Raw genomic sequence first — 57,671 nt, forward strand, 5'->3', positions numbered from 1 at the left:
ACACGATAATTTCGCCGATGTCTTCCTCACTCTCGGTGCCATCGCTGAATTGGGCCATTATCTTATGAATCGTGATAGGAGCCAATGCCTCTCTAGACTCGATCAGGCTTTCTTCGTAATGACCTCTCAACAAGTAAAGGGTTTGATGCCGCATTTCCTGATGAGTTTGAATCAGAAAAAATCGGAGCGCCGGCAGTTCGTCCACTCGTGCGCTTACGAGCTTCCGCTTGTCGTTTTTATTAGCAATGTACAATAGATCGAAAGCTACGCTAGGGATGTAGCTGGTTTCAATGTTGTGTCGCAGGAAGCCCGCCTCCGGCAACTGGGAAGCTCTGTGATACGCATAATTCCCCGCCCAACTAACCAATACGAGCGCGAACACGACCAAATAGACGACTTTCGCTTTCATCTTCCATCTCCTTCTCAGCAAAGCCAATCGTGTCGTTCCTTCTTAAGCATATAGGATTAAACGCTTCTTGAGGGCACTTAGTTCCTAAGAAAAGGAAAAAAACAGGATGGTGGGGGTTAGGGAGAGAGCCGCTTGCGGTGGGGGTAGTTTTTTAGCCTTGATGGGAGTTAGGGGAGAGAGCTTCGTGGGGTGAAGGCAGTTTATTAGCCTTGGTGAATGTGTTGGATGAGGCGCGGGGTCAACGAAAGCACTTTTTGTGCCGTGACGAGTGTGTTGGGTGAGGCGCGGGGTCAGCGAAGGCACTTTTTGTGCCTTGGTGAGTGTGTTGGATGAGGCGCGGTCAGCAAAGGCCTCCCGCTCCCTCCCTACTCCCCATACTGCAGCCGGAACTGAACCGGCGTCATGCCCGCCAGCTTGCGGAACGTATGCACGAAGTGACTATCGTCCTGGAAGCCCACCGCCGTCGCGATTTCCTTGACCGTTCGGCCGCGGTTCGCCAACAATAACTCCTTCGACTTCTGAATCCGAAATTGCACCAAATATTGATAGGGGCTGATGCCCCAGCTTTTGCGAAAGAGCGTGTTGAGGTACTGGGAGCTGACTTGAAGCCTGTCCGCCAATTGGCCGAGTCCCAGATTCGGGTCGCCGAATTCCTCCTCGATGAGCAAGTAAATCGGGGTAAGCCTCTCATGCCCCTTGGACAAGGAAGTCTGCCCGCTGGATCGGCCGTATTGCTTGATCTGGGACAAAAAAGCATACACCTCGAGAGATCCGTTTATACCTGCAAAATCAAAACTATACCCGCACTTCTCGCTATATTGCTCATGAATGTTCGCTAGAGGACAATCGGTGTCCCATCCGAGCGGAGTCATCTGGGGAATGTCGAGGGATGCGGTGATCGGATTCGCCAAGGCACCGTCGAAAGTCATATACCAGGTGGACCAAATCGCCGTTTCCGGAAAATAGCTGTGAGGAACGTTCGGCTTCAGAAGGATGCCCTGGTTAGGATTCAGCTTCATCGCAGCGCCGTTCACCGTAAACTCGCCGCAGCCCTCGACCGTGTGCAGCCAATGAAAACTATGAAAGCCGTTTTCTCTGTTGATCGCCGCTTGATGCTCGGAGTAGCCGACGCTAGTGAGATGCAGAGGCAATCCTCGATCCCATTCGGTTGTTACGAAGTGCCTGCTATAGGACGTATTCACGATATCCCTCCAGTTTCATTTTCCTATACCGAATGCGAATTATATTATATTTCATTCCCCAATCTATTGATCTAAAATAGGGTCGAAGTTGAATTATATTATACTCTAACGATCGGGAGTGGAAAAGGCTATGACGATTAAGCTTGGTTTTATCGGATCCGGAGGAATCGCCAATCATCATCTGAAGAACTTGGTGCAAATGAAAGACGTCGCGTTATCGGCGTTTTATGACGTAAACATGGAACGCGCGCGGAAAACCGCATCCGAACACGATGGAGCGAAAGCGTTCTCTAACCTGGACGAAATGCTTGACGGCACGAAGCTGGATGGCGTATATATTTGCGTTCCTCCTATGGCTCACGGAAACGCGGAAGCTAAGCTCGTCGAACGAGGAATTCCATTCTTGGTCGAGAAGCCGCTAGGAATAGACCTGGAAATCCCTCGGAAGATCGGCGAATCGGTTAAAGCGAAAAAACTGATCACTTCCGTCGGCTATCATTGGAGGTATAATGAATCTGCGGGCTTGGCCAAGCAGCTTCTGGAAAATAGCAAGGCGGGTATGGCGCTAGGTTACTGGATGGGCGGCATGCCGATGGTTCCATGGTGGAGAGTGCAATCCGGCTCCGGCGGCCAGTTCGTCGAGCAGACGACGCATATCGTCGATTTGCTTCGTTATCTGTGCGGAGAAGTACGCGAGGTGTATGCCGCTTATGCCCTTCAGGTTATGGGCCAGCAAGTGGAAGGCACCGACGTGCCGGATGTCGGCTCGGTTACGATGAAACTGGCGAACGGAATGGTTGCCACCATCTCCAACACCTGCCTTTTGCCCGTCGGACACCATGTGGGGCTTGATATTTATACGAACAAAGGGGTACTCGAGCTTAGGGGCGATTCGCTTAACGAAATCACTACGGATGGCGCTCGCAAGCATCCGAATGTCGCCAATCCCTATTTCGTGGAGGACGAAGCATTCATTCACGCCTTACGCACGGGAGACACGTCCCGCATTCTGTCCGATTACGAAGATTCTCTTCGCACGCACGATATCACCATCGCCGCCAACGAATCCGCCGTATCGGGCAAACCTATCATTTTATCCAATTAACAGAAGGAGGTTCTTGCGATTATGAACTATTCTTTATGTATCGGAGCCTATCAGGGCAAAGATGAAATCTATCACCTGGAGAAAATCAAAGAGCACGGCTTTCACGGGTTGGAATACTACGCTTGGTGGGATTTGAACGATCTGAACAGGGTAGCTAAGGAACAAGAACGCATCGGCGTCGGCATCAGCGCGACTTGTACCAAATTCATCAGCTTGGTCGACGAGTCCTATCGAGAAGCTTACCTGGAGGGCATTCGCCAAACGATCGAAGCGTGTAAAATTCTGAACGTCCGCTCCGTCATCTCGCAGACTGGCAACGTCATGGATGGAGTGCCTCGCGATACGCAAAGACAGACGATGGTAGAGACGCTTAAGCGCTGCGCTCCTCTATTCGAGGAAGCTGGCATCGTGCTTGAAGTCGAGCCGCTGAACGGACTCGTCGACCACAAGGGGCATTTCCTTCAGCGTTCGGATGAATCTGTGGACGTCATCGACCAGGTCGGAAGCCCGAACGTCAAACTTGTCTTCGACGTCTACCATCAGCAAATCACGGAAGGCAACGTCATCCGCAACGCGACCGGTTACATAGACCGGATCAACCATTATCATATCGCGGACAACCCAGGCCGCAAGCAACCGGGAACGGGCGAATTAAATTACGTCAACATTTTACGCGCGATTAAGGGGACTGGCTTTGACGGATTTATCGGTCTGGAATGCGGCTATACGATCGATACAGATATGGCCATTCGACAATTTAAGGACGAAATATTATCGCTGGTATAATGAAAAAAAACCATAAGTTGACGATTCTCGTCGCCTTATGGTTTTTTTGATTCATTAACTTAGAAAAATTTAACGCGGGTTTCAAGCGGGCTGAATTCTTTTTCTCCCGGTTGGAACGTCGGTTTGCCGAATGGCATTTGCGCGATCATTTTCCATTCTTTCGGAAGATTCCAAGTTGTTGCGACTTCTTCGTCGATCAATGGGTTATAATGCTGCAACGATGCACCCAAACCTTCAAGCTCTAATGCAGTCCATACGACGAATTGCAACATGCCTGAAGAATGGCCGGACCAAAGCGGGAAATTGTCGGCATACGCAGAATATTGTTCTTGAAGGCTTTTTACAACCGTTTGGTCTTCGAAGAACAGTACTGTACCCGAACCGCTGCCGAAACTATTGATTCTTTCTTCCGTTGAGGCAAAGCTATCTGCAGGAACGATCTTTCTCAATGTTTCTTTCGTGATATTCCACAATTTGTCGGATTGGTCTCCGAACAATACAACGACTCGTGCGCTTTGCGAATTAAAAGCAGACGGAGTATATTTAACTGCTTCGTTTACGATCTCTTGAATCCGATCTTTCGAAATAACGGTTTCCTTGCTCAAACCGTAATAAGTACGTCTTTTTTTCACTGCATTCAAAAATTCTTTGCTCAAGTTATTCCCTCCGGTTGTTGAAATTTCCAATGTTACTCACAATTAGTTAGTAACTTTAATAGTATGCAATAATCGGCTTTTTTTGTCAAATCGTTCTTCGTGTTCCTATACGCTAAAAATAGAATCCCCTACTCCCCCTGGGAGATATACTTCTTATCTTTAAGAAACAGGCGCCAAGAGATAGAAGCCGGGGGCTAGGACGGCGATCCCAATCGAATACGACACGAGCAGCGATCGGAAAACAGCGTCGTTGGTGACCGCCTGCCCGATAGTCAGATGAGGAAACAGGATATAGGGCAAATGCGCCATCCCGTAACCGATGCTCCCCAGGAAATATTGTCCGATGACGAACGTGACCGCCAATCGCGGTATTCCCGGTGCGTCCTGTTTGCGCTTGATCCATAGCGATCCATAGCCGATGGCGAACGAAACGATCGAAGCCAGGAACCATGGCAGCTGGTCGCCGATGCGAACCACGATCCATTTGGCTTCAGGCGCCAAGGGCAGCGTGCAATGAAGGCACTTTTTTGGCCTTGGTTGAGGGTGGGCTACATAGCAGCGTGCAATGAAGGCACTTTATTGTCCTTGGTTGAGGGTGAACTGAGGAGCAACGTGCGATGAAGGCACTTTTTTGGCCTTGATGCGGAAAGAGTCAAACAGGTAACGTGCGAGGAAGAGGAAGAAGATTCCATGACCATTGCGGTGGTACAGGATGTCCCTGTACCACCGCTACCTACACCATTAAACTAAACCCGCTCCAGCTTCGTTTCCTTAATATACCCTGAATAACCTTCCGGAAGCTTAATGCTCACCGCCACGTCCGATGGATACGACACGCTGATGGTCATCGTCCGGCGGCTCTCATCCGCCGTCCAGGACACGTCGATCCGCCCGCCGGACGGATGCGGCACGCTTCCGCGCGCCCACTCGAGTCCGCACGGAACAGGCGCGATCTCAATATGGCTCCAGCCCGGCACAAGGCTGCGCACGCCGAGCGCTTCCCGTCCGAGGAAATAAGCGGGAGCGGACGACCAGGCATGGCAATGGCTGCGCGTAAGCATATCCGGATTGGCGCGATTTTCGCGGAAATTCGGGTACTGCTCCCAGCAAGTCGTGGCCCCGTGGACGATCATGTTGCCGTAGTTCTTTCGTATATCGTCCAGGATCAATCCTACGCCGCCGACTTTCGCCAACGCCTCGTAATAGAAGAACGACATAAACGGACTGCCGATCTGGACGAAATGCTCCGGCGGATTAAACAGGTACCCGTCGATCACCGTTTTCCGATCTCCTTGCGCCACCCCTGTTAGAGAGGCTACGACCTGAGTCTGCATGCTGATCACCGTTGAACGGCGGCCATCCGCATGAATGCAATCGATGTACACCTGCTTCTCTTCGTCCCAAAGGTGCTCGTTAATCGCGGAGGTTAGCCGACTCGATGCCGCATCGAATTTTGCAGCGCCTTCCGCATCTCCTGCAAGCTCGCCCATCCGCGCCGCGACGCGAAGCGTTTGCGCGAGAAAGACGTTCTGATGCGTTACGATTCCTTCATTCGGCTGATCGATCGGCGACCAATCGAGCAGGTTCCAACCTTTTACGTTAAACAGACCGCTGTCGTCGATTTTCAGCAAATAGTGGTCCATGGTGAACCGGATGTGTTCGTACATCTCCGTCGCGAATGCCTCATCCGCCGTTTGCTCGTAATATTCGGAGCAGGCGATTGCCCAGAAGAAGGTCCAATTGGGAATGACGCTGCTCCAACCGCTCGGCACTTGGTCCGCATACAGCGGCGTTTGATGCTTAGATCCCGGAACCAGCCTTAGGCAACGTTTCAGAATGTCCTGAACGCCGTACAAGTAGTTGCTCACCAACGCTTCGTTGCGGCTATCTCCTACCCAGAACGTCTGCTCGTAAGCAGGACAATCGACGAAAGTGTCCTCCATGCAGAGCTTCGTCGTATGCTTGCTGATTTCCCATATATCGTTAAGCAGAGGGTCCGAGCATTCGAATCTCCCGACTTCGGCAACCGGGTAGTTGCTCTGGGAGAAGGACACGCCGTATATTCGCAAGGGAGCCGAAGCGTTACGTACCGTTAACGCCAGATATCGGAATCCCCGGCGGATCGGGGTCACATAGGATTGTCGGCCGGAACGACTTACATACCTGAGCGTATGGTCGAGGCCGAACGTATCCTGACGGTACCGGCCCGACATATACTCGAATCCGTACCAGTCGAGGATGGTTCCTTCGGCCGCTTCAATCTCGAACGTCAAATATCCCGAATACTCTTTGCCGAAATCAAGCAAAACCTCCGAATCGAATCCTTCGTACACGGGAACGACTCCAGCTTCTGCATTCGGAATGACCGCATTCTGAAGCTGCGCGGGAACCGCGAGATTAACGCTGTCTTTCTTCCAAACGCTTAGACTGAAGACATCCGCTTCCGACACGTATTTGAGCGCTATCGGGCGCAGCCACTCCCCGTAAGTCTCCAAGTCCCCGGCTTGTTTGACCGATCCAAGCAATTCCGTATAAAACTCGTGATTCCAATCCAACTTCCGATTCGCTTGATGATCCAGATGGACGACGGCATCGAATGGTCCTACCGAACAGAACGCGGACTGTTCCCCGAACCGAGGCAGCGGAGAGACGAACGCGAGCTCTGTCGGGCTTTCCGCGTATACGCCGATTTGCAGCTTGCCCGTATGCATACCGCCGGATGCGTCGATAAGCAGTAAATTGTCTCCCGCCTTAAGCTCGACGTCTAGGTACCGCTCCGGCAGGCTTCCGTAAAGACGATCCATCTCGATGATTTCCCCGTTCACCGAGAATGCCTTCAAGCATTCCCCGCTGGCCAGAAAGCCTAGCGTAGCCTGAGCGGACCGACTCGCTCTTATCGTCGTCGCAATAAATCCGTTGAACTCGACCACGTTAGAATGATCCTCGCTCCCTTCCACCATTACGGACCGAACGTCGATGGCGGTAGATAGCCGGAACGACTTGAATTTCGTTAAAGATTCCACGCGAACAGGGTAGACGGTTTCTTCCGTCAGCATCGGAATATCGCGAGGCTTCAATGTTGTCCACGGCTCCATGCCTGCCGGGCCAAGCACGACGGCATTCGTCCATTCCGAGTCATCGTACTCCGAATCGATCCATGCGGAGTCCCATGCCGAAGCATCCACATACTCCGCAAAAGCGTGCTGGCAGGACATGCGAGGCGATCTCGGGTGCTGTCCCAAGTGCTTGGATGTGATCCAAGCAGAGTCCGTCTTCACGGCAACGGTACCCTCGCCGTATTCCAGTTGGGCCAACAAGCCGCCGCGTCCCCGGATATAGTAGAAGGTCGAAACGCCGAAATGCATAACCAGCGCCGCTATCGTGTTTTTCTCGCCGGCCTTGAGCAAATGTCCGACCTCGTAAGTATCGTAGGATTGCTCGAACGGCCACGAACGTACGGGTCCCCGGCCTAACTGAGTACCGTTTACGTATAACACGTACCGCGAGTCGGCCGTTATTTTCAAAGATGCCGATTCCGCTCCAGTCAGCGGAACGTCGAAGGTTCTGCGGAAACATCTCCATTCATTGCGCGGACTCGCTTCTCCGTCTCCCCATATCCATGCAGCCTTCCAATCCATAATCAACACATCCTCGGTTTTAATGTCGTTTCCCTAATTGTAAAAAAATAAAGCGATTTCGTTATGGGTTTATTGCGACATTTTATAGGTATATAATGACCATAGACGTGCAACGGGAAAGGGGCGGCAAGAGATCATGCGCAAACAAAATCTATGGATCGAAAAGGGAGAGCAATTTTTCGCGAACGGGCTTTCCTTATACGTCAATCGCGTCAGCGAGCGTTTCGAATTGCCTGAGCACGCGCATGACTTCATCGAGATCTGCTACGTATGGGCAGGCAGCGGATTTCATTACATCGAAGACCAAACGATTCGCGTCACGCAGGGAGATTTGTTTTTCCTCCCCGTCGGCGTCTCGCATATTTTCCGTCCGTCTTCCCCTAACCCCAAAGAACCGCTTATCATCGGAAATTGTATTTTCGACGAAACGATTTTTCGATTCCTAACCTTGATCCTTCCCCTCGAATACGGCCTATATCGCTTCCGCGAAATTAGCTCCGAGTCGGATCGTTGGCTGCAAATGCGCGAGAGATCGGGTGAATTCGGGCATTTGTTCGAGTCTTTGCTTAAGGAATTCGAGAGCAAGCGGACGGGTTACGAGACGATGATGTGCGGTCTTCTCCTGCAATTGCTTATCGGGATGGAACGAGCTATGAACCCGGAAATAGAAACGCAAGGAGATCCCGCGGCAAGACGTATGGACCGAATTTATCCTTACGTAAGGGAGCATCTGCATGAGAAGCTATCGTTAACCGACGTTGCACAGCATGTCGGCGTCGGGGAGAGGCAGCTTCAACGCATTCTAGCGGAACACGCCGGACTCTCATTCACCGCCCTCTTGAACAAGGAAAGGATCGACCGCAGCTGCCAACTGCTGGCCGATCCTTCGTCAAGCTTCTTTACTATCGCGGACATTGCCGCGAAGGTCGGAATTTACGATCTCAAAAGGTTTTACAAACAGTTCAAGCTGGCTACCGGCCAAACTCCCGCCCGTTACCGCCAAGAACATGAGGTCACCAACGACTTCCGCCGGGAGATGGGCAATTCGCCTTCTCCAGCTTCGCTTTGATGTCCATGAGGCATCCGCACCAACGGCAGGTCGTTCCGAATTGAAAAGCATCGCACTTCCGGCATTCGGACATCCTGCGCTCGTATTCCGCCTCGGTTGCCAGCTTAACGTTCTTCACCCGAATGGTCTCGCCGAATACTTTCGCGATTTCCTCGGGCGTCATATGCACGCTCTCTGTGCACCCTTTGCATTCGGCCATTTTCGACTCCTCCGCCAACGATGCCATCCTTAGCGTACCGCAAGCACGACGACGGATTTTGCCGGCAGCTTAACGATCAACTCGTTCCTTTCCAGACGGAAATCGGTGAATGCGCTTGGAGCTACGGCGTCAGGCTCATCGAACGTATTGTGGGCGTTCATTTCTTCCGAAGTTAGCGCGGTTGCTTGAACGCTCTCTGCTTGGCGTCCGCGGATATCGATGCGAACTTCCGCGCCGTCGGCGTGATGCAGGTTGCAAAGCGAGATGTGCATCACGTTATTCTCGTTGACGGAAACCGATGCACTAATCTGGTCCAGCTTATCCCCTTCCGATTCGTATGCGGGCGAGATCAATGTGCTATCCACAAGCAATGCGTCTTGATGAACGTTATACATCTCCATGACATGATAAGTAGGCGTCAGCAACATACGTCCGCCTTCCGTTAGAATGACCGACTGCAGCACGTTGACGATTTGCGCGATATTCGCCATTTTAACCCGATCGTTATGCTTGTGGAAAATGTTCAGGTTGATCCCCGCGACAAGCGCGTCCCGCAGCGTATTTTGCTGATAAAGGAACCCCGGATTGGTGCCCGGTTCAACGTTGTACCATGTGCCCCACTCATCGACGATAAGAGCCACGCGTTTCTCGGGATCGTACTTGGACATGATGGTCGAATGCTTCTCGATAATCGTGTCCATTTCAATCGTTTGCTGAAGCGTCTTGAACCATAATCTCTCATCGAATTCCGTTGAAGAGCCTTTATCCGCCCATACGGAAGTCGGAAGCGTATAGTGATGCAAGCTTAAGCCATCCATATACTTGCCAGCCATGCTCATAACCGTATCCGTCCAGCCGTATTCATAGGAGCCAGCTCCGCAAGCGATCTTGAAAATCTTGCTCCCGCCGAAATTGCGCACGTATGCGGCATAATGACGATACAAGTCCGAGTAATATTCCGGACGCATGTCGCCGCCGCAGCCCCAGCTTTCGTTGCCGACGCCGAAATATTTGAGTTTCCACGGCTCGTCCCTGCCATTCTCCCTGCGCCAATTCGCCATCGGCGATTCCCCGTCGAACGTCATATACTCGACCCACTCCGCCATCTCCCGAACCGTACCGCTACCCACATTCCCCGATATATAAGGCTCGGCGCCGATTAATTCGCAGAATCGCAAAAACTCGTGCGTGCCGAAATGATTGTTCTCAACCAAACCGCCCCAGTGGATGTTCACCATTCTCTTGCGGCTTTCCTTCGGACCGATTCCATCCTTCCACAGATAAGCATCGGCGAAACAGCCGCCCGGCCAGCGCAATACCGGAACTTTCAGCTTGCGAAGGGCTTCGATGACGTCCGTTCGCATGCCTTCGATATTCGGAATCGGCGAGTCTTCGCCCACCCAGATTCCCTCGTAGACGCATCGCCCAAGGTGCTCGGCGAAATGCCCGTAAATATTGCGATCGATTTTGCCTTTCGTTACATCCGCGTTAATGATCAACTGTGCCATTTTTAAAACTCCTTTACATATGAATTAATAAAAATATTAATCAATTAACTAAAACACAACATACAAAACAGAATATATCATTTTTAACGCGAAAAAAATAGGGTTTTCTCTCAATTCGTCGTAATGACATTGAGAGAAAACCCTTTTGAACTAAATCTATTTTCCTTAACGGCATCAGTCTCCTTATACTCTGAATAATCCGTAACCGTTTAGCGGAACGACGGGATTCCGGTCGACGGAAAGTCCCTCGGATCGACCGCGGAGGGCGACGTCGACGAGCCACCGGGTAAATGCCGCGACATTCATCGTTTCCATCTCTTGCAAGCTGTAAAATCCGGCAGCGTCTACTTCCATGCCGTCAGGCGTAGGTTCTCCGCTCACATATTCCATGGAAAACGCGACGTATAGGTTATGTATGCTTCTCGGTTGATCCCGCAAAGCTACGATGCCCCGGACCGCAGCCTCGATCCCGCTTTCCTCCAAAACCTCTCTTCTTACGGTTTCTTCGATCGGCTCCAGTTGTTCGATATACCCGCCCGGATTCGTCCAGAACCCTTTGCCGGGTTCCTGCGCCCTTCGAACGAGCAATACTTTGTCTTCCTTCAATACTAGCGCGCCGACGCCGATGCTATAATTGCCCCAATGAACGAATGAGCATTTCGTACAAGCCCTTCTTAACGTGCCATCCACGTCCCTGGTTTCCATCTCTTGGCCGCACGACGAACAAAACATGACTTCCAACACGGTCACCTGCTCTATGATGTTTTCTTTATTTATACTGCTGGCCGAGCATTCTAGCAATAGGGAAGTCAGAAGAACCATCTTAGGCGCTATACCCAAAGATGGTCCCATTTTGAAAAGATAAACCGGTATCCCCATCCGTCAGTGATAAAATGGCGTGCCAGAAAATTCTATTCCGCATGGACCGCCGTTGGGGTTAGCTTCCAAGTCTACCGACGTTCCGTCCTCCCGATACAAAGGACGATATCCGCCGTTGATTTGGGTAGCCGAGGCATTCGCGTAATGGCAGATGAAAGCGCGGCGGAATCGATCCTTCGTCTTGTTCCTGTAAGAGCCGTGGATAAGGTTGCCGTTGAAGAAGAGCACGTCGCCTTTGTCCATGATGACGGGAATCGCTTTCTCATCCTTCGGCGGCTTCACGTAATGGTTCGTGAACGATTCGTTGGAGTCGGCCAAATCGGGACACGCGAGCGCGTAATCCCCCGTCCTCGGAACGACGAGCAAGCCTCCGTTCTCTTCGTTGGCGGCATCGACCGCAGTCCAAGCGGCAATGCAGTTGCCCGGCTCCACCTGCAAGTAAAAGTTGTCTTGATGAAGCGCTTGGCCGCGAGAGCCCGGTGGTTTGTAATAGAACATGCTCTGGGCGGCCAATGCTTCTTCGCCGTACAAATCCGCAAGAACCTCCATCACCGGCTTATGGAGCATGTATTTCATTGCCGTTTCGTTGAAGCGGTGCGGATGCATCACGCGCGGATATCGCTTCAAGGGATCATCCGTTTCTCCGTTCAGGTCAGGCTCGAAGAAGCCGGGTACCCTTGTATGACTTATTTTTTCAAACGTATTTTCGATAGCCCGAAGATCTTCCTCCGAGAACAATCCTTTGACGTGTAAATAACCATCCGTCTTAAAGCTTTCGAGCTGCTCCTCCGTCAATGTCCTTAGTCGAATACTCATCCTAATTCCCCCATGCCTCGTATTCTGCTTCTTGACATCAGAATAACCCTTTCCGTATGTTAGATGAAGTAAGATTGCTGCTATAAAGTGGTGGGATTCTGCTATTCGAATATGGAACGGAGGTTATTTATTCTATGTCCAGCTATTCGAGGGATGATCTCGATATACCAAAAGCCACAATATTCGGAGGACACTACGACGAAGATGAAAGCTACTCGATACCTCGGCCCAAAGGGATGAAGGACTGGCTCATCTTCTATACGTTAAGCGGGGAAGGGTTCATCCGTACGCCCTCCGGAGAGAAGCGTTGCGGTACGGGACAGATCGGGCTGCTGAAATCGGGAGTGCCGCACGAATACGGAACGGTGGCGGGACAACGTTGGAATTTCGTCTGGGCGCATTTCCAGAAACTATCGGAAACCGACTATTTACCCGACGAAGAAGCGCTGATTCACGCCCTGCCCGAAGGACACATGCGTGAGCGTGTCTACCGGGACTTTCAGAACTTGCTCCATGATTCCCGAGACAGATCCGCTTTCTGGCATACATTGTGCGAGAACTCTCTTCGCGACATCATTCTGCTGATCGCGCAACGGTTGGAGAAGAAAATCGACTCGAGAATCGAGCATGCCCTTCAGTTCCTGACCCGGTCGATGAAGAATGAAATCCGCATCGATGACCTAGCTAGATACGCGGGACTGTCCGCTTCGAGATTCTCCCATCTATTCAAACAAGAGATAGGGGAATCGGTAGTCGAGCATCTTAACCGAATGAGGCTCCGGCAAGCAGCCTTGCTCATGGAACACATGGGCAGGACGGCCACCGAAGCCTCGCTCGATGTCGGGTTCAATAACTATAATCATTTCGCCACCCTGTTTCGTAAAACATACGGATTGAGTCCTAGAGGTTTCGTTAAGCACGCCAAGGAATAACGGCTCTAAGCCTCGACCGCTTCCTGCTCTCCATCTCTACGAACCATAAGCCGCATCCAGTTCGATAATGTTCCCGTCCGGATCCTGAATGTAAATCTGCGAGAAGCCCGCGATGCTATCCGGACTTGCTTTATGGGCGATACCCGCTTGCTCCAGAAAGTCGATCGCTTCCCGGTAGCTCTTCACCCACACCGCGAAATGGCCGTCCGAAGTGTCGATCCCGCCCTCACGAAGCGCTTGGCCGCCCGGATGCTCGATCAAGTGAAGCTGCTGTCCGCCTGCTTGAAACCATATTCCGCGGGAGCCAAACGGCGGCCTCTGGATTTCGGTTAACCGCAGCACTCCGCTATAAAATTCCCTGGCCCGCTCCAAATCCCTGACCGCCAGACTGACGTGGTGCACTCTTTCCCATTCCATTCCGTTCATCATCTCCATTCCCCTTCCCGATCGGCTTATGTTACCTATAATAAACGATATTTACAGGTCGAATGAATCGAAAGAATCGTAAAATGAGAAAAAACGGAGTCAACCTGTTCTCTAAGCCGCTGTCAGCGGTCTAAATGAAAGAAATCGGAGTCAATCTATGCTCTAAGCCGCTGTCAGCGGTCTAAATGAGAAAAAACGGAGTCAATCCGTGCTCTAAGCCGCTGTCAGCGGTCTAAATGAGAAAAAACGGAGTCAATCTGTGCTCTAAGCCGCTGTCAGCGGTCTAAATGAGAAAAAACGGAGTCAATCTGTGCTCTAAGCCGCTGTCAGCGGTCTAAATCGCATTACCAGACTCCATTTAGGAGAAATAACGGAACTAAGGTCCGTGGCGCTCTATTTCCTCCCAGGGTGCCTCTTTCGTCGGTTTAAAGCGGATGAGCCGCTCTATTTCCTCCCAGGGTGCCTCTTTCGTCGATTTAAAGCGGCTGAGCCGCTCTATTTCCTCCCAAGGTGCCACTTCCGTCGATTTAAAGCGGCTGAGCCGCTCTATTTCCTCCCAGGGTGCCTCTTCTATCGATTTAAAGAGGCCCCGTCGGGATGAGTTTTCAACCTCCCGATCTTTCCAAAAAACCCGCCGAGGATGTTCTCCGGCGGGCTTTGTATCACGACAACCGGATTTCCCGGCCAAGCTCCGCGGACTCGTAGATCGCGGACAAAATCTTGATCATATCAACGCCATGGTCAGGAGTGATCGTCGGCGTCTCGCGTCCAAGCACGCACTCGATGAAGTGTTGAATGTTCGCCGTGTGCTGCGGGATGGCGGCTGCCGGGAATTGAGGCTGCTGATCGATCAGCACGCCTTCGTTCTCCGTGAAGATCCGCAGCTTATCGTTGACGAGACTGAACCCGCCCTCGGTGCCCCTCCACTCCAGGAACTTCTTCTCTTCTTCGATGTTGGACGCCCAGCTGAATTCAATCTGCAACGAAGCGCCGTTATCGAAGCGGATAAAGCCCGCCGCCAAGTCTTCGACGTCGAACGTCCCGGCGGGAATCTGCCCCGAAACGTCCGGACGATCCGCGAACTTACGGTAAGTCGAACCGGACACCGTGACCGGCTTCGGATTGCCGCTCAACCACATCGCCATGTCGATCATGTGCACGCCAAGGTCGATCAGCGGTCCGCCTCCCGAAAGCTCCTTCGTCGTAAACCAACCGCCGCGTCCCGGAATGCCCCGGCGGCGTATCCATCCGCAGCGTCCCATGTACAGGTCGCCCAGCTGACCTTGCCCGATAATGCGTTTCGCGAACTTCGCTTCTTCGCTGAAGCGGTTGTTGCGCATCGTCATGAGCAGCTTGCCCGAATCGCGCGCGACGTCCGCCATCTTCTGCGCTTCGGCGGGATTGACCGCGTCCGGCTTCTCGCAGAACACGTGCTTCCCTTGCCGCAGCGCCGCGATGGCAATCTCTGAATGATAGAGATTGGGCGTACTGATGCCGACGATATCGATCGAAGGATCGGCGATCAGCTCGCGGTAATCGTCGTATACCTTCGCATCGGGGAAATCCTTCGCCGCCGCTTCCGCGGAAGCGCGGAAAGCGTCGCAGAATGCGACGACTTCCACTTCCTTATGCGATAGCCATCCAGGCAAATGGGCGAATTTGAAAATACCGCCCGTTCCGATAACTCCGACTTTAAGCGTCATTAATTTTTCTCCTTAATCGTCTCTAGAGGTTTCGCGTTTCCGTAGCGCGGGTACTCGCGGTTCACCGGAGCTGCCCACTTCACCGCGTTGGAGATCACTTTCCGTACTTGCGGGTTATAGTAAGTCGGATAAGTCTCGTGACCCGGACGGAAGTAGAAGATCTTGCCCGCGCCGCGAGTATAGCAACAGCCGCTGCGGAAAACTTCGCCGCCCTCGAACCAGCTCACCATGACCAGCTCGTCCGGTTCCGGGATATCGAAGTGCTCGCCGTACATTTCTTCCTGCGGGAGCTCGATGTATTCTCCAATGCCATCGACGATCGGATGACCCGGATTCACGACCCAGATGCGTTCCTTCTCGTCCGCTTCGCGCCACTTCAGATCGCACGAGGTTCCCATAAGCTTCTTGAATATTTTCGAGAAGTGACCGGAGTGAAGCACGATCAGCCCCATGCCTTTCAGTACGCGCTGGTGTACCCGCTCCACGATGTCGTCCCGTACTTCGCCGTGCGCCATATGTCCCCACCAGATGAGAACGTCGGTACCGTCGAGAACCGCTTCGGACAAGCCATGCTCCGGATCATCCAATGTTGCTATTTGAACTTTTCCCGTAATTTCCAGCCCCTCCGCGATTGCCGTATGCATACCTTTCGGATAGACGGAAGCTACCTTCTCGTTCGTTTTCTCATGACGAAATTCGTTCCAAACCGTTACATTGATTGATTGGCTCATGGGTGGACTCTCCTTAAGGTTGATTTCTAACTTCATTCTATTCGATGAATGCGCTTTAATCGATTGCCTATTCTATTCAATTCTTATGGTATTCTGTCATCGACTATATCATACAAAGCGACTATGTTAAAATATCGTTACGCGATCCTGTCGCAGCCACTGATCCTCAAGGAGCATGTCCATGTACCCCGAGATGCGCTACGAGCAAGTCGTCTACCAGAATCCTTTTCTCGCGATGCGGATTTGGCAAATCGATTCCGAAAATCTTGTACCGGAGGACATTCGCCGAAGATTGGAACAGGATTGGAGACAGAAAAAGTATTCCGACTGGCATTACCATGAAGAAGTGGAGTTCCTGCTCATTCTTAAGGGAGAGCTTACGGCTTTCTACCGAGAGGAGCAGCTTGTGCTGCGTAAAGGAGATATCGCGCTATTCGGCTCGTCAGAGCCGCATTTGACGATGCAGACGAAGGATGGCGGCCTCAGCTACATCGTGTTCCAGATCGACTTGCGCAAGTATTGGGATCCGAGCACGCTCAATAACATGCAGCATTTCTCCGAAGTTATCCGTCCGCTTAGCTCGCTTAATTATATTTACAGGGACAACAGGGACGCCCGGGCGCAAACAGCGACCCTCATTCGCGATATTTACCGGGAGATGAACGACGCCCAGATCGGGTACGAGCTCGCCGTCTCTTCCAAGATCAAGAACATTCTGCTGCTTCTGCTGAGGCATGACGAGTTAGCGCAACTCAATTATAACGATAATCGACTGATTGGCAGACTGCAGCCCGCGGTCGATTACGTGGAAAATAACTTGAGCGATAAGCTGTCCGTCTCGGACATTTGCGGGATAGTCAACATGAGCTATACGCACTTCATCAAGACGTTCAAGAAAGCGGTCGGCATGTCCTTTACCGATTTCGTCGTCTACAAACGGATCAAGAAGGCCGAGCAACAGCTGCTTACGAACGATGTGAGCATAGCGGAAGTGGCCGAGTCGGTGGGCATCTCCAACCTCGGCCACTTCTATGACATGTTCCGCCGATACAACGGCTGCTCGCCCAAGCAGTTCAGGGACAAGTTAAGAGAGCCTGTCGGAAAATCATAGATTTGTTAATGATCATTCTTCTGATATTCTGTAAGCAAGACTACTAGTTTAATGAAGAAAAGAGGCAGACTATGTCAGACCGCAATGACCTGGAAGAACGCCGACGCGGCAAGCTGAAGGTTATCCACTTCGACAAGAACGACAAAACGCTCGTGGAATCGGAAAAACCGAAGGAAACATTCGCGGACGTCGGCGGCTTGGAGGAAGTTAAGAAGAAGATTCGCCTGAACTTCATCCTGCCGCTTCAGCAACCGGAAATATTCAAAGCCTATGGCAAAGAAGCCGGTGGCAGCCTACTCCTATATGGCCCGCCGGGGTGCGGGAAGACCTTTCTGGCGCGGGCGGTCGCGGGCGAAATCGATGCCCATTTTCTTCATATCGAACTTCAGGCCATACTATCCATGTACGTCGGGGAGAGCGAGCATAATTTGCACGATTTGTTCGAGAAGGCGAGGGAGAACAAGCCCTGCATCATCTTTATCGACGAGCTGGACGCGCTAGGGGGAAGCCGGCACCAAATGCGGCAACACCACGACCGAATGTTAGTCAACCAACTGCTGCTAGAGCTCGACGGACTGCAAACGTTCAATGATCAGGTATTTATTATAGGCGCCACGAACACGCCGTGGTATTTAGACTCCGCCCTGCGCCGGCCCGGTCGTTTCGACCATCTCCTCTTCGTCCCGCCTCCGGAAGAACCGGAACGGTCAACGATTCTGAACCTGAAGCTGGCCGGCAAGCCGCTCGACAAATTGGATACGGCGAAGCTGGCGAAGGATTCCAAGCATTTCTCGGGTGCCGATCTGGAGCAAGTGGTGAAGGATGCCGTCGAGTTGGCCTTGGAGAGAACGATGGAGGTCGGAAGCATCCAACCCATTCGGCAAGACGACCTGAAGGAAGCCCTGAAACGCCGGAAACCTACGACCTTGGAGTGGTTCGCGACAGCGAAGAACTACGCCACCTTCAGCGATATGAACCAGGATTACCAGCATGTCCTTGATTATATTAAAGCTCACGGATTGAAATCATGACCGTACCATTCGATATCGGTTCGGCTTATCGGAAGGTTTACCAGCTCATGGAGTGGAGCCGATACCGGGAGGCTCTCGAGGAAGCGCAGTCGTTGATCGCGGAAACGCCCGAAGACGCAGATGCATATGCGTTGCTTGGGCAGGTTTACCTCCGAATGGAGAAATATGAAGAAGCGCTGAAGTGGAGCCAAGAAGCTCTAAAGGTTGATCCGGAAAACAAGCTTGGCTGGTTCGTCCGGGTGTTCGCTTACCATGACAACGGGAACCGAAAAGACTTGCCTGGAGCGATCGAGGAAGCGCTGCGCGTCGATCCTTACGAGGCTCAGTACTTCTATTTGAAAGCCAACCTCAGCAGCGAAAAGGGAAAGTTTGAGGAAGCTAGGGAGCATCTGGAGCAGGGACTCGCTTTGCTCCCGGAGAATCCGGTATTCCTTGCATTCGCCGCATACCTTGAAGCTTTATTAAAGAACGACGAAGGCTCTCGTTCGCTGGAGCGGCAAGCACTCCGGCTAAGCGACGAGTCGTCCCGCGTATTTCTTTACTTAGGCTGGGCGGCGGGACAACGCTCCGACTACGAAAGAGAAACGGAGTTTCTCAAGAACGCCATCCGTCTTGATCCGGATAACGAGCAAATTCGCAAGGAGTACTTGGAGAGCCTGCAGAAGAGCTACGCCTTTTATCGTTTTTTCCTGTACCCCATCAAGCTGATTCGCAAGTTAAAACCGTGGCAGCTCTTCCTTTCCTGGTTCGTGCTCTTCCTGCTGTTCCGTCCTATCATTGTGCTGCTGATCATTCTGTACATCGCATCGCACTGGGGAACGAAACTGCTCGTTCACGTCAAAGTGTTCGGGTGGAGGTCTCGGCGAAAATAGCAATAACAATCCCCGGACAATAGCGTCCGGGGATTAATATCGTAACCTGTTTCATCTGCATGAGCTCTTCGACTTTGGCGAACCGAAGTGGATCACGCCATCCACGACGAAATAAGCACTTGCGGCGCGCTTATTTATCCTTTTCCCCGTTCGCCGAGTAGCAAAAGTCCAAATTGGACGGCTGACACTTTATATTCCTTGACAGGAATATTCAAAATGAATTATATTCAGGTCATGAACACTATGACTTTAAGCGCTCTAGCCGAGCCAAATCGCTTACACATTGTCGAACTATTGCGTGACGGTCCCCGCCCAGTAGGAGAGATCGCCGATCGGCTTCGGCTTCATCAGCCGCAAGTGTCCAAACATCTCCGCGTGCTCAGCGATTCCGGGCTCGTCGAGGTGCATCCGATCGCTAACCGGCGGATCTACATGCTACGGCCCCAGCCGCTCCAAGAGCTGGATACCTGGCTGGAGTCCTTTCGCCGGATCTGGGAACAAAGATTCGATCAGCTGGACGATTATCTGCAAGAGCTTCAAGCGAAGGAGGGCCGTTCCGACACGATTGAATAAATGGACACAAAAGACACTAACCTAAAGCGGTTAGTGTCTTTTTTCGACTTATGGTGACTGCGAGGTTCCTTCCCTCCTCATCCCACAAACCGTTGCGGCTTCTTCGCGAAGTCCTACGAAGGCAAGGGAAGGTTGGCGTCGATCATGAACGGCGGCTGATATAGGGCCAACATCTTGATCCCGAGACCGCGGGCCCATTACCCAGCTCGTCATAGGCGATCTTCGTGCCGTCTTTGGAGATGACTTTTTTATTGGAGCTCCTTTAAGTAGCCGGCCAGATTGTTGAGCGCTTCCGCGTAGCCTTCTCTCATGCCCATATCCAAAGTCAGCTTGAGCGCCTCGGGGGATTCGTATTTAATCTGGCTAACTAACCGAGTCTTCCCATCAACATCGAAAATCTTCACCGTCCAGAATTGCTCGGGGATCATATCGTTCGGAACCGCATTCTCGTCCGAGAAGAGGCTCGAATAGGAAACCCGCTCCGGGCGCACGATCTCGCTATACACGCTTCTCACCCATTGTACTTCGCCTTCTAGCGATCGCATGCAATAATGCCAGATTCCGCCCGGCCTAAGATCGATCTTGCACACCGGAATCGTGTAAGGCAACGGCGCCCACCAGCGCGCTACGTGCTCGGCCTCCGTGAACACTTTGAAAACGAGCTCTTGCGGCGCATCGAAGGTTCTTTCCATGACGAGATCCAGTTCCCCTACCGTCGTTACCATTTCGTTGCTTGCTTGATTTGCCATTTCTGATTCCTCCATTTTCGAATCGGGATTTTGTCGTTGCGAAAGGACCGTGCTCTCCTTTTTTTGAAGTTCTTGTAAATAGTAGTCTAAACCGTCGAATCTCTCGGTCGTGACGCCGTTGAAGGACTTTAACCAAACGTCCATCTCTTGGAACGGCTCGGGCCGCAGCGAGTAGATCCTCCGATTCGCGATCGGATGCGCCTCGACGAGTCCCGCGTCCGTGAGAACGCGGAGATGTTTGGAAACTTGCGGCTGCCCAAGCCCCAGTCGATCGGCGATTTCTCCCACCGTAAGGGGGCTATCTCGCAAGAGCTCGACGATGCGAAACCGGTTCGGCTCGGCAAGAGCGCTCCATGTCGAATTCATATCCTGAATATACGCCAATGGGAATATTCTTGTCAAGGAATATTTTAAATTGTTTAATTTCCGGCTAAACTCCGATATTTGGCTAATTGTTTTCAACTACGTGCATGTTTTACAACTAGATTTGAAAATGATCCTGTTCGCTGAGATTAACTGACTATTATACACTTAGATTCGTAAAAGAGGCGAAGTGGCGGGTTAAGTAAGGAAGGCGGGATATCCCCTTTATATTAGTAAACGTCAAACAGCCCCCACCTTGTTACCAAGATGAGGGCTGTTTGACGTTTACGTGAATTGCCTTACCGGTACCCGCTATGGAAACGCGGGACACCCAGATAAAGAAATGTTACTTGTTATAGGTAATCTCGAGAATCGCTCTGTCCACTCTTATCTTCTTGTTACTGTCGTTATTGTACACCAAGAGTTCGGCGCCTCCATTGGCTATACTGTTCGTGATGAAGGAGGTCACATTCCACTGATATTCGCCTTTGGAAGTCAGAATCGGTACAGTGCTGTCGGTTGCATAAGTCACCCCTGAGGCGCCCCGGCTCGCGGTAAAGTTGGAACCGAGCTTGATCGTAATTTTGCCGTTTCCAAAACCGCTCTCTTCGGAATGGTGAAGCTTCCACACCGCATTCGTGATGGTAGCTCCGGGAGGAATGTTGGCAGCAGCCGCCTTTAAGGCCACATAGTATCCTCCCTTTTCCACCTCGAAATAAGTGTCGTCAATCGAAATTACGGTGTACACTTTTGAGTCTTCAACCAATGTCTTACCGTTCTTTTGATCCCAACCATCCGTAATGGCATAATTAACGTTTGCAGGTACAGCGATTTTAAAGCTATCGACCAACATATAAGTTCCGGATTTCTTCACTCCCTTGATTTTATGTGTACCATTGGAGAGCCCTGTAATGCTATATACGGTTTGTTGGGTTAGTCTACTGGCGTTATACGTACTTACCGTTTGTTTAAACACGTCGTCTACGTAAATATCCACATCACCCTGCAAGGGACCCTTGGCCGTAACGAAATCAATTCCGTATCCTGTAAACGTGTACTCAAAGGAATCGCCGTTCGTGCTTGTATAGTGTACGTCATTCTGATAATCCCCGCGGATGGAGAAGGTCAGATTGGCGGCTCCCATCGGTTGTGTTGCAAGAAACCCCTTCTTGATGGTGACCTGGTTGCCTGAGACCGTGTAATCGGTGCCCTGGACCAGCGCAGTTCCGCCATTGGTTATGCCGATTAAGTTGCTTGGGTCGGTTGTCAACGTTGCCGTTATATCGACCTGATTCGTCTTTTCAAAGCTCGCAGTATCCGGGCTGATTACATCCGGCAATACAACTTTCAATCGATCCAACACCATAAATGATCCCGATTTCTTCACAGCCTTGACTTTATGAGTATCATCGGACAATCCGTTTAAGCTGTACACAACTATTTGAGGTTGGTTACTGACTTTGCTAGAGGTGCTGATGGTTTGTTTGAACTGATCGTCCACGTAGATATCCATATCCCCCGTTGCCGGATCCGTTTCCGAGATCAGTTCAATACCGGTTCCCTTAAACGTAAATTCAAAGGAATCGCCGTTCTTCTCGGTCCAATGCACATCATCCGCGTAATCCCCAAATCCTCTGTTTTTACTTGAATACCAAGTACCCTTGTATGAAATCCGGCTATTATCGTCATTGAAGGACTCATAGCGTCCTCTGGATGTGTCGCTTATGACGAGGGCAAGATTCTGCGCCTTTCCCGCGCTGAAAATGAAAGTGAGATTGGTTGTTCCCTTCGGCAGGGCTGCAAGGTATGCCTTCTTGATGATGACATGATTCTCCCATAACGTGTAGTCGGTGCCTTCGACCAATGTGGTTCCACCGTTTTTGATGCTGCTTAAAGTATTTCCGTTAAGCGTCATCATGGTTGAGGCATCAACCAGTACCGTTGCCATTTGATCGACTCTTACCGTAGTCGGGCTGAGAGCGCTGCTCGGCGGCGATGTATCGCTTATTGTGATCATTAACGTCTGCGGATCTCCCGCACTGAAGTTAAAAGTCAGTTTCGTTGTTCCCTTCGGTTGGGCTGCAAGGTATCCCTTCTTGATGGTGACATTGTTGCCTGACACCGTGTAATCGGTACCTGAGACCAAAACGGTTCCACGGTTCGCTATACTGCTTAAGGTATTCCCATTAAGCGTTATCGTGGTTGAGACATCTGCCTGTGCCGTTTCTTTCTTATCAAAGCTGCTTGCAGCGGGGCTGATGGTGCTGTTCGATGCCGCTGAATCTTTTACCGTCATGACGAGATTCTGTGTCTCTCCGCCGGTGAAGTTAAAGGTCAGGTAGATTTTACCATTCGGCTGGGCTGCAAGGTATCCCTTCTTGATGGTGACCGTGTTGCCTGACACCGTGTAATCGGTGCCTACCCCCAACGCTGCCGCACCGTTTGTAATGCTGCTTACTCCGGTAATGGTCGTTGTGAATGCGACATCTGTCTGAAGCGCCTTATCAAAAATGGCCGTTATGGGGCTAATCAAATCGGGCAGACTCACCCTAACTTTATCCAATAACATGAACACTCCCGATGTTTTTACGCCCTTAATGGTATGAGACCCGTTTGCCAGTCCCGTAATGTTGTACACGATTTTTTGGGTGCTTCTGTCGAGGTCCAATGTGCCAACGGTTTTTTTGAGCAGACCGTCCACATAGAAATCGATATTGCCCTGGGCGGTATCCAATTCCGTAACGACTTCGACTCCCGTTCCATTAAACGTATGTTCAAAGGAATTGCCGTTTGCCTCGGTGAAATGCACGTCATCCATGAAATCCCCGAATCCCCTGTTAAAGCTGTGGGGCCAAGTGCCCGTATACGTAATCGACGAATGCGTATCGTTTAGAGATTTAGAACCTCCCATGGACGAGTCCCTTACGATTAGGGCAATGGTTCGTGCAGTGCCCGCGCTAAAGGTGAACGTTAAATCTGATGTCCCCAGCGGCTTGGTTACAAGGTATTCCTTCTTGATCGTAACCTCGTTGTCCCACACCGTATAATGGGTACCTTGCACCAATGCGGTTCCATCGTGTGCTATGCTGCTCAACTGATTTCCGTTAAGTGCGATCGTCAGCCTTACATCATCCTGTTCCGTTTCGTTCTTATCGAAGCTTGCCGCAACCGGGGTGACGGTACTGTTATTTATCGTCACCGTCGTGTCCTTTACCAGGATCGAATAGTACTGCGGTTTCCCCGAACTGAAGTTAAAAATCAGTTGGGTTATACCATTTGGTCGGGTACTTAGGTATTCCTTTTTGAAGGTGACAAGGTTGCCTGACACCGTGTAATTAATACCAGACACCAATGTTGTTGCTCCATTTTTAATGTTGACCAGAGAATTTCCATTTAGTGTCATCGTAGTGTTGAGATCAAGCTGGCTAGCCTTATTAAAGCTTCCCGTCGTCGGGCTAATCGTACTGTTCGGTTTGCTTGCATCGTTTATTTGAACGACAAGATTCTGCGGTTCTCCCCTGAATTCCTTGCCTCCGTTTCGCACCCAAGCGCCCGTGTATTTCGTCCCGGGTTCGTCGTCATTGGCGGTAACGGGTCCGCCTTGGGCCACAACTTTGAACAATCGCGAAGCGTGCGAAGGCAGATTTACCGAGCTGTATCCGGTGGCGAAAGTTCCAAGATCCGTATGACTCCAAAGATCCCGGACGGTAGCGGAGCCGTTTAAGCCGATATCGTTCCAATTGACGTTAACCGTTGCAGATGAACTTCCGAGGTTAAACAACGCGACGGTGTAACTCCCATCGCCGTTATTCACATACCAAGCCTGCTGATCGGACTCCGTGGACACAGGATGCGCAGGGCGGCCAGCCTGATGGACAGCGATCACTTCATCGTTGGTCAACAAACCGATACCAAAGCTGTCCAGGTTGGTCATGTCGTTGCCAATATACAAGGGGGCCGACGACATCGCCCATAACGTCATCGCTGTACGACGTTCGTCCTGCGTGATGCCGTCCATTGCGCCATTGCCTACATTCAGGGAATCGAAATCGTTCCATCCTCCAGGGCCCGCATGCCGCCACCATTGCGCGGCTCTCGGGAAAAGCCGTGCAATGTTGTTCCATGTGGTTAAAGCACCCGTACAATAACATTCGACATCCCAATCCACACGCCAGCCGTTCGCGTATTGTTTCCAGTAGTCGATATAGTTAATATCCAATGCCCATGATAATTCAAGCCAGATGTTGTGCGGAGCCAGCGCCTGAGACCAGGCCTTGACGTCATCCCGAGCATCAAGAGATAGGTCGCTTATGCCGGAGCCGGGCGTTACGCTGTCGAATTTCAGAAAATCGACGCCCCATTGTCCAAGCAGGTCTGCAATAGAATTGATATAACTCTGAGCGCAAGGGTTTGAGAAATCAATTCTATAAGTAAAATCCCAATAATCCCCTTTCGTTAACGGCTGGTAAGCAATGTCCCGCGCCGTACATGTGGTACCGTATATCGGTAAATCGGCATCGTAAATGTTTTTTCCCAAACCCGGGATCATATAGAGACCAAATTTTTGTCCGTTATTGTGTACATGATCTATGACAGCCTGAAGTCCGTTAGGATATAAGGTAGTGCTCGGAATAGGTCTACCATATCCGTCCGTGCCGCCGTTCCAACCTGCATCTACATTGATATATTTATATCCATAGGGTTGAAGGGTCGTCTTCATTGCGTTGGATTGTGCGATAAGATTGGCTGCGTTTATAATCTGGCTGTTGCCGGTAAAAACTTGCATACTAAAACTACTCCACCCCATATACGGTTTTGCGCCCAGTCCGTTATCGGCTGCTTTCACGACATTCGTTTCATTCAGAATCGGAATTACGTGTCCAAACTGTGCGGTAAAGAAAATAAAAACCAAGAGCAATAACCGAGTTTTTTTCAACAATACATTCACATTAATTCATCTCCTTTATTATTTTAATGAAAGCGCTTACATAAAAATTGTAGCAGTTTTTTTATTTACATGGTAGGTACAATTAAGTTCTACTTGGTACAATTTTCCTCATTTTCAGGCAGTCAATTCTCTGCAATGCGGAGATTTCTTCATCTGAAGGTCGCATATAAGAAAACATGTAAAAAGAGACCATTTTTATGGTCTCTTTTTACATGTTCTTTTCAGTAAGTGCGCCAAAATAAGTTTACATCTTCACGGACTGTATGGTTCTCCGATGATTAAAGAACCCCATAATTCAGTTCAATTTCTAGCTTTGTTCCGAACGGGCGATGCATTTGGCGTTTCCGCCTTAACAGCCACGGTCACGCCCAACATCGGATATGGATGGTCCTCCACGACGGGAATCTTCTTCTTGATCACTTTCTCGATATCCTTAAGATATGGCAGTTCCTCCGTCTCGCAGAAAGAGATCGCGGTCCCGCTGAGTCCCGCCCTTCCTGTTCGTCCGATCCGGTGAACGTAGGTTTCCGAAATATTGGGGAGATTGAAGTTGATCACGTGGGACAGCTCGTCGATATCGATTCCCCGAGCGGCGATATCGGTAGCCACCATGACGCGAGTCGCTCCGCTCTTGAAATTGTTCAACGCGGCCTGCCGGGCATTCTGCGATTTGTTCCCATGGATGGCCTGAGCGGATATATTCGCCTTGGTTAGTCCGCGCACGACCCGATCCGCGCCGTGCTTGGTCCGGGTAAACACCAAAGCGGAAACGATGGATTTGTCCTGCAGCAGGTGAACCAGCAGGTTCATCTTGTTTTCCTTGTCCACCTTATAAACCGATTGCTCTATCCTATCCACCGTAGAAGACACGGGCGTGATTTCCACTTTTACCGGATTAACCAGCAAAGTTTTAACCAGATTGGCGATTTCCGCAGGCATGGTAGCCGAGAAAAATAGGGTTTGTCTCTGGGCAGGCATCTTCGAGATGATTTTCTTCACGTCGTTGATAAAGCCCATGTCCAGCATTCTATCGGCCTCGTCAAGCACCAACACCTGAACGTGCCGAAGCTGGATCAGGTTCTGATTCAACAAATCCATGAGTCTGCCGGGAGTGGCGATCACGATATCCGCGCCGCGATTAAGCGCCCGCTCTTGATCCTTCTGCGAAACGCCGCCAACGATGACCGCGCAGCGCAAGTCGGTGAAACGGCTATATGCCTTAACGTTATCGTCGATCTGAATAGCGAGTTCCCTGGTCGGCGTTAAAATCAATGAACGAATAGGGCGATGCGAACTCGGTTTGCTCGGCTTCTCGCTCAAAAGTTGGATAATAGGCAACGCGAACGCGGCCGTCTTGCCCGTTCCGGTTTGGGCGCAGCCCAATAAGTCCCTGCCTGCCAACACGGCCGGAATCGACTGTTCTTGTATCGGCGTCGGGGCCGTATAGTTCTCCATGCTCAGAGCTTTAAGAATGGAAGGGACGATTTGCAAGTCGTGAAATGTCATTGTTTCTCCTGTCTTATTACGCATATTTACCTGTACAAAACCTTGTCCACGTTGTATTTGGCCTTGAATTCGTTAATGATGTACGTTTCGTAAATCTCTCTATGAACGGGATCCTCGACGATGCAAACTTCGATTTTAGCCACTTCGTCCCTATGGTTTTTAATATCGGAGACGGTATCCTCGAAATGCTTCTTTATTCTTGGTCTCAGCTTCCTTGCCTTGCCTACGTATAATAAATCTCCCTTATCGTCGTAAAACATAAAAATTCCGCCCACTTCCCTGGAGATCAGGTGGAATTCGGTAAAGCCGTATATGTTGCTTTCTTTGGGATCCGCCTGTTTGTAAATGGTCACGTCGGGCGTTGGAACGGTTATATCGATCATATTTACTCACTTCCTTTTCGTTTCCGTACTTGAAAAGTATACCCCACGTTCCTGCCTTCGTATAGCAACTACGCAAAAGAGCCGATCCACAAGTTACTAGTGGATCAGCCTCTTTTTACTTAAATAGCCCCGAGATTACTTGAAGGCTGTCAGCCAGCTCGCGTTTACTTCGAACATCTCGTCGACGAGCGCTTTGATTTTATCGATCGGCAGCTCCGCGGACGTATGCGGATCGAGCAGCGCGGCGTAATAGACCGGTTCACGCTTGCCGGTCAAAGCCGCTTCCACCGCGAGCAGCTGCATATTGATATTCGTCCGGTTGAGCGCGGCAAGCTGCTGGGGGAGCGCGCCGTAACGGGTCGGAGTGATGCCGTCCGCGTCGACGAGGCAGGATACCTCGACGCAAGCCTCCTCCGGCAAGTTCGAGATCAATCCGCCCGTGTTCAGCACGTTGCCGGCGATCTTATACGGTACGTTCGTTTCCATCGCCTCCATAATATACGAAGCGTATTCGTGGGTCCGCGTATGGGTCAGATTGGAATCGTTGACCAAACCATCCATGACCTTATCCCAATAGTCCTTATTGCTGGTTCCCCATCCTTTGTAATTCTCGGTAGGAATATTGTACTTCTCCAGCAGCTCGGGATACGCGTTCTTGATGAAGTACGGCACGTACTCGGCTCCGTGCATGCTCGACTCGGTCACGTAGTACCCGAACGTATTCATGATTTCGTAGCGGACCATGTCGTCGTGCGGGCCTGGGCGAGCGGCCGCGCGGCGCTTGATTTCCGGGTAGAGGTCGACTCCGTCTCGGTTAATATCCAGCAGCCAAGCTTGGTGGTTGATGCCGGCTATTTTCCAACGAACGTCCTCCGCGTTCATACCGAGTCCTTCGAGCAGCTCCTTCGCGCACACCTGAACGCTATGGCAGAGACCGACGGTTTTGACGCCGGTGCCTCTCAGCATCGCGCCCGTCAGTATCGCCATCGGATTCGTGTAGTTCAAGAACCAGGCATCCGGGCACAACTCTTCGATATCTTTAGCGAAGTCGAACATCGCCCCGACCGTTCTCAGTCCACGGAACAATCCGCCCACTCCGAGAGTATCGGCATACGTTTGCTTCAAGCCGTATTTTCGCGGATTTTCGTGATCGCCGCGAATCCAAGGCTCATACGCTCCGGCGGTAATCGCGTTGACGACGTAGGTCGCTCCCTTGAGCGCTTCCCTCCGGTCGGCGTAAGACGTGACGGTCGCTTTACCGCCGTTATTGCGATTGAGGGTTTGCAGCATTTTTTCCGATTCCTTCAGCCTCGCCAGATCGATGTCGTGAAGGGCGATATGAGCCTCGGCAAGCGCGGGCGTCATCATGCAGTCTCCGAGCACGTTTTTGGCGAAAATCGTGCTTCCCGCTCCGATGAATGCGATTTTTAGCATCGTTTCTCTCTACTCCTTTATAGTCCGTATGAATAATGGCTCTAGCTTGACGGCCTAGCCTTTAGCCTTTGACGCTTCCCATAACGATACCCTCGGCAAAATACTTCTGAAGGAACGGGTACACGAGCAGCACGGGAACCATAGCCACGAATACTTGCGCCGCCTTCGAGGTGCGATCGGATATTTCCGACCACCTGGCCAATTCGGCCGCGGATATAAGCGACATATCTCGGTTGACGATTACGGTCTGCAGATAGCTTTGCAACGGATAATTATCCGGGCTGTTCATTAGAATAAGCCCCTCGAACCACGAATTCCAATGGGTTACGATGCAGAATAAAGTCAACGTCGCGATGGCCGGTGCGGAAAGAGGCACGGCGATTTTCCAGAGCGCTTGCCAGCGGCCGGCACCGTCCATTAGCGCCGCTTCCTCAATTTCTTCCGGTATCGTTTTGAAAAAGTTCAATAGCAGGATGACGTTGAATACGGGCACGGCTCCCGGAAGGATCAACGCCCAGAACGAGTCGATGATTCCCGTAGATTTAATGGTCATATACCAAGGAATAAGTCCGCCGCTAAATAAAATCGTGACGACGAAATACCATGCGTAAGCGTTGCGAAAGCGAAAATCCTTCCGTTCCCGCGACAGCGGGTAAGCAACGAGAATGGTAAGAAGCATATTGACAGGCACGCCGACTGCGACCCTCTCCAAGGAGATGAGGAACGCATTGGCGAACTCCGGCTTGCCGAGCACGAATTCGTACGATTTCAGGTTAAAGCCGATCGGCCACAGCTTGACCTCTCCCGCGCCGACGGCCGAGCTCGCGCTGAAGGAGATCGCGAGAACGTTGACGAGCGGAAACAAACAAGCTGCGGCAATGGCCGCCAAAAACAAATAATTCATCACGACGAACGCGCGTCTGCCCATGGAAGCTCGTTTAATCATTGTCATCCCACATTTCGTTAGAAAATCCGGTAGTTCGTCAGCCTGTAAGCCAGCAGATAAGAAGTACCGACCATGACGAAGGAAACGACCGATTTGAACAATCCGACCGCCGTAGCGACGCCGTAATTGGCATTCTCCACCCCGATCCGATAGACGAGCGTATCGATGATGTCTCCCGTCCGATAGACTTGGGCGCTATAAAGGTTGAATACCTGCTCGAATCCCGCATTCAGCACGTTGCCGAGGCTTAAGATCGACATAAGCATGATCATAGGCAGCAGGCTCGGCAGCGTGACGTTCCATGTTTGCCGGATTCTGCCCGCCCCGTCGATCGCCGCGGCCTCGTACAATGCCGGATTGATTCCGGCCAGCGCGGCAAGGTAAACGATCGTGCCGTATCCGAACTCCTTCCAAACGTCGGAGATGACGAGCGTGAAAGGGAACCAATCCGGATCTCCCAGAAAATAGACCGAAGGGATGCCCAAAGAGCCGAGCGCCGCATTGACGATACCCGTCGAAGGCGACAAAATATCGATCAGAATTCCGCTGAGTATAACCCAGGACAAAAAGTGCGGAAAATAAATAATCGTCTGCACGCTACGCTTGAACAACCGGTTGCGGGCTTCGTTCAGCATAAGCGCGAAGGTAACCGGCACGACGATGCCCATGGCCATCTTCATCCCCGCGATAAAGACGGTGTTCCATAGGACGCCGGCAATGCCGGGCAGATGGAGCATGTACTCGAAGTTCTTCCAACTGACCCAAGGGGACAGGAACATCCCCTTGGTCGGCGAAAGCTTCTCGAAAGCCATCATGATGCCCGCCATCGGAAAGTAGCTATAGACGAGCACCAGCAGAAAGCCCGGTAAAATCATCAAGTGGAAAGGCAGCTCCCGGATTGTCCTGCGCCTCATGTCAACACCGCCTTTTCCTTGCCGGCAAGAGGATATCCCTTATTGGGTCGCCTGCCATTCATTCACTTCGTCGGTAATCGTTTGGCCGCCCAAATCGCTCCACTGCGTAACGAACTTATCGAATTCGTCGATGGAGCCGTTCATGATGATGCGAGTGAACGTTTCGAGCTGCAGCTTCTGCAACGTCGCTTTGTTGTCCGTCATTCCTTGCGTCGGAGCTCCGAAGTAAGCGTCGTCGACGAGATTGCCATTAGAGGAATACCCTTGGAGAACCGATAGCGAGCCTTCGGGTCCGTACATTCTTTCGTTGCCCCACATTTTGACGTCTCCGCCGCGATAGGCAACGATGTTATCGTAGTACAGCTTCTCTTCCGCGTTCAGCGGAGACGGATCGTTCGACTCAAGCGCTTTGACGACGTTCAGATGGGCATCGAGATTTTTGCGCGGCGCTTCCCCGTAGAGAAGGGCGAAACTGAACGTCGCGACTCCGTTCTTATCGACGTTGTAGACGTCCGGTTGAGCCGTTGCGCCCCAAAGCTTCTCCAAGTCGAAGTTAAGCAGCTTGATCGCGGCTTCCGGATTCTCCGCCCCTTTCTTGACGACGTAATAAGTGCTGATGGCGAACGGAACTTGCGCTTTGGCAGGCTCCGCGTCGGCCGTAGGCAACGGAAGAGGTTTCCACTCCATTTTCGGATCGGCGTTCTTGCCGTCCTGCTGCCAGCCAACGTTCCAGAAGTAACCGTAATACATGCCTAACTTGCCGGCGTTCGCGGATTCGCTAACCTTGGAGGCGTCTTTCGTGCCGAATTCCTTGTCCAGCAATCCGTCTTTGTACATCTCCTGCAGCTTCTGCAGCGCCGTCTTCGTTTCCGGCAGGACGCTTCCGTTTACGAGCTTGCCCGATGCGTCCTTCACCCATGTGTTTGGATAAGCGTGATATCCGTTAAAGAAACCGTCCATGGCGGCATAGAAGCCGAAAATATCTTTGTTGATGCCCAGGCCGTAAGTGTCCGGTTTGCCGTTTCCGTCAGGATCTCCGGTAACGAACGACTTCGCCGTGTTCACGACGTCGTCCATCGTCTTCGGCTCGGGCAAACCCAGCTTCTCGAGCCAATCCGTCCGCACCCACAGCACGTGAGTCTGCCCGATTCCGGAGCTCATGTTCGGCAGGGCGTAAAGCTTACCGTCGAACGTGGCCGACTTGATCGCGTTGCCCCCGTCCTCGCCCATGATTTTCTTGGTGAGTTCCGAGCCGTATTGCTCGTACAGCGAAGTCAAATCTTCCAATTGGTCGTCTTCGACCAACCTCTTCAGCTGCGCGGCGTTAACCGGCGTTATATCCGGCAAGTCGTTCGAGGCAATAGAGATGTTCAGCTTCTGGTCGTATTGCGCGGCGGGAGTCGTCCAATCGTATTTTACCTTGATGCCGAGCTCGCTCTCATAAGCGCGGGACCAGACGTTATTGTCGATCGCTTCTCCCTCGTTGAATTTCATTCCTTCCGTGATCGAGCGGACAGCCGTGACTTCGATCGGAGGCGAATAGGCGCCAAGCGGATCCGCGGGTGCGGAAGCCGATGCGCTGGGACTGCCGCTAGCCGGAGCGGATCCGGACGCGGTGCTCGAGGCGTTGTTCTCTTCGTTTCCGCCGGAGCAAGCCGCAAGCGTCATAACAAGAACGGATGACAGCAGCAAAGCGATTCCTTTTTGGGCTTTCATATTGTCGGACATCCCCTTATCCTAAGTGTCACTTCACTTGCAAGTTCAGTATAGCAAGCGATTGCACGACTCCGTGAGCGGTTGGTTTCCCGGATTGCTGCCGCTATTATTCGAGGAAAACCACTCGTTCGCAATCATCGTCCCCCCGATTGAAGAAAATAACCCCACCTGTTCGCCTCCGACCAACCAAATACCCGCGCCAGAAACGGCTATTTCGCAGAAAGTGCCTCCGACCAACCAAATACCCGTGCCAGAAACGGCTATTTCGCAGAATGTGCCTCCGACCAACCAAATACCCGCGCCAGAAACGGCTATTTCGCAGAAAGTGCCTCCGACCAACCAAATACCCGCGCCAGAAACGGCTATTTCGCAGAAAGCGTCACCTGCAAGCAGGATAAACTTCTTACGGGCTATAATAGCGGAACCACGTTCCGCTGATATAGCCGTCGCTTTTACCGCCCCTTCTCCGCCTGCCGAACAACCAAAAAAGGAAGCGGAGCGGCAAATGCCGCCATTCGCTTCCGGTTATGAGGAGCCTTCAGTTCCGTTCCATATGCCGCTGCCTGTATTCGCTTGGCAGAAAGCCCGTTTGCTCCTTGAATAGCTTGCTGAAATGGCGCTGGTCAGAGAACCCGCACCTTTCGGCGATCCAATAGACGGGGTGGTTCGTCGATTCCAGCAGATCGCGCGCCGCGTATACGCTGGTTGCCTGCAGGAAATGACTGAACGTCATTCGGGTGATGTCGCGGAAGCTCGTGCTGAAGTAGCTTTTGCTTAAATTCACCGATCGGCTTATTTCCTCTTGCTTAACTTGCGTCCCCGGTTGCTCCGCAATCCTGTCGACCGCCTTGAGGATCGAACGGATAACGTCCTCTGAATAAGCCGATTTCCGCAACCAAGCTCCCACTTCCGAACGGATCTCGTTCAACCATCGTTCCGATGCTCCCGCGGATGCCGGGGACGAGGCGATCGCCTCCCAGTCGAATGCCGGGAAGCTCCGCCGCCATCGCTCCATCGCCTCATTCATCACGGCAACGATATCGTTTGCGGCTCCTCCCGCGGAAAGCGCACCGACTAACGCATCGAACATCTCGTCGTCCACGATCCATTGCACGCCTGCCGTCGCATCGGCGAGCCGGTGCAGATCGGGCGCTCCCGCAACGGAGACAGCCTTTGCGTCCTTCTTCCGGTTAACCGCCTTCACGATTCGTTCCAGCGTCTTGTCGAGATCGAGCTCCTCCAGCTGCGTCTTGACGATATAATCTATCGCTCCGAGCCGCAGTGCTTCTTGGATGAACTCGAAATCCTGATGGCAGGTCAGTATGACGACGTTAAGCGACGGATCGAGCTCTTGGGCTTGCTTGGTCAGCTCGATACCGGACATGCCCGGCATCGTGATATCGGTCATCAGAAGCTGGACGGGTTGACGGCGAAGGAATTCCATCGCTTTCTCTCCGGTTGCCGTCTCCCCGGCGATCTCTATCCCGTATTTCTCCCAAGGGAACAAGAGCCTTAGCCCTTTGCGCACCAAGCTTTCATCATCCACGATCAGAGCCTGTATCAAGCGCCTCCGCTCCTTCCAAAGTATCGGGAAGCTTAATCGATATCGTCGTTCCTAGTCCGATGCCGCTCTCGACTTTTAACTCCGACTTTGAACCGTAATAAACAGTCAGCATCTTTTTCACGTAACGAAGTCCGATTCCAAGTCCCGATTTCCGCAGTTGCTCGTCTTCATCCTCGAACAACTCTTTCTGCTTGTCCTCCGGCATTCCCCTGCCGTTATCCCGGACGCGCAGCAGGATGAAGTTCTTTTCCTTCGTGATGCTCACCTCGATCGCACCACCTTCGTCCTCTTCGAACCCGTGGTATAACGCATTTTCCACTAAAGGCTGCAGAATGAAACGAGGAATAAGGACGTCTAACGACTCCGTTTCCACGTCCAGGACAACGTTAAACGAATGGTCGTAGCGAATGTTCTGGAGATCGATATAGTCACGAACCGCATCGACTTCCTCGCGAACGGTAACGATAATATTCTTCTTGCCGAGATTATAATGCAGAACACGGGTAAAAATCGACACCAGCTTCGCGATGTTCTCCTGTCCCTGAATGCGCGCCAGCCATTGGATCGTGTTCAGAGTGTTGTGAAGAAAATGCGGATTGATCTGCACCAGCAGTTTTTCCACTTCCAATTCCCCTCTGCGTTTCTCCTTGTCTTCCACGTCCGTGATCAACTCGGAGATGCGGTGGCTCATTTGGCCGAAGTTGTCCAATATCCTGTCGAACTCCGTAAGTCCGGTAGCCGGGACGCCCGATGACGGCTGCTGGTTGCTGAATCTCCTGATTTCCCGGTTGATGATCCGTATCGGACGGTAAACCATCCGCCATATGAGCCAAGCAAAGCCTATTCCGAGCGCCAACGATAAAGAAGCGAGAAGCATAAACTGCGCAAACCATTTGTTCATTTCTCGATCATAATCGGCGGTCGGGATCAATTGGTACAGCGTCCAGCCATGAGCGCCTTCCGCTCGGAACGTCTGGTAACTCCCCTTCGGCACGGTGAAACGTTCTCCGGTCCGAGCTTCATTTTCGAGATTGCTGTAAGCCACTTGTCCGTCCGGGCCCGTCAGTACGTGATAGACGGAATGACCCGCGCCCAAACGCGATTTCCCCCCGGGCGCGAACATGGTTTCCAGGCCGACGGCCTTCGTCTCGATGTAAGCGTATAGAGGCGTTCCTTTTCCGTACTCCAGCTTGCGAAGAAGCGCGAACACGGGCTCGTTTTTGTTCCCGTTCAGCGAAGAATAGGGACCGTAATATACGAAAGCCTTTTGCTTGTAAAAAATATCCAAAGAATCGGGCTTGAATTCGAGCTTAGCGTCGGTATTCGGGAATAGCAACGACTCCTCGCGCCCAAGCGCATAGTAGAGCATAACCCCGAGATTCGGATTCGAGAAATTGACGTTCGCCATCGATTGGGAAATGTTCCGATACAGTATCGAACGCTCGTAAGGAGTACCGCTCGTAATGAATTGGACGACGTCGCGACCGATGCCCCCTTCGACGTCCAGAAGCTGCGATACTCTGGCCAGCTCGTCCAGCTTGCGATCCAACTCGTCTCTTTCCAGAAGCGTCCTGTCCATCCAATCTTTCTGTATTTTCTCGGTTTGCACGATGTATATCCAGCGGTAGGAAATGTACCCGGTCAGAAGGAGAGGAATCACGGTGGCGACGGTTAAGATTAACGCAAGCCTGCTTTTCAGCGATTGCGGGGAAAACAAACGATAAAGCGTTCTCATGATGCCGATGCCTCCTGCGAACGGAATGACGGTCAGGACGTTCTCCCTATTAGCCTAGGGATTAATCCGGCAAAAGGCAATCGGAATTTCTCTTGTCCTCCGTCTTAAACGGCTTCCTGGTAGGATATGAGCCAGTGCGGCTCAAGTTTAGCGCTTCCGTGAGTAGCAGCAAAGTCAATCCTTGTCCGTACAGGGTCGGAAAGATCGGAACGTAATTGTCGCCGCGACACTCGATCATCTTCTTGAAAAAATAATGCTTCCAGATGAAAGGTATTAATAGAAAAATCAAATTAATCCGCTCACAGCGGCTTAGAGTGACAGATTTCCGCTAATTCGATCATTTAGTCCGCTCACAGCGGCTTAGAGTGACTCATTTTCGCGATTCCGGCCATTTTGTCCGCTCGCAGCGGCTTAGAGTGCCTCATTTTCGCGATTCCGACCATTTAGTCCGCTCGCAGCGGCTTAGAGTGACTCATTTTCGCGATTCCGGTCATTTAGTCTGCTCGCAGCGGTTTAGAGTGATTGAGTTTCGAGATTCCGGCCATTTAGTCCGCTGATAGCGGCTTAGGAAACCAGTTATTTCATTCGCATGTTTAAGCGGACGTACGGTTCAACGCCCAAGCAATATCTGAAGAAATAGCGAAGGAGCCGGCTGCAGTCCGACACTGTCGCCGGCTCCTTTGCCCTATATGACCTCATGCTCAGGCCGTTCCGCCAACCAATCTTCCAACGCAGCGACGCGCTCGGGATGCTTGCGGCTTCTTGCCAGGAATCCCACGCCGTGCGCCGTCATCGGATCCTGATCCGTAGGCTGATATCTGAGATCTACGCTCCAACGAACCTCGTCGGACAAATTGGGCGTGGACATATGGAGGCATCTATCGTTGAACAGAATGGCGCTGCCCGCGGAAACGGGAAGGACGACCGTTTCCGTCTTGCCCAGCTGACTTTCCTTCAATGCCGTATAACCCGTTCCCGTTACGGACTCTTGATGCCATTTCAGCAGCCGTTTCTTGTGAGTCCTCGGTTTAATGTGCAGACAACCGTTCAGCTTGTTGACATCGACTAACGGGATCCAGACCGTTATGACGGGATTCGAATTCGCGTCCGGCCAGTAGGATTTATCCTGGTGCCAAGGGACGGCGCCGGCTGCGACTTTCGGGATTTTGGGTCGTACGTTGTAGACGGGATTAGAGAACAATTCTCCCCCGATCAGTGACTCGACGGCATCGAGAATCTTAGAGTTGCTCATCAGATGAAAATAACCGGGTATGCGGTCCCGCCAGCTTCTGCCGTACTTTAGGAAATCCTCCGCGCTCAAATCCCGGAACAACTCGGCCAGCCTGTAACGAAACGGCCGATGCTCCAATTTATCTTGGATAAGACCGCTGCGCATCAACTCCTCGGCAATCATGGATACCTTCTGATTCATGGCTTCTTGCGCGGAAATCAAATCTTCCTCCGTTAGCAGATTCGGCAATACCACATAACCTTCGTCGTTGTAAAAGTCGATTTGTTCTTTAGTCAAACTTCCACCAATCATTTGTTTATTCATGCCTCTCACCTTCCCTATTCGATTATTATATGAGAAAATAATAGCATGAACTGGAAACTCTGTATTTGCATATCCGTTCAGTTGTTTATCAATTGTTCCGGTATTTTCGTGAAACGAGGCTGCTGTCTATGGTTGTATTTTCATCGATCAACCCTTTTGTCCGGGTCGCGCATCATTATTCGTTTCCAGAGGAAAGAAACCCGAGCGAAGCTACCCGGATTGGTTACTGCTATGCCTTTCACCTCGTTGACGGCGGCAAAGGAACGGTAAGGTGCGCGGGTCAGGCCTACCCTGTCAAGAAGGGCGACCTGGTCTATTTTAAACCCGGAGTTCCCCACTCCTTTTTTTCTAAGCCGGATGATCCCCTCTCCACTTATAATTTGTACTGCGAGCTATGGAATGACCTTCCGTTCAACACGAGTCACCATCTTGTGTGGCACGAATCCGATTTTAACCGGGAATTGTTGACGCCCGTCATTCCCTGTCCCGAACTGGACGAACTACCCGTTTTACACTCGTTGCAGCATCAAGAAGCGATGCTGGTCTTGTTCGCTCATGCCGTAACCCATGGTCAGAAACAGGATTCGCACAATCAACTGATCGCAAGCAACCTTGTTAAAGCGTTTCTGCTGGAGCTCGCGCAAGTCGCCAGGACCGACCGTCCGATCGATTACCGGATTCTGCCTATCATCGACCGGATTGATAGAGAAGCCGCGCAAGATCATACTTATCAAGACTGGCTTGCGGAATGCGGCTTGGGAAAGACGCAATTCCACGAGCTATTCAAGCAAGCGACAGGCTTATCGCCCAAGGCTTATTGGACACAGTCTATTATGAAGCAGGCGAAAGCCGCCCTATGGGAGAGCAATCGTTCCGTTACCGATATCGCCTTGGATTTGGGATATTCGTCTATTCATCACTTCACGAAACAATTCACTCTCTATTATGGAGTATCCCCGACCGAATTCCGAAGAAGGAAGGATTGAGCTGCGTCATGGAACGAAGCGACTGGTCAGGCATGCAACCCGCGGAGACGATCGGGAAACTGCCGGATTTTCATTTTCCGCCTTATATTACGCTAGCGCATATGTTCAACGCCCCCAAGGGATGGAAGATCCGCGACCGCGAGATGACTCAGTTCGTCCTTCAATACGTCGTCGACGGATACTGTCGATACCCGGTAGGCGATGTCCCGTACGAGACGCGCAAAGGAGACCTGTTGTTCCATCCTCCGCACGAGCGCCATTCCATTCTTCCGGCCGATGATCAGCCTTATATCTGCATCTCCATCGTCTTTCATTTCGGAGCCTCCGCTTTCCCTTACGACGACTTGTTCCAGAACCGTCATCTTCTTGGAAATTTCGCGGGGCATCCGGTGGAATCCCTGCTCTCTCAACTGGTAACCCACTACCGCCAGCCCGGGCTCTTTCACCAAATTCAGTGCCAAAGTCTACTCATGCGAATCCTTGCGGAAACAGCCCAATGGGGCAGCGCCCATAACGAACATACGAATACCGAGTCGCAAAATATGCCCAAGCTGGTGTTGATCAAAAACCATCTCAGCGAGCATTACGACCGGGAAATTCGAATAGAAGATCTCGAGAACGTGTCGGGCCTTACCAAAAACTACATTCTTGCGCTGTTCCGCAAACACGTCGGCATGTCCCCTATGCAGTACCTTACACGGATTCGGATCGGCAAAGCCAAAGAGCTCGCCATCCAATCGAACCTATCCATCGGAGAAATCGCGCTTAAGGTCGGCTATTCGGACGTACACACTTTCGGGCGGATGTACAAGAAAAAAACCGGGCAAAGTTTAACCCAGTTTTGTTCGAATTTGATTTATTCTTGAAGCCTAAACTCTCCAGTATTTATCATGCGGAATGCGATATCCCGTCTGCGATGGGACCGTGTCCGCAGCTAACGCCAACGCGCCGGAAGGGCGGTAATCGAACGGTTTCTCCGACGCCCCGTAAGCGGTTTGTTTGCGTCTGTCGATGCAGTCGTTCAGCAAGCGTTGTTTAATCGTTAAATACTCCAGCGTATGCGGTCCGAATTCGACTTCTATTTCTCCAGGGCGGAATTCGTAGTAAATCGTGCGCCGCAGGGCATTGCCTTCTCCTTCGGGAGACCCGTGCAACAATTGGATGTCGTGGAAAATGACGTCGCCGGCTCGAAGCGGTACCGGAATCGCGCCCTCGAAGTCGAAACCCGGCCGCGTGCAACGTTCGCGGGACATCTGCGCATCCCATCGGTTGCTGCCCGGAATAACCCACAGGCAGGATTTCTCGTCCGCATCGTCCAAATAGAAAGCCACGTTAAAGATCGGCCGGGGATCCACGCAGCCCGTCGGAACTTCGGCATCCCGATGCCAAGGCACGCTAGCCGCTTGGCTCGGAATCTTGACGACGAGGGAATCCCACGTCGGGATTAAATTGCGTCCTTGAAGCTTCTCCACGGACCGCAGAATGAACGGATGACCCAGTAACGCTTTCGTCGCGTCCAGTTTGTCGACGACGTATTCCGTCCGCCAATAAACGCGTTCGCCGCCGCTGCGCACGCGGTATAGATAGTCCTCGTTCACGCATTCGCCGGCGATCCCTTTATCGACGACTCCTAGCGTTTGTTCCCTCAAGAGCCGTAATTCTTCCTCGGACAGAACGTTGCGGATGACCAAAAAACCGTTGTCCAAGAAAAACCTCGCTTGCACGTCCGTAATAATTTCCTGCGCAGCCGCGTTCGCTTCCTCTTCAGGTAGCGATTTATTCGTGGCTTCCATTTTATCCAACCTCCCCCAAGAGTCGATTACAACCCTAGATTACCGGATGGGTAGGGAAAAATCTTTAGCTAAAATAGCCATTCTGGTTGCCAAAAGCACTCTGAGCGGAATTAGGCTTGCGGTTAACTGCAACCGTCCGAACGCAACGAAAAAACCTTTGTTTATCCTTGCTTATTCTTTGAGATTTCTAGCATATTCTTTGATATTCACGCCGTGCGCATAATCCGAAGTGGTCACCTCCACGCCTATCGGTGTAGGATAGACAGAAGGAGATGATCTTCATGGCGTTCCTGCGCAATCCATTCCGAACGCTCCGCGGGAAAATACTGATCTCGCTGTTCGTTCTCATCATTATTCCGGTGGTCGTCATCCTCTATCGATTCTACGATTCTTCCGAGAAAATCGTCCAGATGCAGCTGTATCAATCCAACCAAGCCGCAGTCGCGCAGAAGGCACAGACGATGAACGACCTAACGGTTCGAATAATAACGGCGTCCAGCCTTATCATCAACGACCCGGAGACGGAGAAGTTCCTAAGATCGCCTTCCGACTGGTCCGATCAGTACGATACATTCATTAAACTCAAAAGCTTGCAAACCAAAATGTCCAACGTCAAGGATCTATTGCTCGACAGCGATGCACAGTTGGGCTTGTACGACAACCGCGGTTATACGCATACGACCTGGTCGGCCGTAATGAAGGCGGAAGTAAGCTCATTCCAAGATGAAGCTTGGTACAAACCGACAATTCAGCAAGGAAGCGGCTCCCCTTACTGGTCGGTTCCTTATACGCTTAGCGCAGGCGGCAACAGTCAACCGTACGTCGTGATGACCAGGCAAGTGAACGGAGAGTATAGAAGAAATTACGGAACCTTCCTCATCGGAGTACCGGTATCCGACTTCTTCTATAGCGACTCCGAGCTGCGCGCGCAACGAGAGTCCGGCACGATAAGTTTACTGCTGGATACGACGAATGAACTGCTTCTTGGAGATGTTGCTCCTAGCACCGCTATCTCTGGCTTTACTCTTCAAACGCTTCAACAGATCCGAATCGAAACGAACGGCATCCGGACCATATCCCTAGACGGTCAAGATTATCTAGTAAACGATGCTAATATCCCTCAGCTAGGATGGCGGCTCGTGCAGCTCATCAATCAGAAGAGCTTCGCCGATCAGCTGAGCCACGAGAAAGACAAATCAATCGGTTGGGTCGTCGCTTGGTTTTTTCTATTCGCAATCGCTTTCATTATCTTGATGCTTCGGGTAACGAGCCCCTTCAAGCAGCTTGCCAAGTCGATGAACAAGGTCGGCAAGGGAGAATTCAACACGCTGGTCAAGGTCAAAGGCGCTGATGAAATCGCCGTGCTTGGCAGCAACTTCAACAAGATGGTCGGTCACCTGCAAGATCTGATCGCGAACCTGTACGATGAGCAGCAACGGAAGCAGAAAGCGCAATTCCAGGCGCTGCAAGCGCAGATCAACCCGCATTTCCTTCTGAATACGCTCAATTCGATCAAATGGATGGCCATTCTATCGAACGCGGAGCATGTCAGCGAGATGATCGCGAAGCTCGGCAAGCTGCTGAATTTCACGATGCGCAATGAAGAAGAGTACGTGACGCTGCGCGAAGAGCTGGAATATCTGCAGGTATACATGTCCCTGCAAAAGATCCGTTACCATGATCAAATTACGATTACGATAGAAGTGCCCGAGTCCCTGATGGATTGCGAGGTTCTGAAGTTTACGCTGCAGCCGGCCGTCGAGAACAGCATTATACACGGCAACCGCTTTCCGCTTCATATCGACATTCGCGCCATGGAACGGGACGGCTATCTAATGTTAACGTTGCAAGATAATGGCGTCGGCATGAGCATGGAGAAGATTCAGCTCGTCGAGACGCAATTAAACCAGCCGCACGCCAAATTCAGCGGCATCGGCATTCGGAACGTAAACGAGAGAATCAAGCTGCACTTCGGCCCTCAATACGGCATTCGGATTCATAGTCAACAGAACGAGGGGGTTCGAATGAGCCTGCAGCTGCCTTTAAGAAGGAGGGAACCGCACGATGATCCGAATCTTAATCGTGGATGACGAAATTCTGGTCCGCATCGGCTTGAAGACCATTATTCCTATAGATAACGACGAATTTCAGGTAATCGGCGAAGCCTCCAACGGTCTCGAGGCGCTGGCGATATTGGAATCCAATCCCTGCGAGATCGTCCTACTGGATATTCGCATGCCGGAGATGGATGGCCTAGATCTGATGAAACGCATTCGCGAGCGTTGGCCTTCCATTAAATGTCTCGTCCTATCGAACCACAACGACTTCGCCTTCGTTCAACAAGCGCTGCGGCTAGGCGCGATCGAATATATTACGAAGCTGGAGATCAACCCATCCGAACTGATGCAGAAGCTAAGGGCCATTAAGGAGCAACTGTTGCTCGAAAAGCAGGGCCAAAGCGCCTATACCGAATTGGAGCATAAGGTCAACCAATACAGCGCCGAGGTCAAGGAGAAGCGTCTTCGCGAGCTCGTTCTCGGTCACTGTTCCAGAATGGAGATCAAGCAGGTATTCAACGAATTCCGAATAGAACCCTTTCCATCGCCGTTAACCGTCATTGCCATCCAGATCGAGTCTTACGAGGAGTTAATGATCCATAATCGGTTCCAGAGCGAACGGCTGCTTAATTATACGGTCAGGAACGTGCTGGGCGAAGTGTTGAAAAAGTACGGCAACGGCGAGCTCATCGAGATTGGCAGCGGCAAATTCGTCGTACTAACCGGCGGCGAAATGAATGCGGACATGCTAGTCGAGATGCATCAAGCCATAGCTTCCTTCCTGAAAATATCCATTGCCTGCGGGGTCTCTCCTGCCTATTCGGACGTATTCGCGCTGAATGCCGCTTACGAGAAGGCGGACAATGTCTTAAGTTACCGGTTCTATCATGAGAGCGGGTGCACCCTCTTTTCCGAGCAGGTTGGAACTCCATCCCCTTTCCCCCATGAATCCTGGGATGAGGAAGAGTGGAAGAAGCGACTCGAAGAGCAGGATGAGTCCGGTCTCCGGCAATGCGTACAAGCGATGGCTCAGAGCGCAATAGCCGCCAAGAACATTCCTCCCGCCGTCGTAAGAGAACAATGGGTTCAGCTGTTGAACCTTTTCTCCCGCAGCTTGAAGGCCGAGGGACTCGACATCTATTCGGTCAAGTTGCACGAGGACAAATATCCCTACCATGTCATCCGAAGCTCCGAGAAGCTGCAGGAATTAGCCGACTGGTTCGCGGGGTGGATTCCCGTCTATTTCCGATATAAGCGGCAGCATGGCCAAGAGAGGTTCCGTCCGGAAATCCAGAACGTCATTCGGCTCATCATGGAGCAATACAATATGCCGATCAAGGTATCCGACTTGGCCGGAAAAGTCGGCTATTCGGAAAATTATCTCAGCATTCTATTCAAGAAGGAAACCGGTAAAACCATTACGGATTACATCACGAATATACGCATGAAAACAGCCAGGGAGCTATTGAAAAATCCGGCCTATAAAATATTCGAAATTTCCGAGCAGATCGGTTATGCGGATCCGAATCACTTCAGCAGAAGCTTCAAGCAGATCGAAGGCATGTACCCCACCGAATTCCGTAAGCTGTACATGGGGCGGGCTTAACCTCTGTATAAACGTGAAAGAATTGTGCTTATTTTATCAAGATTAATCCGTGTCTTTCCTCCGATAATCCCGCTACGATTGAGTCAGTTCGACCGACAAACCAAGAAGGGGATGGGAAAATTGAAGAAAGCGTTTAGTGCAAGCGCATCGTTCGTGCTCGCTATAAGCTTATTGTTAAGCGGGTGCGGCAAAGGCGGCAACAACGAGGAATCGCCAGCTGCATCAGCCTCAGCGTCACCTTCCGAATCTGCTTCGGAAGCATCTGCGCTACCTGCGGATGGGAAAGCGATTACGCTTAAATTCTGGGGAGGAGTACCGCCGGAGAGCGGACCGCAGAACGTAGTCGATACCTGGAACAAGGCGAATCCGGACATTCAAGTGGAGTATACGCGGTATGTCAACGACGATCCCGGCAACCTCAAGCTGGAAACCGCGTTGTTGTCGAATACGGACGCGCCTGACCTCTTCATGACTTATGGCGACGACAGAATGACGAAGCGCCAGGAAGCCGGCATGACCGAACCGTTGGATGATCTGATCGCCCAAGCGGGCTTCGACGTAGACGGCATCATCGGGTCCGAGAACATCAAGAAATTCCCGGACGGCAAGTACTACTACTTGCCCGCCAACAAGAATATCGGAGCCGTTCTGATCAATATGACGGCGCTGGAAGCGGCCGGCGAGAAGATCCCCGCATCCTGGTCTTGGGATGAGTTCGCGGCGCTAGCGACCAAGCTTAACAAAGGCGAAATGAAAGGCACGACGCTGGACCCGGCGCTATCCACCTTCGGCGACCTCGTGCTTCAGACGGCCAAAGCCAAAGATTCGTATATCGCCGAAGACGGTAAGTCCAACTTTAATAGCCCTGCTCTCAAGAAGGGGATGGAACTTCAAAAAAGCCTTGAAGACCAAGGAATCATGATGAAGTACTCCGAAGCCGTAGCCGGCAAAATCACGGTGCAGAATGAGCTTCTGACAGGTAAAGCCGCCATGTCGGCATCCCAAATCTACATTATCCGTTATATCAAAGACGTCCAGAACTTCCCGCATGACTTCAAAATCGGATTCGCGCCTTATCCGCAATTCACGGCGGGCGGCAACGTCAACCCCGGCGGCGGCATGGGCGACTACATGTCCATCAACAAGAACAGCAAAAACAAAGAAGCCGTCATGAAATTCATGAGCTGGTATTTGCAAGAGGGCAATATGGGGATGACTCCGGGCGGACGGATCCCTTCCAGCAAGAAAGCCGACGCCGCGCAAATCGCCTCTATCTTGATCGGCGAAGACAAGAATCTGATCGACGAAGAGTCGTTAAAGGCGATGCTGGCCGGCAGCTACACTTTCCCAACCTCGTACGACGTTCCGGTTCCTACCGAGCTTAAAGCAGTATACAGGGAAGAGCTGGAGAAGTACTTGCTAGGAGCCCAGCCGATCGACAAAGCCGTCGAAACGATGAAATCACGCGGCGATTCGACCATTCAAGGCGCCAAAAAATAACCATGCGATGGAAACCCTCCGGCAGCAATCGGGTGCCGGAGGGTTTTTAGAAAAAGGGCATGGAAAGAAAGGAAGTCGCTCCTGATGAGACAGCTATGGCGTCGCGCGAGTTTCAGGGAAAACCTCGCAGGCTATTTGTTCATCCTGCCGAACCTGTCGGGATATTTCCTATTCGTATTGCTTCCGATCTTGTTCAGCTTGTATCTCGTGTTTAACGATTGGGAGTATCTGAAGGGCTTCTCCGGGATTAGCTGGGTCGGCTTGGATAACTTCAAGGCGCTCGGCAGCGATCCGAAATTCCTCAAGGCACTCCAAAACAACACGATATTCACCGTTGTCAGCGTACCCGCTTCGATCATATTGGGACTCGTGCTCGCCGTTATTCTGAACAAACACGTGTATTTCAAGAATACGCTTCGTACTTTGATCTTCCTGCCCTATGTCAGCAGCCTTGTCGCCGTATCGGTCATATGGAGCATCATGTATCGGGCATCCGACGGTCCCATCAACCAAGTGCTGAGAAACTTCGGAATCTCCCATCCGCCAGGCTGGCTCTCCAGCCCGGACTCCGCGCTATTCGCGATTATCATCATGTCCGTGTGGGTGACGATCGGTTATGCCATGGTCATCTATCTAGCCGGACTGCAAGGAATATCCAAGGATTTGTACGAAGCTTCCGAGATCGACGGCGCCTCGAAACTGCGTCAGTTTTTCCGAATTACGGTCCCGATGCTGACGCCGACGACGTTCCTTATTGCCATTACGCTGATCATTTGGTCGTTCCAGGTGTTCGGTCCTGTAGCGGTCATGACGCAGGGAGGCCCGATCGATTCGACGATGGTACTGTCCTATCATATCTATTTGCTCGCGTTTCGTTACTACAAGATGGGCTACGCAGCCGCCGTCTCTTGGGTGCTGTTCGCCATCATTTTCGTCGTTACCCTTATCCAGTGGCAAAGCCAGAAAAGATGGCAGCAGCACTTCTAAGAGAAAGGAGAGATCCTTCCCGTGGCCGAGAGAAAAAAACGCAATTCCGCTTTATTGAAAACGATAATCACGATCGTGATGGCCGTCTTTGCCGTTATCATGGTCATTCCTTTCATTTGGATGATATCAACGTCGTTCAAAGTAAACGGCGATGTCTTCAAATATCCGATCGACTGGATTCCGAAGAAGTGGCATTTCGAGAACTATAGGGAAGTGTGGACGGGGTCGAATCCTTTCTATATTTTCTACATTAACTCTATCAAGATTACCGGCATTACGGTTGCGGGCAATATCTTAACAAGCGCAATGGCCGGATACGCGTTCGCGAAAATAAAGTTCAAAGGGCGGAACGTCCTTTTCTTGATGTATTTGTCGACGATGATGATTCCCGGTCAGGTGTTGCTCGTTCCCCGGTTCATTCTGTTCGACTGGATGAAACTGATCAACACCCATTATTCGCTTATCTTGCCGGGATTGTTCACCGTGTTCGGCACCTTCCTGATGCGGCAATTTTTCAGCACGTTGCCAAATGAGCTAATGGAGGCCGGTCGCGTGGACGGAGCCGGATACTGGCGCACCTTCTGGCAAATCTGCCTGCCGCTCACCAAGCCGGCGCTGGTGACTTTGTTCATCCTCACCTTTACCTGGCACTGGAACGAATACGAGAATCCGCTCATTTTCCTCCGGGATAGGGATTTGTACACGCTGCCTCTCGGATTAACCAGCTACGTAGAGGAGTTCGGGACGAACTACGTCCTCACGATGGCCGCATCCGTCTCCGCGCTCTTGCCTCTTTTGGTCTTGGTCGTGGTTTGTCAGAAGTGGTTCGTTGAAGGGATCGCAAGCTCGGGGTTGAAAGGTTAGCAGACCGGCTGGAGCCTAATGTTCAATGTTGAAATTTCTATATTTGTTTCGGTAATCGTTCGGGGAGAGCCCTGTTTTCTTCCGAAACAGGCGGCTGAAATAGTTCGCGTCTTGGAACCCAAGCGAATAAGCGATCTCCGAAACCTTCTCCATGCTTGTAGTGAGCCGCTTCTGTGCCGACTCGACTTTGAACTGATGAATGTAAGCTAACGGCGGCATGCCCAGATCATCCATGAACAGCTTGCGCAGATAGGATTCGCTCACTTGGAATAGCTCGCTTAATGCTGCCACCTCTCCTGAATAATCCGGATGTATGGATAAGTAAGCCATGACCGCCTGCACTCTTGGATCTAAGCCTGGCAGCTGGTCTACGCGTTCGGCACCGTAATATTTATTGAGCATAAGCGCGAATAAACGTTCCAATCCGGATTGAAGCAGGATGGCTTGAGCGAAGGAATCTTCGGTAGAGTCTGCAAGCAGAGTATCTATAACCGGCTTAATGATCGCCATATTATAGCCGGAGTAGAGTATGGGGAGCTTCAGTACATCCGACCATTTCCTATTGTTAGATAGGCTAAGCTCTGCTATGAAGTTAATGCTGGTAAGGCGGACTCTCGAAGACACCGCATAACTCGTGATGTCCGATTGAGGGGGAAGCAGAATCAACTGGCCTGCAAGGGCGCCGTAGGAGATTCCGTTCACCGTGAAGCGGATTTCGCCTTCCTCCAGGCACCACAACACGTCGTGAGGAATACGGCGGGCATCGCGGATCCGCCAAGTATAGTCCAATTCGTAGGGAGTAATGTGCAAGAACGTAAGCTTAAGCGAGTTGAGGAAAAACCGGCCGTTCGTCTGACTGATCACTTGAATACCCCCGTTAGGAACAATACTCCGACCTACACTCCTTCCACAAAGCCGCCGCGATATCCTTCAGGACGAGAGCTTGCCGCGATCGGTCGGACAGCTCCGTTTCCCGTTGCAGCCGCTTATCGTACCTCGAGATCGCATAGCCGATAGGCCCAAGCTCGCATACGAACGGCAGTCTGTCGCCAGGCATCGCGTCCTGAAGCCAATATTTCATTCCTTTCCCCCACCACCTGCGAAAATGCTCCGTCATCGCTTGGCCCGCGGCCGATTCCATATCGATCTGAACTTGGTTGGCGCCTGAGATCCGTGCATGTAACGTGCCCGTTCGCTGGAGCAGCTCCTCGAAATAAGCTTCGGTCTTCTCGTCATATTCATCCATCGTGCCTGCTACCACGTAGTGTGACAAGTCGATGCTAAGCCTCATGCCAGGTATCGCCTTCACATAGTCGCATGTGCGGATGACGTCTTGCGTAATGCGCCCGCGATGCGTCTCGATATACAACGGAATCCCTTCCTTGGCGCCCGCATCGGTCAATCCATCGAGCAGACGGATCGCTTCGTCGCCGATGACGTATTGGTCCATCACTTGGCCGTTCACGTACTGCGCGCCGAATTCGGCAGCACGCTTCAGGAAAGGAACAGCTTCTTCCCAAGTCCGAGGAAACGGAATAAGGTGCACGCCGAAGCTGAACCCGTACCGGTTCAATAGCTGCCTCCACCTCCGTTGTTCCGCGGGCTCCGAAGGAAGACGTCCCAGTATCCCGTTGAATCCGGCTTCGGCCAACCGCTCAAACTTCTCCTCGTCCGACCATTCCCTGTCTTGGCGTCCGCCATGGATTCCGCTCATCGCCCACCAGGATTGCTGAAGCTCCAGTCCCGGAGGGCTGGAGCTTCCGTCGTTGATGCGATACCGATGTTGAAGCATCCGATCTCTAGTCACAGCGTTGGAACCGTACCTCTAATGTCGTCGTTCAGATGTAGGCGGTCCTCCCCCGAGACGAGGAACGTCTTGATCCTCGACGTATCGCCGCCCCATTCCACCATCTTGAATTTCACTTCCGGCGTCGTGTAACGGACCGAGAAGGCGACTCGCGGGATGTTACTGTTGTTCGCTTCCGAACCGTGGAAAGTCGCTTCATTGAAAAAGGCGATTTGTCCGGGCGACATCTCCAAATCAACCGCTTTGGACTCATCGACCGTTTCGGCCGCTAGACCTTGCTCGAATACGCTATTGTCATCACCTAGGGCTACATGAGCAATGTGCTGCTTGTGCGTGCCCGGGATTACGCGCAAGCAGCCGTTTTCCTTGATCGAGAAGCCAAGGCTCATCCACGCGGTAGCGTTGATCGCAGGCTCCATCGGCCAATAGTTAATGTCTTGGTGCCACGGAATGAACTTGCCGTTGCCAGGCTCCTTGTACCAGAAGTGCATTGCCCAGAGCACGAGATCCGGCCCTAATATTTGTTGAATGGCGTTCACGATACTCGGATGCGTGGCTAGCTCATAAGCCCATCGGTGATGGTGATGCCACGCCGATAGATTGGTTTTCGTCGGTCCCGGCTCGTACTTGGACTGACCGAGCACCTTGAAGAACTCATTGTAAAACCTGTCCGACTCCTCCAAGCTCAAGCCTTGAGTCGGTCCGCTATACCCTTCTTCAACGTACTGCCGCTTGGAGAAATCCTGGCCTTTGGTAATCATGTTCTCCGCCTCCCGAGTTGGAAATGCTGATCATGCCTTCATTATAGTGAAGGGCAATTCCGAGAACGAGGCGGTGAAACGGCTATTCCTAGCACAAAACGCTTTTTATTAATATGGCTCTTAAGTTAGATGAAGCAGCCGATTGAAACCTTCGCCTGTGAATTTTCTACGATTGAATCGATAACAAAATTCGTCCAAATAGCCACTTAGCTCAGGAAGCGGTACTCATAACATGAAGAGGATATCCCATGCTGCTACTTAAACCGCCACCCCGCCTCCGTTTACAAATCTAAGTGTAAAATAGTCAGTTAGTCTCAAGGAACAGGTATCATTTTCAAATCTAATTGCAAAACATGCAATTAGTTGAAGTCAATTAGCCCAATATCGGAGTTTAGCCGGAAACTAAGTGTATATTCTGCACGTAGTTGATCCAACTGGAGGGAATCTGAGTTTCTTAATGTATATTTTGCAACTAACCTCTTCTGCGCAACTGGTCACGGTACTCTTTAATAGACCCGAATCTCCGTAACCTCCGCATAGGCCGACCCGTTCGTCTGCTCTACGACTAGGCGCAAGCGCTCCGTCACGGCCGGCTTGGCAAGCGTATGCCTTCTCGTCCGTCTCCAGTTATCCGTTATGCGTTCAAGCAACGTCCACTTGCCATCCTGCCAGGCCTCAAGCCTATAAGTATGGACCAGCTCCGGGAACACTTCGAACGGGGTCCGATGATGGTGTAGATTGATCAGATCCTCATTGACGTCATCGTTGAACGTAAGCTGAACTTCGCCAATCGTCTGAACGGAAGGCCAGGACAACTCCAGCCATTGCTCATGATTGTCCCCCGAGTCCATTCTTTCCGAGATCCAGAGGTTTGGACCTCCATAAGGCCGCAAATATCCGTTAATCGCTTTGGTTGCCTTGTAGGCTCGCGTGTCCGAGAGCAGTCTAAAGCAGAATGGCGTACGCACCAGCTTCTTCGAGCTCCACTGGATGACCGGCTGATCCGGTTGGTGATCCTCCAGAGAAGAGGATACGAGCGGTTTCTCCCCCTTGGCGAAGGATAGAATTCCCGTCATCGGAGTTTCGGATAGATAGAGCCGGATCCGCTCGTTCTTCTTGACAACGAGGAATCCGTTCCGTGCCGTATCGGGACGCCAAGGGAGCTCCGCTCTCACCCATTGCTTCTCTCCTGCCGTTACGGCGATTGAAGTGCTGATTTGCAGTTCGGAAGGAACATAATTCTCCTCCCGTCCCGTATCCCAGAGCTCTAACTCCAGAGTCGTTTCCTCTTCCGCGTCCAGCAGCAGCTCGATCGTGCCGATCTCCCCGTCCACGGGAATAAGCTGGCCCGCATCGTTAGCCAGCTCGTAGGTACTTGCGCCGCTGGTTATTTCGAGCCGGCGAAGCTCGCTAGAAGCCTTGATGGTCGCATGCCGCGCCAGGTCCGCGGAATCCTCGTTACGAACGCCTAACAGAGACGCGTCTGCGCGCAGCATAACTTGCTGCAACTCCTTCATCCTCGTACGATGAAGCTCTCTCGGCGAGATCCCGTACCGAACGCTCAGCGCAGTACCGGCTCCCGCCGCTTCGCCAATGACGGCGCAAGTCGCCATGACACGAGTCGTTCCGAACGCGACATGGGTTGCGCTTACGTTCCGTCCGGCGAACATCATGTTCCTAACGTTATTCGAGTAGAGCGAACGGAACGGAATATGGTAGTTGCCGTCGGAATACAAATGCTTGGAGCCGCTCTCTGTCGAATACATGCCTTGCGGCGGATGAAGATCAATGGACCAGCCTCCGAAGGCGATTCGGTCCTCGAAACGGGTCTGCGCCAGGATATCGTTCTGGTTCAGTACGTAATCCCCGATGAACCGGCGATATTCCCGCTTGCCGGGCAATGCCCCCACCCATTCCAACGTCAGGTTGGCCGAATCGAACTTGCCGGAATTCTTGATATAGTCCCAGATTCCGTAGATGACCGACCAGAGCTCGTCGCGGATCCGTTCGTTCTCATGGACGGTATCATGCTCTCCGCCCCACTCTATCCACCAATAGTGACAGCCGGAGTCCCCGCTTCGTATAACTCTTTTGATCGGAATCGTCGTTTGCGCGATGTCCTTAGCGAACTTAGGAGCTAAGTAGCGGACCGGTTCGCCGACATCCTTCGTATAGAACAAAATCGTGCTTCCAAGCGTGATATCGTCCGCCTTTTCCGGAGCCCAATCTTCACCGTATTCGTGCTGCGCCTCACGTCCAATCCGGAATGCCGCTCCTGCCAGGAAGCCGATCAGTCCGTCTCCCGTGCAATCGATGTACATGCTGCTCTCGAACTTGATCCTACGCTCCGATCCCATCATCCAACCGGTAACGCTGATGATGCGCCGATCGTTCTCTTCGCCGTCGGCATCCACCTCGTGCACGTCCGTATTCAGGAACAACTGGATATTCGCTTCCGCCCGCACCGTCTCCAACACGACCAGATCCCAAATATACGGATTCCCTTCGGGATTACGGAACTGATTCTCGACGAACATCTCGCCCATAATTCCGGTTTCCCTCGCATACCGCTGCACGCCGTGACCCGTTGCTCCGCATACCCACACCCGCACCTCGCTGCTCGAGTTGCCGCCCAGAACCGGACGGTTATGGACAAGCGACACCGTTTGACCCTGTCGCGCAGCTGCCACTGCCGCGCAGACGCCCGCCAGACCTCCACCGACAACTGTTATATCTGATTTTACTTTCTCATCACGCATGAGTAGCACCTCTTCACTAGGAAGTTATTCAAGTAATAATCATACTTTACCTAAAATATTAGACATCCGACATGCAATAAATTATCATGGACTATATACTTTATTTCATTGAATCGAATCGGATGCGAGGCGTTCATGACGATGAGCAAGTATTTTAGTCCGACATTGCTTACCCATACCCATTGGATCAACAAAGAGAAGTTCCTTTATGACGTAGATACCTATGCTTCTTGGACTCTATTCGTCGTTGAAGAAGGCTCTTTCTCCTACCGAATTCGCGAGTCGGAGGGAGAAGCGCGATTCGGCGATCTCGTCCTTTGCCCCCCGCACACTGCCTTCCATCGCAAAGTCACAAGCTCGCTCACCTTTCACTTCTACCAGTTCGATTGGGATCGGGATGAGACTTCCTATGGGCTTATTAAGCTCAAGGACACCGGGCGCCTCTCCTCTAACTTGGATTATTTGAAACGCGTATCGACGGACGAGGATAAGGCATCGATGTTCGAGCACAAGAGCCATTACTTAGCGGACTTACTGTTCATGGCAGGTTCGCAAGAGAGAGCTCTCGATGCCCTTAAAGACGAGACGGATCCCGTCACGCTCAAGGCGCGGCTGTGGATGGAACGCCATTACTCGGAACCGATCAACTTCCAGAAGCTGGCCGGTACGCTCGGCATCAGCCCCGTGCAGTTAACCCGGCGATTTACCCGGAGCCAAGGGGTAACCCCGATCAGCTATCTTACGTGCCTCCGCCTGAAGAGATCGTGCGATTTGCTGCTGGAAACTCACCTTACCCTCGATCAGATCGCGAGAGAGTGCGGGTATGAGAACGGCTTCTACTTGAGCCGCGTCTTCTCCAAACGAATGAATATGAGCCCTTCGCAATATCGATTGACTTTCAAGATGTGAGAAACAATAAACGACTGCATGAAGGCATGTAGATGCCCTGATGCAGTCGTTTATTGTTTCGCGCCATTTACTTCTTCCACACTGAAGCGTACTTCTTGCGGTATTTCGGGTCGGGGTCGCTCTTCGCTAGATTGCACAGAAACTGCGCGGCTCGCGAACGGAGATGGTTTTCCTTATGGGGTTAACTCCGCCGTAGCGTATGTCCGTGTCTTCGGATTTAAGATTTGCAACGATGGTTTGAGCATACGTATCCATAAGATTGCCTCTAGACTTAGGAATCAGCGATCAAGCGGTTAGTCAGCCGGCCTAGCTTCTCGATCTCGATGGTCATCTCGTCGCCCGGCTTCAAGTAAATTTGTTTCTCCGGCGGATATCCAAGGACTACCCCTTCAGGCGTACCCGTCAATATGATGTCGCCCGGGACCAGCGTCAAATGCTGGGAAATATAGCTCACGATTTCATCGCAGTAAAAAATCATATCCGACGTATTGGAGCTCTGACGAATTTCCCCGTTCACGAGAGTGCGCATGGAAAGGTCATTCGGGTTGCCGACTTCGTCGGCCGTGACGAGGTAAGGACCGAGCGGACTGAAGTCGTCGCATACTTTGCCAAGCATCCATTGGCTCGTACGCAGCTGCAGATCGCGCGCGGACAAATCGTTAACGACGGCGTAGCCGAACACGTGATCAAGCGCTTTTTCCTTCGATACCGCTTTCGTTGGCTTGCCTATGATAATGACCAGCTCGCATTCATAGTCCATTTTCTTCGTCACGCTGGGAACCGCAATGTCCTGCATATGGCCTGTTAACGTATTGCTGAATTTATTGAATAGGATGGGGAACTCGGGAATCGGCGCGTTCGTCTCTTCGGCATGTTTACGATAATTAAGTCCTACGCAGATGATTTTGCTAGGACGCGTCACGCACGGGCCCCAGCTAATATCGTCCTCGTTAACGAAGTAATCGGCATTGCCATCTGTCGGTAACCTATCGACATAGGCTTGTAGCGAAGCCAAGGCTTCCTTGCCATTCTCGATGACGGACATCACATCCGTCGACACCCGGCCATCGGCGGGATGAACGCTTAACGCTTTCTCTAGATCGACGATTCCCTTATCCGTCTTAATTCCTAGGGTTGATTTGCCTTCTTTAATCATCGTAAGCAGCTTCATCTCATAACCTCCAAGGTTAGTAATCTATTATTGTTTAGGCATCTTTGCCGAATGTCGCTCCGCCATCGATGTAAAGCGGGGAACCCATCATGAATTTCGATTCATCGGATGCCAGATAAAGCGCGGCATAGGCGACATCGATAGGACGGCCTAATTCGCCGCTCAATTGCCGTTTCTTAATGCCTTCCAACGCCTTCTCGGGATCGTCATAAGCGGTTTTTAAGTAATTTTCCACGAAAGGAGTGAGAATCGTACCGGGGAGCAGCGCGTTCACCCGAATCCCGTAAGCCGCATAGTCAACCTGCATCGACTTCGTCAGGGCGAGCACCGCTCCCTTGGTCGCCGAGTAAACCGCTCTCTTCGCAAGTCCGATCTCGGCGATGCAGGAGGACATGTTGATAATGGAGCCGCATTTCTTCTCTATCATATGAGGTACGATATATTTGCTTGGCAGGAATACGCCATTCACGTTAACCTTCATAACCCGCTCCCATACATCGAGCTCAAGCTCATGAAGCGCTCCTACTCCGCTAATTCCGGCGTTGTTAAACAAGACGTCGATGCGATCGTATTTCTCGATGATTCTTTCAACCATCGCTTTCACCGATTCCGGGTTCGTCACGTCCGCTTGAATAAACAGCGCTTCCCCGCCCGATTGGTCGATTTCCTTTACCGTCGCTTGTCCGTTCGGCTCCGACAGGTCGTTAACGATAACTTTGGCACCCTCGGATGCGAACAATAGCGCGGTTGTCTTACCGATTCCCGAGCCTGCGCCCGTGATCACGGTAATCTTATCCTTTAATCTCATGCCTGTACACTCTCTTTCTATGTAAGCGGTCGTTTCCGTTAATTCAATCGGGATAGCTTCCGGGCCAGCTCGCAAATTTCAAGTGTAGCCCGCTCCGCTTTCTCCTCCCAATGATGAACCGGCATCGAGCAGCTTACCGCGTACAATGCCTGCTCCAAGCGATTAAATATAGGCGCGGCCACGCACTGAATGCCTAAGACTGCTTCCTGCATATCAAGCGCATATCCTCGTTCCCTTGCGAGATCCAGTTGCTTCATCAACTCTTGCTTGGTCTTGGCTGTATGAACCGTCAATGGCTGGAGGCAGTCGCTCTTGTACAAGGACTCCACGTACTCGCGTGGCTGGAAAGCCAATAACGCCTTACCCATGGCCGTTGAGTGTGCCGGCATTCGCATCCCTGGCTCGGATACGAGACGGAACGGAGTAATAGCCTCCACTTTGCCCAAGTACCAAATCTCGCTTCCATCGAGCTTGCTCATCTGGATCGTCTCGCCCAAGCGATCGCGAACAAGGGAAGCCTCCTCTCGGAAACGCTCCTGCAAATCAAAGCCCTGCAGGAAGGAGTATCCGAAGTCCGCCATGACGGAGCCGATCGAATAACCCTCCCCTTCGTTCTTATGCACCCATTGAAGCGCTTCCAAGGTGTGCAGGAGGGAGAACATCGAGCTTTTGTTTATTCCCAGTTGGTTGGATAAGTCTATTAGCTTGTTCTTACCCGGGGATCGGGAGATGAGCATGAGCACGTCGTGCGCCTTCTCCAGCGCGGGAACCCAATATTTCTTCTGTTCCGTCATAGGCGTTCCTTTCGATTTGGTTTTGTATAGTAAACCAGAATTTATATAATAAACCTACGAACCCATTATAGCTTCAATTACTTATTGTTTCAAGAACAAGATAAACGATAATTTCACGTGACGAATGTCCTCGGTCACTTCGGGTTATAGCAGCCTTCTGCGCCGCCTATAGTCCAAGGGAGAAACGCCAAACGCCTGTCAATCTCTTAACCCACATGCAGAAGTGAGGCGCGGTATCGAATCTCTTGCTGAATAATAGGGATATATAATTATGGCTATAGGACGTCCATTGCTCTAACCAGTCTGGATCATACGCCTCGCTAGACTTGAGCTTCGAGTACCCATCGACGGCTTAGAGCACTGACGGACTCCGATTTCTCACATTTAGACCGCTGGCAGCGGCTTAGAGCACAGACTGACTCCGATTTCTCACATTTAGACCGCTAGCAGCGGCTTAGAGCACAGATTGACTCCATTTTCTCATATTTAGACCGCTGGCAGCGGCTTAGAGCATAGTCTGACTCTGTCTTCTCACATTTAGACTGCTGGTAGCGGCTTAGAGCACTGACTGACTCCGATTTCTCACATTTAGACCGATGACAGCGGCTTAGAGCATAGTGCTTTCGCATGCCCATAACTTGCTTAAGAAAGCGGTAATAGACTGACTAAAAATGCAAAACGGTTGAGCAGAAATGAACCCTCTGCCCAACCATTTCTTTAACTTTCGAAATCCTTTTTGAAACAGGGCTGTCACTTAAGTTTGTAATAAGCTTATGGGACAGCCTCAGGCGATAAGCTCCTATTTACAATCCCGCGGCTCCGAACACCTTATCGAAGCAGCTCTTGGAATGCAGCACCAGCTCTTCGGGGGTTCCTTGCCGCGGCTCCTGCGCCAAGATCTCTTGGGATACGGGGCCGACGTAGCCGATGGCGCGAAGCCCTTTCAGGAAACCCGTCAAGTCGATCACGCCTTCGCCTGGGTAAAGCCGTCCGTTATCCAGCGCATCTTCCACCGGTACGTCCGGCGCGTCGTTAATATGGACGTGAACGATCTGCTCCGCCTTCAATGCCACGATATCGGCGATATTCAAACCGTTCGTGTACCAGTGGTACGCGTCCAGCAGCAAGCCGACGTTGCTTTCGCCGATGGTGCCGATCCAATCCAGCGTCTCCTCCATCGTCCAGATGAAAGGATTGGCCCAACGGGTACGCAGATGATGCGGTCCGACGAATTCTAGTCCCAATCTAATGCCGTACGCGCCGAGCAACTGCGCGCAAGAGCGCAGGCGCCGGGTGGCCAGCGCCATGAAATGCGCCGACGGGTAATCCGTCGAAGGAAGAATGTACGTGCAGCATCGGGTGCAACCCAACAATCGGGCCGCGGCGGCATACTCGCCCAACTGCTTCAAT

General features: G+C 51.7%; 49 protein-coding genes and 2 pseudogenes (2 of these 51 running past the window's edge). 17 read left to right on the forward strand and 34 right to left on the reverse strand.

Annotation, left to right across the window (positions count from 1 at the left end; genetic code table 11):
* Together E2980_RS05525 and E2980_RS05530 are read right to left on the reverse strand one after the other, a co-directional pair.
* A protein-coding gene (locus E2980_RS05525; protein ID WP_135151144.1) for a hypothetical protein crosses the window boundary here: on the reverse strand, positions 1-409 show its beginning. The gene continues 449 nt to the left of window position 1, outside the view; only the first 409 of its 858 coding nucleotides appear in the window; it begins with the start codon at positions 407-409; its stop codon lies beyond the left edge, outside the window.
* Positions 410-774: 365 nt separating this feature from the next.
* Positions 775-1,611: an AraC family transcriptional regulator gene (locus E2980_RS05530; protein ID WP_135151145.1), complete on the reverse strand. Its 837-nt coding sequence runs from the start codon at positions 1,609-1,611 to the stop codon at positions 775-777.
* A 130-nt stretch (positions 1,612-1,741) separates the two neighbouring features.
* Between E2980_RS05530 and E2980_RS05535 the strand changes: the two genes are divergently transcribed.
* Both E2980_RS05535 and E2980_RS05540 read left to right on the forward strand, forming a co-directional pair.
* Positions 1,742-2,716, forward strand: a complete 975-nt coding sequence (locus E2980_RS05535) for a Gfo/Idh/MocA family protein (RefSeq protein WP_135151146.1) — start codon at positions 1,742-1,744, stop codon at positions 2,714-2,716.
* A gap of 21 nt (positions 2,717-2,737) precedes the next feature.
* Positions 2,738-3,502, forward strand: coding sequence for a TIM barrel protein (locus E2980_RS05540; RefSeq protein WP_135151147.1), 765 nt, complete (start codon positions 2,738-2,740; stop codon positions 3,500-3,502).
* Positions 3,503-3,561: 59 nt separating this feature from the next.
* Here the strand turns inward: E2980_RS05540 and E2980_RS05545 are convergent, their stop codons facing one another.
* From E2980_RS05545 to E2980_RS05555, 3 genes are all read right to left on the reverse strand, one after another.
* A complete protein-coding gene (locus E2980_RS05545; protein WP_135151148.1) occupies positions 3,562-4,158 on the reverse strand; it encodes a nitroreductase family protein in 597 nt (198 codons plus the stop codon).
* A gap of 159 nt (positions 4,159-4,317) precedes the next feature.
* Positions 4,318-4,635 (reverse strand): hypothetical protein, encoded by a 318-nt coding sequence (locus E2980_RS05550; RefSeq protein ID WP_167746991.1) that lies wholly within the window; start codon positions 4,633-4,635, stop codon positions 4,318-4,320.
* Positions 4,636-4,904: 269 nt separating this feature from the next.
* A complete protein-coding gene (locus E2980_RS05555) occupies positions 4,905-7,796 on the reverse strand; it encodes a family 78 glycoside hydrolase catalytic domain (protein ID WP_135151150.1) in 2,892 nt (963 codons plus the stop codon).
* 136 nt (positions 7,797-7,932) lie between these two features.
* On the opposite strand from E2980_RS05555, the gene E2980_RS05560 reads away from it, so the two are divergent.
* Positions 7,933-8,865: a helix-turn-helix transcriptional regulator gene (locus tag E2980_RS05560; protein WP_135151151.1), complete on the forward strand. Its 933-nt coding sequence runs from the start codon at positions 7,933-7,935 to the stop codon at positions 8,863-8,865.
* Here E2980_RS05560 and E2980_RS05565 read toward each other — a convergent pair.
* The 4 genes from E2980_RS05565 to E2980_RS05580 form a co-directional block, all read right to left on the reverse strand.
* Complete coding sequence (locus E2980_RS05565; protein ID WP_135151152.1) at positions 8,810-9,064, reverse strand: DUF6171 family protein; 255 nt, start codon at positions 9,062-9,064, stop codon at positions 8,810-8,812. The genes E2980_RS05560 and E2980_RS05565 overlap by 56 nt on opposite strands.
* Before the next feature lie 29 nt (positions 9,065-9,093).
* On the reverse strand, positions 9,094-10,572 hold the full coding sequence (locus tag E2980_RS05570; protein ID WP_135151153.1) for an alpha-N-arabinofuranosidase: 1,479 nt from the start codon (positions 10,570-10,572) through the stop codon (positions 9,094-9,096).
* 183 nt (positions 10,573-10,755) lie between these two features.
* The gene (locus tag E2980_RS05575) at positions 10,756-11,277 is read right to left on the reverse strand and encodes an NUDIX domain-containing protein (protein WP_420808609.1); all 522 of its coding nucleotides are present in this window, start codon (positions 11,275-11,277) and stop codon (positions 10,756-10,758) included.
* Between the two features lie 177 nt (positions 11,278-11,454).
* The gene (locus E2980_RS05580; protein ID WP_135151154.1) at positions 11,455-12,267 is read right to left on the reverse strand and encodes a phytanoyl-CoA dioxygenase family protein; all 813 of its coding nucleotides are present in this window, start codon (positions 12,265-12,267) and stop codon (positions 11,455-11,457) included.
* A gap of 134 nt (positions 12,268-12,401) precedes the next feature.
* On the opposite strand from E2980_RS05580, the gene E2980_RS05585 reads away from it, so the two are divergent.
* Positions 12,402-13,199 (forward strand): helix-turn-helix domain-containing protein, encoded by a 798-nt coding sequence (locus E2980_RS05585; protein WP_135151155.1) that lies wholly within the window; start codon positions 12,402-12,404, stop codon positions 13,197-13,199.
* Between the two features lie 36 nt (positions 13,200-13,235).
* Here the strand turns inward: E2980_RS05585 and E2980_RS05590 are convergent, their stop codons facing one another.
* From E2980_RS05590 to E2980_RS05600, 3 genes are all read right to left on the reverse strand, one after another.
* A complete protein-coding gene (locus E2980_RS05590) occupies positions 13,236-13,628 on the reverse strand; it encodes a VOC family protein (RefSeq protein WP_420808610.1) in 393 nt (130 codons plus the stop codon).
* A gap of 659 nt (positions 13,629-14,287) precedes the next feature.
* Positions 14,288-15,328 (reverse strand): Gfo/Idh/MocA family protein, encoded by a 1,041-nt coding sequence (locus E2980_RS05595; protein WP_135151157.1) that lies wholly within the window; start codon positions 15,326-15,328, stop codon positions 14,288-14,290.
* The gene (locus tag E2980_RS05600; protein WP_135151158.1) at positions 15,328-16,059 is read right to left on the reverse strand and encodes a ThuA domain-containing protein; all 732 of its coding nucleotides are present in this window, start codon (positions 16,057-16,059) and stop codon (positions 15,328-15,330) included. Before E2980_RS05600 ends, E2980_RS05595 begins: the two co-directional genes overlap by 1 nt.
* A gap of 181 nt (positions 16,060-16,240) precedes the next feature.
* Here E2980_RS05600 and E2980_RS05605 point away from each other — a divergent pair, with 181 nt between their 5' ends.
* The 4 genes from E2980_RS05605 to E2980_RS05620 all read left to right on the forward strand — a co-directional run bounded on the left by E2980_RS05605 (position 16,241) and on the right by E2980_RS05620 (position 19,646).
* Positions 16,241-17,170 (forward strand): AraC family transcriptional regulator, encoded by a 930-nt coding sequence (locus tag E2980_RS05605; RefSeq protein ID WP_167746992.1) that lies wholly within the window; start codon positions 16,241-16,243, stop codon positions 17,168-17,170.
* 71 nt (positions 17,171-17,241) lie between these two features.
* Positions 17,242-18,201, forward strand: a complete 960-nt coding sequence (locus E2980_RS05610; RefSeq protein ID WP_135151160.1) for an ATP-binding protein — start codon at positions 17,242-17,244, stop codon at positions 18,199-18,201.
* Entirely contained in the window at positions 18,198-19,073 is an 876-nt protein-coding gene (locus E2980_RS05615) for a tetratricopeptide repeat protein (RefSeq protein ID WP_135151161.1), read from the forward strand. Before E2980_RS05610 ends, E2980_RS05615 begins: the two co-directional genes overlap by 4 nt.
* 216 nt (positions 19,074-19,289) lie before the next feature.
* Positions 19,290-19,646 carry an ArsR/SmtB family transcription factor gene (locus E2980_RS05620; protein ID WP_135151162.1) on the forward strand — a complete coding sequence of 119 codons (357 nt, stop codon included), beginning with the start codon at positions 19,290-19,292 and terminating at the stop codon, positions 19,644-19,646.
* A 248-nt stretch (positions 19,647-19,894) separates the two neighbouring features.
* On the opposite strand, the gene E2980_RS05625 is transcribed toward E2980_RS05620, so the two are convergent.
* The 12 genes and pseudogenes from E2980_RS05625 to E2980_RS05680 all read right to left on the reverse strand — a co-directional run bounded on the left by E2980_RS05625 (position 19,895) and on the right by E2980_RS05680 (position 35,904).
* The gene (locus E2980_RS05625; protein WP_338080628.1) at positions 19,895-20,410 is read right to left on the reverse strand and encodes an SRPBCC family protein; all 516 of its coding nucleotides are present in this window, start codon (positions 20,408-20,410) and stop codon (positions 19,895-19,897) included.
* 33 nt (positions 20,411-20,443) lie between these two features.
* Positions 20,444-20,761: pseudogene (locus tag E2980_RS05630) on the reverse strand (ArsR/SmtB family transcription factor); the annotation flags it as partial.
* A 343-nt stretch (positions 20,762-21,104) separates the two neighbouring features.
* Positions 21,105-25,706 (reverse strand): X2-like carbohydrate binding domain-containing protein, encoded by a 4,602-nt coding sequence (locus E2980_RS24570; RefSeq protein WP_135151163.1) that lies wholly within the window; start codon positions 25,704-25,706, stop codon positions 21,105-21,107.
* A 300-nt stretch (positions 25,707-26,006) separates the two neighbouring features.
* Positions 26,007-27,212, reverse strand: a complete 1,206-nt coding sequence (locus E2980_RS05640) for a DEAD/DEAH box helicase (protein ID WP_135151164.1) — start codon at positions 27,210-27,212, stop codon at positions 26,007-26,009.
* Positions 27,213-27,238: 26 nt separating this feature from the next.
* Positions 27,239-27,595: a nucleotide excision repair endonuclease gene (locus tag E2980_RS05645; protein ID WP_135151165.1), complete on the reverse strand. Its 357-nt coding sequence runs from the start codon at positions 27,593-27,595 to the stop codon at positions 27,239-27,241.
* Between the two features lie 135 nt (positions 27,596-27,730).
* On the reverse strand, positions 27,731-29,029 hold the full coding sequence (melA, locus tag E2980_RS05650) for an alpha-glucosidase/alpha-galactosidase (protein ID WP_135151166.1): 1,299 nt from the start codon (positions 29,027-29,029) through the stop codon (positions 27,731-27,733).
* Between the two features lie 61 nt (positions 29,030-29,090).
* On the reverse strand, positions 29,091-29,975 hold the full coding sequence (locus E2980_RS05655) for a carbohydrate ABC transporter permease (RefSeq protein WP_135151167.1): 885 nt from the start codon (positions 29,973-29,975) through the stop codon (positions 29,091-29,093).
* A gap of 17 nt (positions 29,976-29,992) precedes the next feature.
* Positions 29,993-30,889 (reverse strand): ABC transporter permease, encoded by an 897-nt coding sequence (locus tag E2980_RS05660; protein ID WP_135151168.1) that lies wholly within the window; start codon positions 30,887-30,889, stop codon positions 29,993-29,995.
* A 39-nt stretch (positions 30,890-30,928) separates the two neighbouring features.
* Positions 30,929-32,605 (reverse strand): extracellular solute-binding protein, encoded by a 1,677-nt coding sequence (locus tag E2980_RS05665; protein ID WP_167746993.1) that lies wholly within the window; start codon positions 32,603-32,605, stop codon positions 30,929-30,931.
* Between the two features lie 45 nt (positions 32,606-32,650).
* Positions 32,651-32,944, reverse strand: a complete 294-nt coding sequence (locus tag E2980_RS05670; RefSeq protein WP_135151170.1) for a hypothetical protein — start codon at positions 32,942-32,944, stop codon at positions 32,651-32,653.
* A 199-nt stretch (positions 32,945-33,143) separates the two neighbouring features.
* Positions 33,144-34,169: a response regulator gene (locus E2980_RS05675; protein WP_135151171.1), complete on the reverse strand. Its 1,026-nt coding sequence runs from the start codon at positions 34,167-34,169 to the stop codon at positions 33,144-33,146.
* A complete protein-coding gene (locus tag E2980_RS05680; protein WP_135151172.1) occupies positions 34,144-35,904 on the reverse strand; it encodes a sensor histidine kinase in 1,761 nt (586 codons plus the stop codon). The genes E2980_RS05675 and E2980_RS05680 overlap by 26 nt, the downstream gene beginning before the upstream one ends.
* 577 nt (positions 35,905-36,481) lie before the next feature.
* Here E2980_RS05680 and E2980_RS25080 point away from each other — a divergent pair.
* A pseudogene (locus E2980_RS25080) lies at positions 36,482-36,544 on the forward strand (hypothetical protein); the annotation flags it as partial.
* 45 nt (positions 36,545-36,589) lie between these two features.
* Here the strand turns inward: E2980_RS25080 and E2980_RS05690 are convergent.
* Positions 36,590-37,459, reverse strand: coding sequence for a phytanoyl-CoA dioxygenase family protein (locus E2980_RS05690; RefSeq protein ID WP_135151173.1), 870 nt, complete (start codon positions 37,457-37,459; stop codon positions 36,590-36,592).
* A gap of 128 nt (positions 37,460-37,587) precedes the next feature.
* Between E2980_RS05690 and E2980_RS05695 the strand changes: the two genes are divergently transcribed.
* Complete coding sequence (locus tag E2980_RS05695; protein WP_135151174.1) at positions 37,588-38,445, forward strand: AraC family transcriptional regulator; 858 nt, start codon at positions 37,588-37,590, stop codon at positions 38,443-38,445.
* An 8-nt stretch (positions 38,446-38,453) separates the two neighbouring features.
* The gene (locus E2980_RS05700; RefSeq protein ID WP_205699922.1) at positions 38,454-39,311 is read left to right on the forward strand and encodes a helix-turn-helix transcriptional regulator; all 858 of its coding nucleotides are present in this window, start codon (positions 38,454-38,456) and stop codon (positions 39,309-39,311) included.
* A gap of 3 nt (positions 39,312-39,314) precedes the next feature.
* On the opposite strand, the gene E2980_RS05705 is transcribed toward E2980_RS05700, so the two are convergent.
* Positions 39,315-40,238: a phytanoyl-CoA dioxygenase family protein gene (locus E2980_RS05705; protein ID WP_135151175.1), complete on the reverse strand. Its 924-nt coding sequence runs from the start codon at positions 40,236-40,238 to the stop codon at positions 39,315-39,317.
* A 281-nt stretch (positions 40,239-40,519) separates the two neighbouring features.
* Between E2980_RS05705 and E2980_RS05710 the strand changes: the two genes are divergently transcribed.
* The 5 genes from E2980_RS05710 to E2980_RS05730 all read left to right on the forward strand — a co-directional run bounded on the left by E2980_RS05710 (position 40,520) and on the right by E2980_RS05730 (position 47,252).
* Positions 40,520-42,328 (forward strand): sensor histidine kinase, encoded by a 1,809-nt coding sequence (locus tag E2980_RS05710; protein ID WP_167746994.1) that lies wholly within the window; start codon positions 40,520-40,522, stop codon positions 42,326-42,328.
* Positions 42,303-43,901: a response regulator gene (locus E2980_RS05715; RefSeq protein WP_135151177.1), complete on the forward strand. Its 1,599-nt coding sequence runs from the start codon at positions 42,303-42,305 to the stop codon at positions 43,899-43,901. Before E2980_RS05710 ends, E2980_RS05715 begins: the two co-directional genes overlap by 26 nt.
* 120 nt (positions 43,902-44,021) lie before the next feature.
* Positions 44,022-45,401 carry an ABC transporter substrate-binding protein gene (locus tag E2980_RS05720; protein ID WP_167746995.1) on the forward strand — a complete coding sequence of 460 codons (1,380 nt, stop codon included), beginning with the start codon at positions 44,022-44,024 and terminating at the stop codon, positions 45,399-45,401.
* 84 nt (positions 45,402-45,485) lie between these two features.
* Positions 45,486-46,388: a carbohydrate ABC transporter permease gene (locus E2980_RS05725; protein ID WP_135151179.1), complete on the forward strand. Its 903-nt coding sequence runs from the start codon at positions 45,486-45,488 to the stop codon at positions 46,386-46,388.
* Positions 46,389-46,409: 21 nt separating this feature from the next.
* A complete protein-coding gene (locus E2980_RS05730) occupies positions 46,410-47,252 on the forward strand; it encodes a carbohydrate ABC transporter permease (protein WP_240702898.1) in 843 nt (280 codons plus the stop codon).
* Between the two features lie 15 nt (positions 47,253-47,267).
* Here E2980_RS05730 and E2980_RS05735 read toward each other — a convergent pair whose 3' ends face one another.
* From E2980_RS05735 to E2980_RS05750, 4 genes are all read right to left on the reverse strand, one after another.
* Positions 47,268-48,116, reverse strand: coding sequence for a helix-turn-helix domain-containing protein (locus tag E2980_RS05735; RefSeq protein ID WP_135151180.1), 849 nt, complete (start codon positions 48,114-48,116; stop codon positions 47,268-47,270).
* 13 nt (positions 48,117-48,129) lie between these two features.
* Positions 48,130-49,044: a sugar phosphate isomerase/epimerase family protein gene (locus E2980_RS05740; protein ID WP_135151226.1), complete on the reverse strand. Its 915-nt coding sequence runs from the start codon at positions 49,042-49,044 to the stop codon at positions 48,130-48,132.
* A gap of 11 nt (positions 49,045-49,055) precedes the next feature.
* Positions 49,056-49,820 carry a phytanoyl-CoA dioxygenase family protein gene (locus E2980_RS05745; protein ID WP_135151181.1) on the reverse strand — a complete coding sequence of 255 codons (765 nt, stop codon included), beginning with the start codon at positions 49,818-49,820 and terminating at the stop codon, positions 49,056-49,058.
* A gap of 506 nt (positions 49,821-50,326) precedes the next feature.
* Positions 50,327-52,579 carry an FAD-dependent oxidoreductase gene (locus E2980_RS05750; RefSeq protein ID WP_135151182.1) on the reverse strand — a complete coding sequence of 751 codons (2,253 nt, stop codon included), beginning with the start codon at positions 52,577-52,579 and terminating at the stop codon, positions 50,327-50,329.
* Between the two features lie 141 nt (positions 52,580-52,720).
* Here E2980_RS05750 and E2980_RS05755 point away from each other — a divergent pair, with 141 nt between their 5' ends.
* Entirely contained in the window at positions 52,721-53,488 is a 768-nt protein-coding gene (locus tag E2980_RS05755) for an AraC family transcriptional regulator (protein WP_167746996.1), read from the forward strand.
* A gap of 271 nt (positions 53,489-53,759) precedes the next feature.
* Here the strand turns inward: E2980_RS05755 and E2980_RS05760 are convergent, their stop codons facing one another.
* From E2980_RS05760 to E2980_RS05775, 4 genes are all read right to left on the reverse strand, one after another.
* Positions 53,760-54,659, reverse strand: coding sequence for a fumarylacetoacetate hydrolase family protein (locus E2980_RS05760; RefSeq protein WP_135151184.1), 900 nt, complete (start codon positions 54,657-54,659; stop codon positions 53,760-53,762).
* A 34-nt stretch (positions 54,660-54,693) separates the two neighbouring features.
* Positions 54,694-55,467: an SDR family NAD(P)-dependent oxidoreductase gene (locus E2980_RS05765; protein ID WP_135151185.1), complete on the reverse strand. Its 774-nt coding sequence runs from the start codon at positions 55,465-55,467 to the stop codon at positions 54,694-54,696.
* Between the two features lie 38 nt (positions 55,468-55,505).
* Positions 55,506-56,261 carry an IclR family transcriptional regulator gene (locus E2980_RS05770; RefSeq protein WP_135151186.1) on the reverse strand — a complete coding sequence of 252 codons (756 nt, stop codon included), beginning with the start codon at positions 56,259-56,261 and terminating at the stop codon, positions 55,506-55,508.
* Between the two features lie 803 nt (positions 56,262-57,064).
* Positions 57,065-57,671: the 3' portion of a sugar phosphate isomerase/epimerase family protein gene (locus tag E2980_RS05775; RefSeq protein WP_135151187.1), read on the reverse strand. 230 nt of this gene lie beyond the right edge of the window; only the last 607 of its 837 coding nucleotides appear in the window; the start codon falls outside the window, past its right edge — the gene reads right to left on this strand; the stop codon is at positions 57,065-57,067.

It is taken from the genome of Cohnella luojiensis, assembly GCF_004564235.1.
Lineage (GTDB): Bacteria > Bacillota > Bacilli > Paenibacillales > Paenibacillaceae > Cohnella > Cohnella luojiensis.

Bases quoted from the DNA above. Each gene is read 5' to 3' on its own strand.
- E2980_RS05535 (WP_135151146.1), top strand. From the start codon at position 1,742: ATGACGATTAAGCTTGGTTTTATCGGATCCGGAGGAATCGCCAATCAT.
- E2980_RS05540 (WP_135151147.1), top strand. From the start codon at position 2,738: ATGAACTATTCTTTATGTATCGGAGCCTATCAGGGCAAAGATGAAATC.
- E2980_RS05555 (WP_135151150.1), bottom strand. From the start codon at position 7,796: ATGGATTGGAAGGCTGCATGGATATGGGGAGACGGAGAAGCGAGTCCG.
- E2980_RS05560 (WP_135151151.1), top strand. From the start codon at position 7,933: ATGCGCAAACAAAATCTATGGATCGAAAAGGGAGAGCAATTTTTCGCG.
- E2980_RS05565 (WP_135151152.1), bottom strand. From the start codon at position 9,064: ATGGCCGAATGCAAAGGGTGCACAGAGAGCGTGCATATGACGCCCGAG.
- E2980_RS05570 (WP_135151153.1), bottom strand. From the start codon at position 10,572: ATGGCACAGTTGATCATTAACGCGGATGTAACGAAAGGCAAAATCGAT.
- E2980_RS05575 (WP_420808609.1), bottom strand. From the start codon at position 11,277: ATGGAAACCAGGGACGTGGATGGCACGTTAAGAAGGGCTTGTACGAAA.
- E2980_RS05580 (WP_135151154.1), bottom strand. From the start codon at position 12,267: ATGAGTATTCGACTAAGGACATTGACGGAGGAGCAGCTCGAAAGCTTT.
- E2980_RS05585 (WP_135151155.1), top strand. From the start codon at position 12,402: ATGTCCAGCTATTCGAGGGATGATCTCGATATACCAAAAGCCACAATA.
- E2980_RS05590 (WP_420808610.1), bottom strand. From the start codon at position 13,628: ATGATGAACGGAATGGAATGGGAAAGAGTGCACCACGTCAGTCTGGCG.
- E2980_RS05595 (WP_135151157.1), bottom strand. From the start codon at position 15,328: ATGACGCTTAAAGTCGGAGTTATCGGAACGGGCGGTATTTTCAAATTC.
- E2980_RS05600 (WP_135151158.1), bottom strand. From the start codon at position 16,059: ATGAGCCAATCAATCAATGTAACGGTTTGGAACGAATTTCGTCATGAG.
- E2980_RS05605 (WP_167746992.1), top strand. From the start codon at position 16,241: ATGTACCCCGAGATGCGCTACGAGCAAGTCGTCTACCAGAATCCTTTT.
- E2980_RS05610 (WP_135151160.1), top strand. From the start codon at position 17,242: ATGTCAGACCGCAATGACCTGGAAGAACGCCGACGCGGCAAGCTGAAG.
- E2980_RS05615 (WP_135151161.1), top strand. From the start codon at position 18,198: ATGACCGTACCATTCGATATCGGTTCGGCTTATCGGAAGGTTTACCAG.
- E2980_RS05620 (WP_135151162.1), top strand. From the start codon at position 19,290: ATGAATTATATTCAGGTCATGAACACTATGACTTTAAGCGCTCTAGCC.
- E2980_RS05625 (WP_338080628.1), bottom strand. From the start codon at position 20,410: ATGGAGGAATCAGAAATGGCAAATCAAGCAAGCAACGAAATGGTAACG.
- E2980_RS05640 (WP_135151164.1), bottom strand. From the start codon at position 27,212: ATGACATTTCACGACTTGCAAATCGTCCCTTCCATTCTTAAAGCTCTG.
- E2980_RS05645 (WP_135151165.1), bottom strand. From the start codon at position 27,595: ATGATCGATATAACCGTTCCAACGCCCGACGTGACCATTTACAAACAG.
- melA (WP_135151166.1), bottom strand. From the start codon at position 29,029: ATGCTAAAAATCGCATTCATCGGAGCGGGAAGCACGATTTTCGCCAAA.
- E2980_RS05655 (WP_135151167.1), bottom strand. From the start codon at position 29,975: ATGATTAAACGAGCTTCCATGGGCAGACGCGCGTTCGTCGTGATGAAT.
- E2980_RS05660 (WP_135151168.1), bottom strand. From the start codon at position 30,889: ATGAGGCGCAGGACAATCCGGGAGCTGCCTTTCCACTTGATGATTTTA.
- E2980_RS05665 (WP_167746993.1), bottom strand. From the start codon at position 32,605: ATGAAAGCCCAAAAAGGAATCGCTTTGCTGCTGTCATCCGTTCTTGTT.
- E2980_RS05680 (WP_135151172.1), bottom strand. From the start codon at position 35,904: ATGAGAACGCTTTATCGTTTGTTTTCCCCGCAATCGCTGAAAAGCAGG.
- E2980_RS05690 (WP_135151173.1), bottom strand. From the start codon at position 37,459: ATGAATAAACAAATGATTGGTGGAAGTTTGACTAAAGAACAAATCGAC.
- E2980_RS05695 (WP_135151174.1), top strand. From the start codon at position 37,588: ATGGTTGTATTTTCATCGATCAACCCTTTTGTCCGGGTCGCGCATCAT.
- E2980_RS05700 (WP_205699922.1), top strand. From the start codon at position 38,454: ATGGAACGAAGCGACTGGTCAGGCATGCAACCCGCGGAGACGATCGGG.
- E2980_RS05705 (WP_135151175.1), bottom strand. From the start codon at position 40,238: ATGGAAGCCACGAATAAATCGCTACCTGAAGAGGAAGCGAACGCGGCT.
- E2980_RS05710 (WP_167746994.1), top strand. From the start codon at position 40,520: ATGGCGTTCCTGCGCAATCCATTCCGAACGCTCCGCGGGAAAATACTG.
- E2980_RS05715 (WP_135151177.1), top strand. From the start codon at position 42,303: ATGATCCGAATCTTAATCGTGGATGACGAAATTCTGGTCCGCATCGGC.
- E2980_RS05725 (WP_135151179.1), top strand. From the start codon at position 45,486: ATGAGACAGCTATGGCGTCGCGCGAGTTTCAGGGAAAACCTCGCAGGC.
- E2980_RS05740 (WP_135151226.1), bottom strand. From the start codon at position 49,044: ATGCTTCAACATCGGTATCGCATCAACGACGGAAGCTCCAGCCCTCCG.
- E2980_RS05745 (WP_135151181.1), bottom strand. From the start codon at position 49,820: ATGATTACCAAAGGCCAGGATTTCTCCAAGCGGCAGTACGTTGAAGAA.
- E2980_RS05750 (WP_135151182.1), bottom strand. From the start codon at position 52,579: ATGCGTGATGAGAAAGTAAAATCAGATATAACAGTTGTCGGTGGAGGT.
- E2980_RS05755 (WP_167746996.1), top strand. From the start codon at position 52,721: ATGAGCAAGTATTTTAGTCCGACATTGCTTACCCATACCCATTGGATC.
- E2980_RS05760 (WP_135151184.1), bottom strand. From the start codon at position 54,659: ATGAAGCTGCTTACGATGATTAAAGAAGGCAAATCAACCCTAGGAATT.
- E2980_RS05765 (WP_135151185.1), bottom strand. From the start codon at position 55,467: ATGAGATTAAAGGATAAGATTACCGTGATCACGGGCGCAGGCTCGGGA.
- E2980_RS05770 (WP_135151186.1), bottom strand. From the start codon at position 56,261: ATGACGGAACAGAAGAAATATTGGGTTCCCGCGCTGGAGAAGGCGCAC.